Origin of the sequence: Primorskyibacter flagellatus (genome assembly GCF_014638275.1) — a bacterium.
Classification (GTDB): domain Bacteria; phylum Pseudomonadota; class Alphaproteobacteria; order Rhodobacterales; family Rhodobacteraceae; genus Pseudooceanicola; species Pseudooceanicola flagellatus_A.
Genome location: NZ_BMFJ01000002.1, coordinates 169,394 through 224,669 on the forward strand (window position 1 = coordinate 169,394; position 55,276 = coordinate 224,669).

58 protein-coding genes (2 of these 58 cut by a window edge) are annotated in these 55,276 nt (G+C 67.4%); 41 read left to right on the forward strand and 17 right to left on the reverse strand.

Annotation, left to right across the window (positions count from 1 at the left end):
• Both IEV87_RS15015 and IEV87_RS15020 read right to left on the reverse strand, forming a co-directional pair.
• Positions 1-418, reverse strand: the 5' portion of a protein-coding gene (locus tag IEV87_RS15015) for an NnrU family protein (protein WP_188478644.1). It extends 128 nt beyond the left edge of the window; only the first 418 of its 546 coding nucleotides appear in the window; it begins with the start codon at positions 416-418; its stop codon lies beyond the left edge, outside the window.
• Positions 419-474: 56 nt separating this feature from the next.
• Complete coding sequence (locus tag IEV87_RS15020; protein WP_188478645.1) at positions 475-1,329, reverse strand: HpcH/HpaI aldolase/citrate lyase family protein; 855 nt, start codon at positions 1,327-1,329, stop codon at positions 475-477.
• 298 nt (positions 1,330-1,627) lie between these two features.
• Here IEV87_RS15020 and IEV87_RS15025 point away from each other — a divergent pair, with 298 nt between their 5' ends.
• From IEV87_RS15025 to IEV87_RS15035, 3 genes are all read left to right on the forward strand, one after another.
• On the forward strand, positions 1,628-1,930 hold the full coding sequence (locus IEV87_RS15025; RefSeq protein WP_188478646.1) for a hypothetical protein: 303 nt from the start codon (positions 1,628-1,630) through the stop codon (positions 1,928-1,930).
• Between the two features lie 180 nt (positions 1,931-2,110).
• Positions 2,111-3,073 carry a malate dehydrogenase gene (mdh, locus tag IEV87_RS15030; protein WP_188478647.1) on the forward strand — a complete coding sequence of 321 codons (963 nt, stop codon included), beginning with the start codon at positions 2,111-2,113 and terminating at the stop codon, positions 3,071-3,073.
• A 275-nt stretch (positions 3,074-3,348) separates the two neighbouring features.
• Positions 3,349-3,573, forward strand: coding sequence for a hypothetical protein (locus IEV87_RS15035; RefSeq protein ID WP_188478648.1), 225 nt, complete (start codon positions 3,349-3,351; stop codon positions 3,571-3,573).
• A 28-nt stretch (positions 3,574-3,601) separates the two neighbouring features.
• Here IEV87_RS15035 and IEV87_RS15040 read toward each other — a convergent pair whose 3' ends face one another.
• Complete coding sequence (locus tag IEV87_RS15040; protein WP_188478649.1) at positions 3,602-3,931, reverse strand: hypothetical protein; 330 nt, start codon at positions 3,929-3,931, stop codon at positions 3,602-3,604.
• A gap of 336 nt (positions 3,932-4,267) precedes the next feature.
• Here IEV87_RS15040 and sucC point away from each other — a divergent pair, with 336 nt between their 5' ends.
• The 7 genes from sucC to odhB all read left to right on the forward strand — a co-directional run bounded on the left by sucC (position 4,268) and on the right by odhB (position 12,904).
• Positions 4,268-5,461: an ADP-forming succinate--CoA ligase subunit beta gene (gene sucC, locus IEV87_RS15045; RefSeq protein ID WP_188478650.1), complete on the forward strand. Its 1,194-nt coding sequence runs from the start codon at positions 4,268-4,270 to the stop codon at positions 5,459-5,461.
• A gap of 4 nt (positions 5,462-5,465) precedes the next feature.
• Positions 5,466-6,038: a hypothetical protein gene (locus IEV87_RS15050; RefSeq protein ID WP_188478651.1), complete on the forward strand. Its 573-nt coding sequence runs from the start codon at positions 5,466-5,468 to the stop codon at positions 6,036-6,038.
• Between the two features lie 47 nt (positions 6,039-6,085).
• Positions 6,086-6,970, forward strand: a complete 885-nt coding sequence (gene sucD / locus IEV87_RS15055) for a succinate--CoA ligase subunit alpha (RefSeq protein WP_188478652.1) — start codon at positions 6,086-6,088, stop codon at positions 6,968-6,970.
• A gap of 219 nt (positions 6,971-7,189) precedes the next feature.
• Positions 7,190-7,804, forward strand: coding sequence for a hypothetical protein (locus IEV87_RS15060; RefSeq protein WP_188478653.1), 615 nt, complete (start codon positions 7,190-7,192; stop codon positions 7,802-7,804).
• 49 nt (positions 7,805-7,853) lie between these two features.
• Positions 7,854-8,384 carry a DUF805 domain-containing protein gene (locus IEV87_RS15065; RefSeq protein WP_188478654.1) on the forward strand — a complete coding sequence of 177 codons (531 nt, stop codon included), beginning with the start codon at positions 7,854-7,856 and terminating at the stop codon, positions 8,382-8,384.
• Complete coding sequence (locus tag IEV87_RS15070; protein ID WP_188478655.1) at positions 8,381-11,347, forward strand: 2-oxoglutarate dehydrogenase E1 component; 2,967 nt, start codon at positions 8,381-8,383, stop codon at positions 11,345-11,347. Before IEV87_RS15065 ends, IEV87_RS15070 begins: the two co-directional genes overlap by 4 nt.
• A 6-nt stretch (positions 11,348-11,353) precedes the next feature.
• Positions 11,354-12,904: a 2-oxoglutarate dehydrogenase complex dihydrolipoyllysine-residue succinyltransferase gene (gene odhB / locus IEV87_RS15075; protein ID WP_188478656.1), complete on the forward strand. Its 1,551-nt coding sequence runs from the start codon at positions 11,354-11,356 to the stop codon at positions 12,902-12,904.
• Positions 12,905-13,018: 114 nt separating this feature from the next.
• On the opposite strand, the gene IEV87_RS15080 is transcribed toward odhB, so the two are convergent.
• Positions 13,019-13,807, reverse strand: coding sequence for a VPLPA-CTERM sorting domain-containing protein (locus IEV87_RS15080; protein WP_188478657.1), 789 nt, complete (start codon positions 13,805-13,807; stop codon positions 13,019-13,021).
• A 189-nt stretch (positions 13,808-13,996) separates the two neighbouring features.
• Between IEV87_RS15080 and IEV87_RS15085 the strand changes: the two genes are divergently transcribed.
• From IEV87_RS15085 to lpdA, 4 genes are all read left to right on the forward strand, one after another.
• Positions 13,997-14,374 carry an MAPEG family protein gene (locus IEV87_RS15085; protein WP_188478658.1) on the forward strand — a complete coding sequence of 126 codons (378 nt, stop codon included), beginning with the start codon at positions 13,997-13,999 and terminating at the stop codon, positions 14,372-14,374.
• Entirely contained in the window at positions 14,374-14,637 is a 264-nt protein-coding gene (locus IEV87_RS15090) for a hypothetical protein (RefSeq protein ID WP_188478659.1), read from the forward strand. Before IEV87_RS15085 ends, IEV87_RS15090 begins: the two co-directional genes overlap by 1 nt.
• Positions 14,634-15,035, forward strand: a complete 402-nt coding sequence (locus IEV87_RS15095; protein WP_188478660.1) for an MAPEG family protein — start codon at positions 14,634-14,636, stop codon at positions 15,033-15,035. The genes IEV87_RS15090 and IEV87_RS15095 overlap by 4 nt, the downstream gene beginning before the upstream one ends.
• Before the next feature lie 105 nt (positions 15,036-15,140).
• Positions 15,141-16,529 (forward strand): dihydrolipoyl dehydrogenase, encoded by a 1,389-nt coding sequence (gene lpdA / locus IEV87_RS15100; protein WP_188478661.1) that lies wholly within the window; start codon positions 15,141-15,143, stop codon positions 16,527-16,529.
• Positions 16,530-16,599: 70 nt separating this feature from the next.
• On the opposite strand, the gene IEV87_RS15105 is transcribed toward lpdA, so the two are convergent.
• The 3 genes from IEV87_RS15105 to IEV87_RS15115 are packed head-to-tail and all read right to left on the reverse strand — an operon-like array spanning position 16,600 to position 18,916.
• Entirely contained in the window at positions 16,600-17,340 is a 741-nt protein-coding gene (locus IEV87_RS15105; RefSeq protein WP_188478662.1) for a lysophospholipid acyltransferase family protein, read from the reverse strand.
• Positions 17,340-18,215: a cell division protein FtsX gene (locus IEV87_RS15110; RefSeq protein ID WP_188479479.1), complete on the reverse strand. Its 876-nt coding sequence runs from the start codon at positions 18,213-18,215 to the stop codon at positions 17,340-17,342. The genes IEV87_RS15105 and IEV87_RS15110 overlap by 1 nt, the downstream gene beginning before the upstream one ends.
• A 23-nt stretch (positions 18,216-18,238) precedes the next feature.
• Positions 18,239-18,916 (reverse strand): cell division ATP-binding protein FtsE, encoded by a 678-nt coding sequence (locus IEV87_RS15115; protein ID WP_188478663.1) that lies wholly within the window; start codon positions 18,914-18,916, stop codon positions 18,239-18,241.
• A 182-nt stretch (positions 18,917-19,098) separates the two neighbouring features.
• Between IEV87_RS15115 and IEV87_RS15120 the strand changes: the two genes are divergently transcribed.
• On the forward strand, positions 19,099-20,034 hold the full coding sequence (locus IEV87_RS15120) for a zinc-ribbon domain-containing protein (RefSeq protein ID WP_188478664.1): 936 nt from the start codon (positions 19,099-19,101) through the stop codon (positions 20,032-20,034).
• 162 nt (positions 20,035-20,196) lie between these two features.
• Here IEV87_RS15120 and IEV87_RS15125 read toward each other — a convergent pair whose 3' ends face one another.
• The 5 genes from IEV87_RS15125 to argH are packed head-to-tail and all read right to left on the reverse strand — an operon-like array spanning position 20,197 to position 25,989.
• The gene (locus tag IEV87_RS15125; RefSeq protein WP_188478665.1) at positions 20,197-22,827 is read right to left on the reverse strand and encodes a DUF4175 domain-containing protein; all 2,631 of its coding nucleotides are present in this window, start codon (positions 22,825-22,827) and stop codon (positions 20,197-20,199) included.
• Positions 22,828-22,858: 31 nt separating this feature from the next.
• Positions 22,859-24,124 carry a diaminopimelate decarboxylase gene (gene lysA, locus IEV87_RS15130; protein ID WP_188478666.1) on the reverse strand — a complete coding sequence of 422 codons (1,266 nt, stop codon included), beginning with the start codon at positions 24,122-24,124 and terminating at the stop codon, positions 22,859-22,861.
• A gap of 10 nt (positions 24,125-24,134) precedes the next feature.
• Positions 24,135-24,449 carry a DUF2834 domain-containing protein gene (locus tag IEV87_RS15135; RefSeq protein ID WP_188478667.1) on the reverse strand — a complete coding sequence of 105 codons (315 nt, stop codon included), beginning with the start codon at positions 24,447-24,449 and terminating at the stop codon, positions 24,135-24,137.
• Positions 24,449-24,601: an argininosuccinate lyase gene (locus IEV87_RS15140; protein WP_188478668.1), complete on the reverse strand. Its 153-nt coding sequence runs from the start codon at positions 24,599-24,601 to the stop codon at positions 24,449-24,451. Before IEV87_RS15140 ends, IEV87_RS15135 begins: the two co-directional genes overlap by 1 nt.
• On the reverse strand, positions 24,598-25,989 hold the full coding sequence (gene argH / locus IEV87_RS15145; RefSeq protein WP_188478669.1) for an argininosuccinate lyase: 1,392 nt from the start codon (positions 25,987-25,989) through the stop codon (positions 24,598-24,600). Before argH ends, IEV87_RS15140 begins: the two co-directional genes overlap by 4 nt.
• A gap of 21 nt (positions 25,990-26,010) precedes the next feature.
• Here argH and IEV87_RS15150 point away from each other — a divergent pair, with 21 nt between their 5' ends.
• The 5 genes from IEV87_RS15150 (at position 26,011) to yddG (ending at position 30,897) form a co-directional block, all read left to right on the forward strand.
• The gene (locus IEV87_RS15150) at positions 26,011-26,562 is read left to right on the forward strand and encodes a TlpA disulfide reductase family protein (RefSeq protein WP_188478670.1); all 552 of its coding nucleotides are present in this window, start codon (positions 26,011-26,013) and stop codon (positions 26,560-26,562) included.
• 63 nt (positions 26,563-26,625) lie between these two features.
• Positions 26,626-27,462: an EAL domain-containing protein gene (locus IEV87_RS15155; RefSeq protein ID WP_188478671.1), complete on the forward strand. Its 837-nt coding sequence runs from the start codon at positions 26,626-26,628 to the stop codon at positions 27,460-27,462.
• A 105-nt stretch (positions 27,463-27,567) separates the two neighbouring features.
• On the forward strand, positions 27,568-28,743 hold the full coding sequence (locus IEV87_RS15160; protein WP_188478672.1) for an acetyl-CoA C-acetyltransferase: 1,176 nt from the start codon (positions 27,568-27,570) through the stop codon (positions 28,741-28,743).
• A gap of 214 nt (positions 28,744-28,957) precedes the next feature.
• Positions 28,958-29,680, forward strand: a complete 723-nt coding sequence (gene phbB / locus IEV87_RS15165; protein WP_188478673.1) for an acetoacetyl-CoA reductase — start codon at positions 28,958-28,960, stop codon at positions 29,678-29,680.
• 314 nt (positions 29,681-29,994) lie between these two features.
• Positions 29,995-30,897: an aromatic amino acid exporter YddG gene (gene yddG / locus IEV87_RS15170; RefSeq protein WP_188478674.1), complete on the forward strand. Its 903-nt coding sequence runs from the start codon at positions 29,995-29,997 to the stop codon at positions 30,895-30,897.
• Here the strand turns inward: yddG and IEV87_RS15175 are convergent.
• The 3 genes from IEV87_RS15175 to IEV87_RS15185 form a co-directional block, all read right to left on the reverse strand.
• The gene (locus IEV87_RS15175) at positions 30,875-31,042 is read right to left on the reverse strand and encodes a YdcH family protein (protein ID WP_188478675.1); all 168 of its coding nucleotides are present in this window, start codon (positions 31,040-31,042) and stop codon (positions 30,875-30,877) included. The genes yddG and IEV87_RS15175 overlap by 23 nt on opposite strands.
• A 104-nt stretch (positions 31,043-31,146) precedes the next feature.
• Positions 31,147-31,905 (reverse strand): tRNA1(Val) (adenine(37)-N6)-methyltransferase, encoded by a 759-nt coding sequence (locus tag IEV87_RS15180; RefSeq protein ID WP_188478676.1) that lies wholly within the window; start codon positions 31,903-31,905, stop codon positions 31,147-31,149.
• A complete protein-coding gene (locus tag IEV87_RS15185; RefSeq protein ID WP_188478677.1) occupies positions 31,902-32,117 on the reverse strand; it encodes a putative signal transducing protein in 216 nt (71 codons plus the stop codon). Before IEV87_RS15185 ends, IEV87_RS15180 begins: the two co-directional genes overlap by 4 nt.
• A gap of 60 nt (positions 32,118-32,177) precedes the next feature.
• On the opposite strand from IEV87_RS15185, the gene IEV87_RS15190 reads away from it, so the two are divergent.
• The 7 genes from IEV87_RS15190 (at position 32,178) to IEV87_RS15220 (ending at position 40,991) form a co-directional block, all read left to right on the forward strand.
• The gene (locus IEV87_RS15190; protein ID WP_188478678.1) at positions 32,178-33,173 is read left to right on the forward strand and encodes a polyprenyl synthetase family protein; all 996 of its coding nucleotides are present in this window, start codon (positions 32,178-32,180) and stop codon (positions 33,171-33,173) included.
• Positions 33,174-33,475: 302 nt separating this feature from the next.
• On the forward strand, positions 33,476-34,267 hold the full coding sequence (gene trpA / locus IEV87_RS15195) for a tryptophan synthase subunit alpha (RefSeq protein WP_188478679.1): 792 nt from the start codon (positions 33,476-33,478) through the stop codon (positions 34,265-34,267).
• An 83-nt stretch (positions 34,268-34,350) separates the two neighbouring features.
• Positions 34,351-35,022 (forward strand): VPLPA-CTERM sorting domain-containing protein, encoded by a 672-nt coding sequence (locus IEV87_RS15200; protein ID WP_188478680.1) that lies wholly within the window; start codon positions 34,351-34,353, stop codon positions 35,020-35,022.
• A 102-nt stretch (positions 35,023-35,124) separates the two neighbouring features.
• Entirely contained in the window at positions 35,125-36,288 is a 1,164-nt protein-coding gene (locus IEV87_RS15205) for an alpha-hydroxy acid oxidase (RefSeq protein WP_188478681.1), read from the forward strand.
• Between the two features lie 150 nt (positions 36,289-36,438).
• Complete coding sequence (locus IEV87_RS15210; protein ID WP_229737650.1) at positions 36,439-36,915, forward strand: NUDIX hydrolase; 477 nt, start codon at positions 36,439-36,441, stop codon at positions 36,913-36,915.
• Between the two features lie 50 nt (positions 36,916-36,965).
• Positions 36,966-38,447 carry an inorganic phosphate transporter gene (locus IEV87_RS15215; RefSeq protein WP_188478682.1) on the forward strand — a complete coding sequence of 494 codons (1,482 nt, stop codon included), beginning with the start codon at positions 36,966-36,968 and terminating at the stop codon, positions 38,445-38,447.
• Between the two features lie 117 nt (positions 38,448-38,564).
• Positions 38,565-40,991 (forward strand): DEAD/DEAH box helicase, encoded by a 2,427-nt coding sequence (locus IEV87_RS15220; protein ID WP_188478683.1) that lies wholly within the window; start codon positions 38,565-38,567, stop codon positions 40,989-40,991.
• 439 nt (positions 40,992-41,430) lie between these two features.
• On the opposite strand, the gene IEV87_RS15225 is transcribed toward IEV87_RS15220, so the two are convergent.
• A complete protein-coding gene (locus tag IEV87_RS15225) occupies positions 41,431-42,666 on the reverse strand; it encodes an Hsp70 family protein (protein WP_188478684.1) in 1,236 nt (411 codons plus the stop codon).
• A 334-nt stretch (positions 42,667-43,000) separates the two neighbouring features.
• Between IEV87_RS15225 and IEV87_RS15230 the strand changes: the two genes are divergently transcribed.
• From IEV87_RS15230 to IEV87_RS15265, 8 genes are all read left to right on the forward strand, one after another.
• Positions 43,001-43,642 carry a 50S ribosomal protein L25/general stress protein Ctc gene (locus IEV87_RS15230; protein WP_188478685.1) on the forward strand — a complete coding sequence of 214 codons (642 nt, stop codon included), beginning with the start codon at positions 43,001-43,003 and terminating at the stop codon, positions 43,640-43,642.
• A 107-nt stretch (positions 43,643-43,749) separates the two neighbouring features.
• On the forward strand, positions 43,750-44,199 hold the full coding sequence (locus tag IEV87_RS15235; RefSeq protein ID WP_188478686.1) for a hypothetical protein: 450 nt from the start codon (positions 43,750-43,752) through the stop codon (positions 44,197-44,199).
• 33 nt (positions 44,200-44,232) lie between these two features.
• The gene (gene pth / locus IEV87_RS15240) at positions 44,233-44,973 is read left to right on the forward strand and encodes an aminoacyl-tRNA hydrolase (protein WP_188478687.1); all 741 of its coding nucleotides are present in this window, start codon (positions 44,233-44,235) and stop codon (positions 44,971-44,973) included.
• Complete coding sequence (locus IEV87_RS15245) at positions 44,970-46,049, forward strand: DUF2332 domain-containing protein (protein WP_188478688.1); 1,080 nt, start codon at positions 44,970-44,972, stop codon at positions 46,047-46,049. Before pth ends, IEV87_RS15245 begins: the two co-directional genes overlap by 4 nt.
• 27 nt (positions 46,050-46,076) lie before the next feature.
• On the forward strand, positions 46,077-46,457 hold the full coding sequence (locus IEV87_RS15250) for a DUF2237 family protein (protein WP_188478689.1): 381 nt from the start codon (positions 46,077-46,079) through the stop codon (positions 46,455-46,457).
• Positions 46,458-46,583: 126 nt separating this feature from the next.
• The gene (locus IEV87_RS15255) at positions 46,584-47,120 is read left to right on the forward strand and encodes a tetratricopeptide repeat protein (RefSeq protein ID WP_188478690.1); all 537 of its coding nucleotides are present in this window, start codon (positions 46,584-46,586) and stop codon (positions 47,118-47,120) included.
• Positions 47,121-47,244: 124 nt separating this feature from the next.
• The gene (locus tag IEV87_RS15260; RefSeq protein ID WP_188478691.1) at positions 47,245-47,745 is read left to right on the forward strand and encodes a twin-arginine translocation pathway signal; all 501 of its coding nucleotides are present in this window, start codon (positions 47,245-47,247) and stop codon (positions 47,743-47,745) included.
• 4 nt (positions 47,746-47,749) lie between these two features.
• Positions 47,750-48,394 (forward strand): ferric reductase-like transmembrane domain-containing protein, encoded by a 645-nt coding sequence (locus tag IEV87_RS15265; RefSeq protein WP_188478692.1) that lies wholly within the window; start codon positions 47,750-47,752, stop codon positions 48,392-48,394.
• On the opposite strand, the gene trpB is transcribed toward IEV87_RS15265, so the two are convergent.
• Positions 48,349-49,596: a tryptophan synthase subunit beta gene (gene trpB, locus IEV87_RS15270; RefSeq protein WP_188478693.1), complete on the reverse strand. Its 1,248-nt coding sequence runs from the start codon at positions 49,594-49,596 to the stop codon at positions 48,349-48,351. The genes IEV87_RS15265 and trpB overlap by 46 nt on opposite strands.
• Before the next feature lie 199 nt (positions 49,597-49,795).
• On the opposite strand from trpB, the gene IEV87_RS15275 reads away from it, so the two are divergent.
• The 6 genes from IEV87_RS15275 to IEV87_RS15300 form a co-directional block, all read left to right on the forward strand.
• Positions 49,796-50,563, forward strand: coding sequence for a uracil-DNA glycosylase (locus IEV87_RS15275; RefSeq protein WP_188478694.1), 768 nt, complete (start codon positions 49,796-49,798; stop codon positions 50,561-50,563).
• Entirely contained in the window at positions 50,560-51,132 is a 573-nt protein-coding gene (locus IEV87_RS15280; RefSeq protein ID WP_188478695.1) for a hypothetical protein, read from the forward strand. Before IEV87_RS15275 ends, IEV87_RS15280 begins: the two co-directional genes overlap by 4 nt.
• A 3-nt stretch (positions 51,133-51,135) precedes the next feature.
• The gene (locus tag IEV87_RS15285) at positions 51,136-51,747 is read left to right on the forward strand and encodes a LysE family translocator (RefSeq protein WP_188478696.1); all 612 of its coding nucleotides are present in this window, start codon (positions 51,136-51,138) and stop codon (positions 51,745-51,747) included.
• Positions 51,744-52,271, forward strand: coding sequence for a molybdenum cofactor biosynthesis protein B (gene moaB / locus IEV87_RS15290; protein WP_188478697.1), 528 nt, complete (start codon positions 51,744-51,746; stop codon positions 52,269-52,271). The genes IEV87_RS15285 and moaB overlap by 4 nt, the downstream gene beginning before the upstream one ends.
• 219 nt (positions 52,272-52,490) lie before the next feature.
• Complete coding sequence (locus IEV87_RS15295) at positions 52,491-53,966, forward strand: efflux RND transporter periplasmic adaptor subunit (RefSeq protein ID WP_188478698.1); 1,476 nt, start codon at positions 52,491-52,493, stop codon at positions 53,964-53,966.
• Positions 53,967-53,969: 3 nt separating this feature from the next.
• Positions 53,970-55,276, forward strand: the start of a protein-coding gene (locus tag IEV87_RS15300) for an efflux RND transporter permease subunit (protein ID WP_188478699.1). Its footprint extends 2,092 nt past the window's final position; 1,307 of the gene's 3,399 nt are visible here — the first part of the coding sequence; its start codon is at positions 53,970-53,972; the stop codon falls past the right edge of the window.

Sequence of the window (55,276 nt, forward strand, 5' to 3'; positions counted from 1 at the left end):
CCGCCCGGTTGATGACGATCATCTCCGCCACGGCCCAGGCGCCAAGCCCGCCCCAGAGCACGAAGGACGGCACATCCCCGTTCACCAGCAGATGCGCGACGCACCACAAAACGAACCCGGTCAGCATAGGATGCCGCATCCGGTAGAACAGCGCCCCCTTCTTCGGCCCCGGAGAGGTGAAGTAGAGCGCCGCGATCATCAGCAGGTTGTTGATCCCGACCGTCGCCGGATGCCGCCCCCAGTAGAACGCCCCGTCCGCCATGCGATAGCCGAAGATCATCAGCAGCACCGCCACGACCAGCGCCCCCGCGACCATGCCCTTCGCCGGGTCGCCCATGCGCGCGCGCCGCTCCGGCACAGCACGCTTGAAGAAATGGGCCGCCGCCCAGAGAAGTACGCCGAGGATCAGTAGGAGCATGGGTCACCTGCCGGTTGGGTGGGTCGGAAATGTGAATCGACTTCACATTGCCCGCTTCACGCCATGCGCGCAATCGCCTCTGCCTTGGCGAGCGTCTTTTTTGCGGTCTCCACATGCAGGTTCTCGACGATCTTGCCGTCCACGACGGCCACGCCCTGCCCGGTCTTCTCGATCTCCTCGTGCGCGGCGATCTGCCGTTTTGCCAGATCGACCTCCGCGTCGGACGGCGCGAAGGCCCTGTTCGCGCCTTCGACCTGTGCCGGATGGATCAGCGTCTTGCCGTCAAAGCCAAGGTCCCGGCCCTGTTCGCATTCCGCCGCCAGCCCCTCTTCGTCGAGATACTGGTTGTAGACCCCGTCGACACAGATCACCCCGTAGGCCCGCGCCGCCAGCAGCATCTGCTGCAGGGCGAACATCATCGGCAGCCGGTCCGCCCGGTTGCGGCAGTTCAGTTCCTTCGCCAGGTCGTTGGTCCCGGCCACGAACCCCTTCACCCGGGGATGGGCGGCGATTTCCAGCGCGTTGAACACGCCAAGCGGGGTTTCGATCATGCACCAGATATCCATCGTCTCGCCCATCAGCGCATCCAGCGCCTCGACATCGGCGACGGAGTTCACCTTGGGCAGCAGCATCGCATGCGCCTTGGCATCCTTCAGCACCCTGACGTCATCTGCGCCCCAGTCGGTGTCCAGCCCGTTGATGCGGATGATCTTCGCCCGCTCGCCATAGCCGTCCTGCGCAAGCGCCGCTTTCAGCGTCTCCCGCGCCTCACCCTTGGCGTCCGGAGTCACCGCGTCCTCAAGGTCGAAGATGATCGCGTCGCAGGCCAGACCCCGCGCCTTGTCCAGCGCCCGTTCCTTGGAGCCGGGGATGTAGAGTACGGAACGATAGGGGCGGAAGGCGGTGTCCATGAAGCATCTCCGAGTCGCAGACCATGAGGGTCCGGGTAACAATCTTGCGCATCAATGGCATTTTCCGACGGAAAACTTCAAGCCCCGCGGCGCCGCGCCGCAGAATTATGCACCCGCACCCGAGCTTTGAACAGCGCTCCGGGCACCGCGCGGTCGATTAACCACTTCTTGGTGTCTCGGGCGCAGGCTTGTCTCACGCAAGGACTGCCGCCCGCACCAGACGCGCGCCCCTTGTCCCCGAGGACATCATCCCGGCCCGCCCCTCACCGGCGGTTCCGGCCCCAGAAAGGATCGCATCATGCGAACCCGTCTCCTGACCGGCCTTCTCCTCATGATCGCCGTGGCCACCCCCGCCCTTGCCCGCGGCACCTGCGCCCCGCGCGACGTCGTTCTTGAACGCCTGTCGGCAAAGTTCGGCGAAACCCGCCAGTCGATCGGCCTCGGCCCGAACAACCAGATGGTCGAAGTCTTCGCCTCCCGCGATACCGGGACCTGGACGATCACGGTCACCCGGCCCTCCGGCCTGACCTGCCTCGTCGCCAGCGGTCAGGCCTTCGAGACATTGGCAGAGGCGCTGCCGAAGCCCGAAAAGGATGCCTGAACCCACGCTTCCCTGCCACGTCAGTTCCGGTCCCGGGCTGCCGATTCCGCCACCGTTTGCCGTGAAAATCGCCGGCCCGTCATCGCGGCACACCCCGCCTGCCCCGCTCGCACCCTTGCGCAACGGGTGCAGAACGCCTACGCATCGGCCCGAGATTTCATCGGACTGGAGATTAGTTCCATGGCACGACCCAAGATCGCCCTGATCGGCGCTGGCCAGATCGGCGGCACGCTCGCCCACCTCGCCGCACTCAAAGAACTCGGGGATGTGATCCTCTTCGACATCGCCGAAGGCACCCCGCAGGGCAAGGCGCTCGACATCGCGGAATCCGGACCGTCCGAAGGCTTCGACGCCACGATGAAGGGCACCAACGACTACGCCGACATCGCGGGCGCCGACGTCTGCATCGTCACCGCCGGTGTGCCGCGCAAGCCCGGCATGTCCCGTGACGACCTGCTCGGCATCAACCTCAAGGTCATGAAATCGGTTGGTGAAGGCATCAAGGCCCACGCCCCCGACGCCTTCGTCATCTGCATCACCAACCCGCTCGACGCGATGGTCTGGGCGCTGCAGAAGTTCTCCGGCCTGCCCGCGAACAAGGTCTGCGGCATGGCGGGCGTGCTCGACAGCGCGCGCTTCCGCCATTTCCTGTCGGTCGAATTCGGCGTGTCCATGAAGGACGTCACCGCCTTCGTGCTTGGCGGCCACGGCGACACCATGGTCCCTTCCGTCCGCTACTCCACCGTCGCCGGCATCCCCCTGCCCGACCTGGTCAAGATGGGCTGGACCTCGCAGGAGAAGCTCGACGCCATCGTCCAGCGCACCCGTGACGGCGGCGCGGAAATCGTCGGCCTGCTCAAGACCGGCTCCGCCTTCTACGCCCCCGCGACCTCCGCGATCGAAATGGCGGAAAGCTACCTCAAGGACCAGAAGCGCGTCCTGCCCTGCGCCGCCTACTGCGACGGCGAACTGGGTGTGAAGGACATGTATGTCGGCGTCCCGACCGTGATCGGCGCGGGCGGCATCGAAAAGATCGTCAACATCACGCTCAACAAGGAAGAGCAGGAGATGTTCGATAAATCCGTCGCCGCCGTGAAGGGCCTGGTCGACGCCTGCAAGGGCATCGACGAGTCGCTCGCCTGACAGGACCGTCCGGCGATCCGCGCGGACACCAGACGCAGTGCAACAAGGGGCGCCCCGAACGGGCGCCCCTTTCCGCGTCGGCGGCCCCGGCCCGCGTCATGAAACTATTACACCAATGTTACCGAATCGCGGGGAAGGCGGCGGTAACCTGCCACCATGCACGGACAGCCGGATCTGTCCAGTGAGCACCGACCGGAACGGGATGGGTCGGCCTCTGCCAAGAAAGCGCGGGAACCAGCGCCCAGCCAACCAAGTCTGAAATCGGGAGAACCGGAATGGAACAGTTTCTGTCCAACGTTCCCGCGTGGCTGATCTACGCCGTCTGCGCGGGCCTCTTCGTCATCGCCGTCATTGCAACCCTCGTCGGTACACGGCTGAGCCGTATCCGCGAGGACAAGGACGGGCGGACGGTCACGACCCTGGAAGTACACGGGGTCCGCCACCTGCTGCGCCGCCGCAGCCGTCGCCCGGCACCTCCGCCCCATACTCCGGCAGAGTGATCGAGATGGCCCGGCAGGGGCGAACCGGTCAGCGCCGCCCCGCCAGTTCGTCCAGCACCCGCGCCGCGAGCATCGTGCCCCCGGCGATCATCAGGGAACGGCCCAGCTGGGACACCATGTTCTCCGGCGCGATGTCGTCCGCCTCGTCGCGGGTCCAGGCCAGCGCGCGGTCCAGCGGACCCTGCGGCTCTGCCCGGCGCGGCGCGACATCGGGCAGGTCGAGCGCTGCCGGACGGGTTCGCGACAGCAGGGCCCCGATCGCCAGAATGCCACAGCCGAAGGCCAGCGGCGCGATGCGGCTGTACTGGCGGGGCGTGACGGGGCGGGACAGATCCGGCAGGCGGTCGGTGACGGACATGGGCTTCTCCTTCGCGATGCAATGTCGTTGCGGGGTCTTTGCGGGGGCGCCTCGGGCGCGTTACCATGCCAACGATCCGGCCCCGCGCTCCGTTCCCGACACGCCCGCGCCATGGCCCGAGTCGCGGAAGGTTTGTGCCGCAACGCCTCTGAATCGTTCAATGCGCCAACGGTTTCGGCAGCCTCTCCGCCTGCGTGATCACACCCTGCGAAACTGTGATCACAAACGGCGAAAAATCGGCTGAAAACCGCGATCTCCGACACAAAACGATTCATCCGTCGGTTACACTGTGCCACTACCGTGCCCAATCGTATCTGACACGAGGGACGAAAGTTCATGAACATCCATGAATACCAGGCGAAGGCCATTCTTCGCGACTACGGCTGCCCGGTCTCCGACGGCCGCGCCGTGACCAAGGCCGAAGAGGCCAAGACGGCCGCAGGCGAACTCGACGGGCCGCTCTGGGTCGTGAAGGCGCAGATCCACGCCGGTGGCCGCGGCAAGGGCAAGTTCAAGGAAGCCGATGCGGGCGAAAAGGGCGGTGTCCGCCTTGCCAAATCGGTCGAGGAAGCCGCGGAAGAAGCCAAGAAGATGCTCGGCCGCACCCTCGTGACCCACCAGACCGGCCCGGCCGGCAAGCAGGTCAACCGCATCTACATCGAAGACGGGTCCGACATTGAGCGTGAGCTCTATCTCGCCCTGCTCGTCGACCGCCAGACCTCCCGCGTATCCTTCGTCTGCTCCACCGAGGGCGGCATGGACATCGAGGAAGTCGCTGCGTCGACCCCCGAGAAGATCCTCTCCTTCTCCGTCGATCCGGCCTCCGGCTACCAGGCCTTCCACGGCCGCCGCATCGCCTTCATGCTGGGACTCGAGGGCAAGCAGGTCAAAGCCTGTGTCGACCTCATGGGCAAGCTCTACAAGGCCTTCATCGAGAAGGACATGGAGATGCTTGAGATCAACCCGCTGATCGTCATGCCCGGCGGCGACCTCAAATGCCTTGATGCCAAGGTCGGCTTCGATGGCAACGCGCTTTACCGTCATTCAGACATCATGGCCCTGCGCGATGAGACGGAAGAGGATCCCAAGGAACTCGCCGCCTCCAAGTACGACCTGAACTACATCGCGCTCGACGGTGAGATCGGCTGCATGGTGAACGGCGCGGGCCTCGCCATGGCGACGATGGACATCATCAAGCTCTACGGTTCGGAACCCGCCAACTTCCTCGACGTCGGCGGCGGCGCCACGAAGGAGAAGGTGACGGAGGCGTTCAAGATCATCACCTCCGACCCGAACGTGAAGGGCATCCTCGTCAACATCTTCGGCGGCATCATGCGCTGCGACGTCATCGCAGAGGGCGTGATCGCCGCGGTGAAGGAAGTCGGCCTGAAGGTCCCGCTGGTCGTCCGTCTCGAAGGCACCAACGTCGAGAAGGGGAAAGAGATCATCGCGAATTCCGGTCTCAACGTCATCGCCGCCGACGACCTCGCGGACGGGGCGGAGAAGATCGTGAAGGCCGTGAAGGGCTGACCCGATGAGAGCCGGCGCCTCCCTTGCCCTTCTGCTGGCCGCGGCACATCCCGCCGCGGCCCAGCAGACGGACTATCTTCCGCGGTGCGTGGCCCAGTTCCTGCAGCAATGCGACGCGGCCATCACCGCACCGCAGGGTTACCTGGACGCGGTGCAGGGCCGCGGCGAGGGCAGGATGCTGGATGTCGCGGTTACCACGGACAGTCAGGCGCAGGTCGTGTCGGTGATGGAACCCGTCGACATGGCCGCGGGCGCGGGGATCGTCGAACAGGTCACCTTCGGCAACGCCGCAAACGGTCCCTTCATCCTCTGCCACGTGATGTGCACCGGTTATGACCGGGCGGACGCGGCAGCGATGAACGGCATTCTGACTGCCGCCATCGCGGAAAACGCACCGGCGGCGCATGTCGTGGGCGGCGAATTGCCGAACTCGGTCCAGGCGCAGATGAACAATCTCTCCGGCAACTTCCTCTACATCGTGACGGGATGGGCTTCGGACCCAGACCTGATCATGCACGCAACAGCTTGGGACGGAGAAATACAGCTGTCCGCCGTGGGCCTCCCCGCGAAGGACTGACCTATGACCCCGACCCGATTCAAAGACATTCAATCAGGAGACTGAACATGGCAGTCCTCGTAGACGAAAACACCAAAGTCATCTGCCAGGGGATCACCGGATCCCAGGGCACCTTCCACTCCGAACAGGCCATCGCCTACGGCACCAAGATGGTCGGCGGCGTGACCCCCGGAAAGGGCGGGACCAAGCACCTCGACCTGCCGGTCTTCAACTCGGTTCACGAGGCGATGGACGTCACCGGTGCGAATGCTTCCGTGATCTACGTGCCGCCGCCGTTCGCCGCGGATTCGATCCTCGAGGCCATCGACGCGGAAATGCCGCTCATCATCTGCATCACCGAAGGGATCCCGGTGCTCGACATGATGAAGGTGAAGGCGGCGCTGTCGAACTCCAAATCCCGCCTGATCGGGCCGAACTGCCCCGGTGTCATCACGCCCGACGCCTGCAAGATCGGCATCATGCCCGGCCATATCCACAAGCGCGGATCGGTCGGCGTCGTCTCCCGCTCCGGCACGCTGACCTACGAGGCGGTCAAGCAGACCTCCGATGCGGGTCTCGGCCAGTCCTCCGCCGTCGGCATCGGCGGCGACCCGATCAAGGGCACCGAACACATCGACGTGCTGGAGATGTTCCTCGCCGATCCCGAAACCGAGTCCATCATCATGATCGGCGAGATCGGCGGCTCGGCCGAGGAAGAGGCCGCGCAATTCCTCGCCGACGAGAAGAAGAAGGGCCGCTGGAAGCCGACCGCAGGCTTCATCGCCGGCCGCACCGCCCCTCCGGGCCGCCGCATGGGCCATGCCGGTGCGATCGTTTCGGGCGGCAAGGGCGACGCGGAGTCCAAGATCGAGGCGATGAAAAGCGCCGGGATCGTGGTCGCCGACAGCCCCGCCGGCCTGGGCGAGGCCGTGCTGAAGGCGATCAAGGGGTGACCACACGGTGCGCGCCGCGACCGTTGCGGTGCGCACCGTCGAAAGTCCGGGCTTCGGCCCGATCCGTCCCTGCCGGGGCGGGGCGACAGAAACGGGTATCGAACAGGGGCGCGACGGCAGACGCCCCCGGACGGAGAAAGCGCTGATATGGTCCTGGTCTGCAACGCACCTCGATTTGTATTCCTGAAGACGCGGAAGACCGCGGGGACTTCGGTCGAGATGCTGCTTGAACCATATTGCGTGCCCGACGGGACGGAGATCACCGAAGAACGGGGTGTGACCGTCTGCTCAAAGGGCATCGCCGGCGCGCGCATGAGGACCCTGCCGGCCTGGCGGAGACGTCTGCCGTTCCTGAAGAACTGGGAAAACCACATGCCTGCGGAACGGATCCGCACCTACATCGGCAAGGAAAAGTGGGACGCATCGCTCAAGATCGCGACGGTGCGCGACCCCTATGCCCGGATGGTGTCCATGTTCCACTGGCGCGCCCGGAACGAGGATACCAACGCATGGAGCGATGACGAAGCGAAGGAACGGTTCCTGACCTTCCTGAACGGGTCCTGGCCCGACGACAGCCGGATCGTGATGATCGACGGCGAATGCGTGGTCGATCATTTCATCCGGTTCGAAAACCGCGACGCCGATATCGCCGAATTGGGCCGGAAACTGGGCATCACCCTGGACCCGAGCAGCCTGCAGCACACCAAGAACACGACCTCCGCCCGCCGCAGCCGGTCCACGGACGACTACTATACGCCCGAAGCCCGCGAAGTGGTCGAGAGACGCCTGCACTGGCTGTTCGACAAGGCCGGTTACACAAGGAAGTCTGCATGATGACCCGTGCGGTCAGGCATACCCTCCTGTCCGTCCCGGAGCCGCGCGCATGACATTCGCGGCGGCCATAAGAACCTGTTTCCGCAAGTACGTGACCTTTTCGGGCCGCGCGACCCGGCCCGAATACTGGTACTTCGTGCTGTTCATCATCCTTGGCAGCATCGTCCTGTCGGTGGTCGACGGCGTGCTCTTCGGGTTCGAGACCGTCCCGGTCAGCGAAGGCGGGTTCGAGATCGAGAGTGACGGCCCGCTGGCCTCCATCTTCTCCCTCGTCACCTTCATTCCCATATTGGCGGCGGGATGGCGGAGGATGCACGACACCGGCCGCTCCGGGCTCTACCTGCTGTATCCGATCCTCGTCTGGGTCGGCATCGCCTCTTTCGCGGGCATGATCGGCGCGACGACCTCTCTGGCGCAGGGCGACTTCTCCTCCGTCTTCGCGGGGATCGGCGGCATCATCCTCGCAATCTCCATCGTCATCGCGATCCTGTCCCCGCTGATCGTCATCTGGTGGCTGACCCGCCCCACGCAACCCGGCCCGAATACCTATGGCCCCAACCCCAATGAGGTCTTCTCATGACCGAGCAAAGCCCGAACGACATCTTCCACGCCTCCTCCTTCATGCAGGGGCACAACGCGGAATACCTGGAACAGCTTCAGGCGAGATGGGCGAATGACCCGGCCTCGGTCGACGCGGCCTGGGCCGACTTCTTCAAACAGCTCGGCGCCAGCGGGCAGGACGCGCAGGCCGAGGCGACCGGCCCCTCCTGGGCGCGGATGGACTGGCCGCCGGTCCCGAACGACGACCTGACCGCCGCGCTTGACGGCCAGTGGCCGGTCGAGGCGAAGGCGGCGGGCGACAAGATCAAAGCGAAGGCGGCCGAGAAAGGCGTGACTGTCAGCGACGATCAGATCAAGCAGGCGGTGCTCGACTCCGTCCGCGCGCTGATGATCATCCGCGCCTACCGGATCCGCGGCCACCTTGCCGCCGACCTCGATCCGCTTGGCATGCGAGATGAAACCAACCACCCCGAACTCGACCCCAAGAGCTACGGCTTCGCGGAATCCGACATGGACCGCCCGATCTTCATCGACCAGGTTCTGGGCCTTCAGGTCGCGTCGATGCGCCAGATCGTGGACATCGTGAAGCGGACCTACTGCGGCACCTTCGCGCTGCAGTACATGCATATCTCCAACCCCGAAGAAGCCGGCTGGCTCAAGGAACGGATCGAGGGCTACGGCAAGGAAATCACCTTCACCCGCGAGGGCCGCAAGGCGATCCTGAACAAGCTGGTCGAGGCCGAGGGCTTCGAAAAGTTCCTGCACGTCAAGTACATGGGCACCAAGCGCTTCGGCCTGGACGGCGGTGAGGCGCTGATCCCCGCGATGGAGCAGATCATAAAGCGCGGCGGCTCGCTTGGTGTCGAGGACATCGTGATCGGCATGCCGCACCGCGGCCGCCTCTCGGTCCTCGCCAACGTCATGCGCAAGCCCTACCGCGCGATCTTCAACGAATTCCAGGGCGGCAGCTTCAAGCCCGAGGATGTCGACGGATCCGGCGACGTCAAGTACCACCTCGGCGCGTCGTCCGACCGCGAATTCGACAGCAACATCGTGCATCTGTCCCTGACCGCCAACCCCTCCCACCTCGAGGCGGTGAACCCCGTCGTCCTGGGCAAGGTCCGCGCCAAGCAGGATCAGTCACATGACTCCGACCGCATCAAGGTCCTGCCGATCCTGCTGCACGGCGACGCGGCCTTTGCCGGTCAGGGCGTCGTGGCGGAATGCTTCGGCCTGTCGGGCCTGCGCGGCCACCGCACGGGCGGCACGATCCATATCGTCGTGAACAACCAGATCGGGTTCACCACCGCGCCGCACTTCTCGCGCTCCTCCCCCTACCCGACCGACATCGCCCTGATGGTCGAGGCGCCGATCTTCCACGTCAACGGAGACGACCCCGAGGCCGTGGTGCACGCCGCCAAGGTTGCAACCGAATTCCGCCAGAAGTTCCACAAGGACGTGGTCATCGACATCTTCTGCTACCGCCGCTTCGGTCATAACGAAGGCGACGAGCCGATGTTCACCAACCCGATCATGTACAAGAACATCAAGGGCCACAAAACGACCCTGAGCCTGTACACAGACCGGCTGGTCAAGGACGGCCTCATCCCCGAGGGCGAGATCGAGGACATGAAGGCCGCCTTCCAGTCCCACCTCAACGATGAGTTCGAGGCCGGCAAGGACTACAAGCCCAACAAGGCCGACTGGCTGGACGGAAAGTGGTCCGGGCTGGAAAAGGAGAAGGACGACTACCAGCGCGGCGAAACCGCCATCAAGCCCGAAACCATGGCAGAGATCGGCGAGGCGCTTTGCAAGGTGCCGGACGGTTTCCCGACCCACAAGACGGTTGAGCGGCTGCTCGAGGCCAAGAAACAGATGTTCGATTCCGGCACCGGTTTCGACTGGGCGACCGGTGAGGCACTGGCCTTCGGCTCCCTTCTGACAGAGGGCTATCCCGTCCGTCTGTCGGGGCAGGATTCCACCCGCGGAACCTTCAGCCAGCGGCATTCCGGTATCATCAACCAGGACACCGAGGAACGATACTACCCGCTCAACAACATCCGCGAGGGGCAGAGCCGGTACGAAGTGATCGATTCCATGCTGTCGGAATACGCGGTGCTCGGCTTCGAATACGGCTATTCGCTGGCCGAACCGAACGCCCTGACCCTGTGGGAGGCGCAGTTCGGCGATTTCGCCAACGGCGCGCAGATCATGTTCGACCAGTTCATCTCTTCGGGTGAATCCAAGTGGCTGCGCATGTCCGGCCTCGTCTGCCTGCTGCCGCATGGCTACGAAGGTCAGGGGCCGGAACACTCCTCCGCCCGGCTGGAACGTTTCCTGCAGATGTGCGGTCAGGACAACTGGATCGTGGCGAACTGCACCACCCCGGCGAACTATTTCCACATCCTGCGCCGCCAGCTGCACCGGTCCTTCCGCAAACCGCTGATCATGATGACGCCGAAGTCCCTGCTGCGCCACAAGCTGGCCGTGTCGGACGCCGACGAATTCACCACCGGGTCCAGCTTCCACCGCGTCCTCTGGGACGATGCGGACAAGCAGTATGGCAAGGGCCGGTCCACCGCGAAACTGGTGGCGGACAGCAAGATAAAGCGCGTCGTCATGTGCTCTGGCAAGGTCTACTTCGACCTGCTCGAGGCCCGCGACGAAGCCGGTCTGAACGACGTCTACATCCTGCGGCTTGAACAGTTCTATCCTTTCCCCGCCATCTCGCTGGTGAAGGAACTGGAACGCTTCAAGGGGGCGGAGATGGTCTGGTGCCAGGAGGAACCCAAGAACCAGGGCGCCTGGACCTTCGTCGAGCCCAACATCGAATGGGTCCTGACCCGCATCAAGGCCAAGCACCAGCGCCCGATCTACGCGGGCCGCGTCGCCACCGCATCGCCCGCCACGGGCCTTGCCGCCCAGCACAAAGCACAGCAAGCCGCCCTCGTCGCCGAGGCGCTGAACATCGAAGGGAAGTAACCCCCCATGAGCACCGAAATCCGCGTCCCCACCCTGGGCGAATCCGTCACCGAAGCCACTGTCGCCACCTGGTTCAAGAAGCCGGGCGACACCGTGGCCGTCGATGAAATGCTCTGTGAACTGGAAACCGACAAGGTCACGGTCGAGGTCCCCTCGCCCGTCGCCGGCACCCTCTCCGACATCGTCGCGGCAGAAGGTGAGACGGTCGGCGTCGACGCCCTGCTTGGCAACATCTCCGAATCCGGCAACGCCGGGCCGGAAGAGACCAAGCCGCGCGCCGAAGAGACCAAGAAAACCGATGCCGAGAAGGCCCCGAACGGCGGCACCTCCGGCGGTGGCGAAACCGTCAAGGTCATGGTCCCCGCGCTTGGTGAATCCGTGACGGAAGCGACTGTCGCCACCTGGTTCAAGAAGGAAGGCGATCAGGTCGCGGCGGACGAGATGCTGTGCGAACTGGAAACCGACAAGGTCTCGGTCGAGGTTCCGGCCCCCGCGGCAGGCGTCCTTGGCAAGATCCTGAAGAAAGAGGGCGAAACCGTCGAGGCCGGCGGCCAGCTCGCCGAACTCAGCGCCGGTGCCTCCGCCGCCGCCTCGCCCGAGGCGAAGGCGGTCGAAACCGAGGGCGCGAAGGGAGAGGCCTATACCGGCACCGCGAAATCCGGCACCCGCACCGATGTCGAAGACGCGCCGTCGGCCAAGAAGGCGATGGCCGAAGCCAATGTATCCCGTGATCAGGTGACCGGCTCCGGCCGCGATGGACGTATCATGAAGGATGACGTTGCCAAGGCGCTGCAGGGCGTCTCCTCTGCCCCCGCGCCGGCCTCCGCCCCGCGTGCCCCCGTGGCCGCCGACGATGCCGCGCGCGAGGAACGGGTCAAGATGACCCGCCTGCGCCAGACCATCGCCCGCCGCCTCAAGGACGCCCAGAACACCGCCGCCATGCTGACCACCTACAACGAGGTCGACATGACGGAGGTGATGGCCCTGCGTAACACCTACAAGGCGGAGTTCGAGAAGAAGCACGGGGTGCGCATGGGCTTCATGTCCTTCTTCACCAAGGCCTGCTGCCACGCCCTGAAAGAGGTCCCCGAGGTCAACGCCGAGATCGACGGCACCGACGTGGTCTACAAGAACTTCGTGCACATGGGCATCGCCGCCGGCACCCCGCAGGGTCTGGTCGTGCCGGTGATCCGCGACGCCGACGCCATGTCCTTCGCCGAGATCGAGAAGGCGATCGCCGAAAAGGGCGCCCGCGCCCGTGACGGCAAGCTGTCGATGGCGGAAATGCAGGGCGGCACCTTCACCATCTCCAACGGCGGTGTCTATGGGTCGCTCATGTCCTCGCCGATCCTGAACCCCCCGCAGTCCGGCATCCTCGGCATGCACAAGATCCAGGACCGCCCGATGGTCATCGACGGAGAGATCAAGATCCGCCCGATGATGTACCTCGCGCTCAGCTACGATCACCGCATCGTCGACGGCAAGGGCGCGGTCACCTTCCTCGTCCGCGTGAAAGAGGCGCTGGAGGATCCGCGCCGCCTGCTGATGGACCTGTGATCCGGCAGTGGTGGGGTCCAACCCCGCCCTACGGGCACCGTGATCCTCACGACAGATAACGAAAAACCCCGGTCCGAAGGACCGGGGTTTTTCATGCCACAGTGGCTGGTGCCGTCAGCCCCGACGACGCCGCAGCAGCCCGAACCCGCCGAGCCCGGCCAGCAGCAGCGGCAGCGACGCAGGCACCGGCACCACGTCTATCCCGCCGCCCGCCGTGTCCGACGCGGTGATCAGGAAGTTGTCCATGATCCCGTAGCCGCCCTGGATCAGGTCGATCTGAAGCGTGACGTTGCCATTGGTCGATCCGCTCGCATCGAAGGAAAAGATGCCCCGGGTCGGCGCAACCACGTTCAATTCGGAGGCGACACCGGTCAGGTCGCCCTCGTCCAGCAGCGTGCCGCCACCGACCGTGGCGGTCCCCAGAGGGTTGTCGTAAAGCCGGAACCGGAAGATCGGCACGTCGCTTGCCGAGGCGAAGGGCGACCCGGGCCCCCCGTGCAGACCAATGCTGGATATGTCGACGCGGAAGTTGAAGAAATCGAAGTCGCCGACATTGAAGGACAGGCCAAGCAGGTCGTTCTGGGCCGATCCCAGCATCCCGATGGCATAGCTGCCGAAGGTGCCGCCCGGATCGGAATACCCCGATCCGAAGGCCAGCGACCCGCCGATCAGCATGGTCTCGACCGTGAAGGCCTGTTCAAAGGTAAAACCCGCCGGCTGGTTGGCGTAGAGGTCGTTCACCTGTTGCTGCGACAGGTCGGAATAGCCCGAGCCGGCGCCGTTGACGAAACCGGCCGGGGACTCGAAATCCTGATCGTAGAGCGTGACCGAGGCGGAAAGTACCGGTGCGGCAGCGCCAAGCGACAGCACCGCAGCGGCAAGGACGGAAGAGAGAAATTTCATGGCAATAACTCACAAAATAAGGGGAATACCCACGATCAGGTTAAACCGAAGTTAAAGAATCGCAACATATTTAAGTTAGCCTGATCGCGGTCGGACACGGAACGGCCCTGTCCGCAGGCGCGAGAATCCGGTATCCCGCGCCGGTCCGACCCGCTACGCTGGTCGCGAACCGAAGAAGGAGCCGCCCGGATGACCCACGTACTCGCCCTCTACGGCATCGTCGTCCTTGTCACGATCCTCGTGCAGGTCTCTGCCGCCGCACAGAAATTCGACCTCTCGCAACTGGCCGGGAACCGCGAAAGCCTGCCCTCGCTGACCGGCGCGGCCGGACGGCTCGACCGGGCGCAGGCCAACTCTGTCGTCGCGATGGCCCTGTTCGCCCCGCCGGCGCTGATCCTGTCCCAACTGCCCGAACTGCCCGGCGGCGCGATGATCGCCGCCTGGACCTTCCTGCTTGCACGGATCGCCTATGTCGTCGTCTACGCGCTCGGGATCGCCTATGTCCGCACGATCGTATGGCTGGTCGGCTTCGCGATGACTTTCTGGCTCTATCTGCTGGCGCTCTGATGTCCCTGCAACTGCTCTGCCGCCTCGACAGCTCCGACCCCGCCGCCACCTGCGATGCGCTCATGAACGACGCGGAGGATCAGGCGCAGGCCGGTCTCAGCCGCCTGCAGATGTGGACGGAGGACGGCACGGCCGTCTGGATCCTCTTCGACGTCAACGACCGCGCGAAGGCCGAGGCCTGGCTGACACGCGCCGCCGCCGACACCCATGGCCGCCGCGCTGCCGTGACCGCCAGCACCGCCCATTTCCTGACGACCGCATGACCCCTGCCCTCGCCCCCGAAATCACCGTCCTCGCCCTCGCCGGACTGCTGCAGATCGTTCAGATGGTGCTCTACTCCGTCACCGCGCAGCGCCAGGTCGGAACGAAGACTGCGCTGAAACCGCGCGACGAAGCCGTCACCCTGACCGGCACGCCGGGCCGCATCCAGCGGGCGATGAACAACCACTTCGAGGGGCTGATCCTCTTCACCCTCGCCGTGGTCGTGGTCACCCTTTCCGGCAGCGCCTCCGCCTTCACCGCCACATGCGCCTGGCTCTATCTCGTGGCCCGCATCCTTTATATCCCCGCCTATATCCGGGGCTGGGTGCCGTGGCGCAGCTACATCTGGCTCGCCGGGCTGCTCGCCACCACGCTGATGATGCTCGCAAGCCTGCTCTGATGTTTCATCTTGCCGGAACAGGCCCCGCTTCCCGCCCTTGCCACCGGTGACAACCCGGTTTACCGAAGCCGCAACGGCGACAACTGACCCAAGGAGACCCCTGAAATGGCATCCTACGACGTGATCGTGATCGGCGCGGGCCCCGGCGGCTATGTCGCCGCCATCCGCTGCGCCCAGCTTGGCCTCAAGACGGCCTGCGTGGAGGGGCGGGAAACCCTCGGCGGCACCTGCCTGAACGTCGGATGCATCCCCTCCAAGGCGCTTCTCCACGCCACGCACCAGCTGCACGAGGCGGAACACAACTTCGCCACCATGGGTCTGAAGGGCAAGTCGCCCTCCGTCGACTGGAAGGTGATGCAGGAGTACAAGCAGTCGGTCGTCGACCAGAACACCGGCGGCATCGAATTCCTGTTCAAGAAGAACAAGATCGACTGGCTCAAGGGCTGGGGCTCCATCCCCGGGGCTGGCAAGGTCAAGGTCGGAGACGAAGTGCACGAGGCGAAGAACATCATCGTCGCCACCGGTTCCGTCCCCTCCTCCCTGCCGGGGATCGAGATCGACGAGAAGACCGTCGTGACCTCCACCGGCGCCCTGGCGCTGCCGAAGATCCCCAAGAAGATGGTCGTCGTCGGCGCAGGTGTCATCGGGCTCGAGATGGGATCGGTCTACGCCCGCCTCGGCACCGAGGTGACGGTGGTCGAATTCCTCGACCACATCACCCCCGGCATGGACAAGGAGGTGCAGCGCACGCTCCAGAAACTGCTGAAGAAGCAGGGGATGGAGTTCATCCTCGGCGCAGCCGTCCAGTCGGTCGAAACGGCGCGCGGCAAGGCCAAGCTGACCTACAAGCTGCGCAAGGACGACAGTGAGCACACGCTCGACGCCGACACCGTCCTGATCGCCACCGGCCGCAAGCCTTATACTGACGGGCTGGGTCTGGCCGATCTGGGGGTCGCGATGACCGACCGCGGGCAGGTGAAGACCGACGATCACTGGGCCACCAGCGTCAAGGGCGTCTACGCCATCGGCGACGCCATCGTGGGCCCGATGCTGGCCCACAAGGCCGAGGATGAGGGCATGGCGGTGGCCGAGGTGATCGCGGGCAAGCATGGTCACGTCAACTACGGCGTGATCCCCGGCGTGATCTACACGCATCCGGAGGTCGCATCGGTCGGCAAGACCGAGGAGCAGCTGAAGGAAGAAGGCCGCGCCTACAAGGCCGGCAAGTTCTCCTTCATGGGCAACGCGCGGGCCAAGGCGATCTTCGCCGGCGACGGGTTTGTGAAAATCCTCGCCGACAAGGAAACCGACCGCATTCTCGGTGCCCACATCGTCGGCCCGGCTGCGGGCGACCTGATCCACGAGATCTGCGTGGCGATGGAATTCGGCGCGGCGGCTCAGGACGTGGCGCTGACCTGCCACGCGCACCCGACCTATTCCGAAGCGGTGCGCGAAGCCGCGCTCGCATGCGGTGACGGGCCGATCCATTCGTAAGCCTGCGAGTCAGACCCGCCGGGGGATGCCTCCGGCGGGAGTATTTCCGGCAAGATGAAGCGGCGGGCGCTCAGCTCCGGTGATCGGGAAGCCCGTCGAAGGTCATTCCGCCTTCGGCCATGAGGGTGTCGCTGGCGGTTTCGACCTCGCACTCCAGCCGGGCCATGAAGGTCTCCCGGTCCAGACCCGGTTCGATGGCGGGCAGGAATTCGACCACCGCTAGACCCGGCTTGCGCATGATGCCCTTGCGCGGCCAGAACAGCCCGACGTTGGTGGCCGCGGGGATGCAGGGCTGGCCGGTCGTTTCGTAGATCACCGCCGTGCCGGATTTGTACGGGACGAAGGCCCCGGGCGCGACGCGGGTGCCCTGCGGATAGATCACCAGCTGACCGGCGGGCGCGTCCCCGGCCATGACCCCGGACATCATCTGCCGGATCGCTTCTGCCCGGCGGCCCCGTTCCACCGGGACGCAACCGATGCGCAGTGCATACCAGCCGAGGATCGGCGCGAAGCGGAGCGAGGCCTTCATGATGAATTTCGGCCGCGGCAGGACGGAAACGATCAGGATGATGTCGAGAAAGCTCTGGTGCTTGGAGGCGACGATGACCTCGCCCTGCGGAACCGGCCCGCGCACCTCGGACCGGATGCCGACCATCCAGGCCGCGCTCCAGCGCACGTAGCGGCAATAGGTGTGCACCGCGTCATAGGCGAACCGCCGGTTGACCAGCGCGAACGGGGTGAACACCGCCGCAAGCACCGCCATGGCCAGGTACATCTGCCCGACAAAGATCAGCGACCGAAGGTACCGCATCAGGTCAGCGCCCCGAGCACCCTGAGCGCAGCCCGCTGCGTCGCCGCATAGGCCACCGCCGCCGCGACCGGCGGGATCAGCAGCGGCCACAGCCACTGCGCCCCCTGAAAGCCGAGCCCGGTCAGGAACCCGGCCTGATCCTGCGCCGCCGGCAGGAACAGGATCGCCACCACCCCGAAGGCCAGCCCCACCACGGCGCCCGAAAAGGTACGCAGGGTGAACCGCCGCACGAAGGCGCGCGCGATGTAGCGGTCCTGCGCACCGACCAGCCGCAGCACCTCGATCACCTGCGCATTGGCCGACAGGGCCGCATTGGCGGCGAGCGTTATCATCGCCGCCGTTGCCCCGCCGATCAGCAGGATGGACAGCAGGCCAAGCGTTTTCAGCCGCGTCGCCGCCGCCACCAGCGGACGCCGCCAGCGGGTGTGATCGTCCAGCACCGCCCCCGGCGCCTCGGTCGCCAGCCGCAGGCGCAGCCCGGCGGCGTCAAAGCCGTCGTCCGTCTCCACCACCTCGATCAGTTGCGGCACCGGCAGCCCCTCCAGCGGCACATCAGGTCCGAACCAGGGCGCGAGCAGCGCCTGCTGTTCCGCCGCCGTCAGCGCGCGGGCAGAGGCCACGCCCTCGGTCGTCTCCAGCACCCTCAGCGCCGCCTCTGTCTGCGCGCCAAGCTGGTCGGCGGGGGCGGAGATACGCAGGGTGGAGGCATGGGCGAGGTCCTCTCCCCACCTTTCCGCCAGCCGTCCCGTCGCCAGCGACAGCGCCAGGGCGAAGACGGCGAGAAAGGTCATCACCCCTGCGGCAAACAGCGTCAGATGCGCGGTGAAGCCCGACGGCGGCACCACCCGGTCGGCAGAGGCATCGCCGCTGAGCATCTCTCGGGCAAAGGAGCGCACGGTCACAGGTCCGCCCCCGCCAGCTGCAGCCGCCGGCCCGAGATCCGCAGCACCCGCGCCTGCACCTGCTGCTTGGCCGCGCGGATCAGGCCGAGGTCGTGGGAGGCGATCATCACCGTCTTGCCCATCCGGTTGAGTTCCACCAGCAGGTGCAGCAGGCGCTGCGACATCTCCCAGTCCACGTTGCCCGTCGGCTCGTCCGCAAGGATCACGTCGGGTGACAGGATCACCGCCCGCGCCAGCGCCGCCCGCTGCCGCTCCCCGCCCGACAGCTGCGGCGGCAGCGCCCCGGCACGCGGGGTCAGCCCGCACCAGCCCAGCAGGTCGGCAAGATTCTGGGATTCCGCCTGCACATCGCGGCCTGCGACGGTCAGCGGCAGCGCCACGTTTTCAGAGATCGGCAGGTGGTCGAGGAACTGGCAGTCCTGATGCACCACCCCGATCCGCCGCCGGGCCAGCGCGATCTCGTCCCGCGTCATCTCGCGCACGTCCTTGCCGAAAATCCGGGCGTGTCCCGCCGTCGGGACCAGCGCGCCGTAGCAGAGCTTCAGGAAGGTGGTCTTGCCCGATCCGGACGGGCCGGTGAGGAAATGGAACGATCCGGGTGCAAGCTTCAGGGACACGTCGCTCAGCAGCTCTCCGCCCCCGTAGCTGTAGGCCAGGTTTTCAAGCTCGATCACGCACCGCCCCCGTGTTGCCGGATGTTTCTGCACCAGACCGGGGCCGGTTTCAATCCGCCGAAGGGGATCGGCCCCCGATCGGTCGCCGGCAGGGGCGAGCGGAGATTGCGTTTTTTCACGAAGCGGATACAAGATAAGCCATATCGCGCAGAACGACGCATCCCGACACAGGCGGAGGATGAATGCGACTGACCTGTCCAAACTGTGGCGCCGAATACGAAGTGCCGGACCAGGTGATCCCGACCACCGGGCGTGACGTCCAGTGTTCGAACTGCGGCGATACGTGGTATCAGTACCATCCCGACTACATGCCCGACGAGGCCCCCGCCGCGGCGATGGAGCCGGACGCGGAACTCTCGCCCCTGCGCCGCCAGCCCGACCCGCCCCCGCCGCCCCTGCGCAAGCCGGAGCCGGAGCCCGTGGCGGAGGAAGAGGACGACTTCGGGGACGAGGACGAGGCGGGGGACGACGCGGACGCGGATGAACCCGCGGCGCAGGACCGCCCCACGATCCGGCGCCGCCCGCTGCCGCCGCAGGTCAAGACGATCCTGAAGGAAGAGGCCGAGATCGAGGAGCGCCACCGTGCCTCCGACAGCCTGGAGAGCCAGCCGGAACTGGGGCTCTCCGATCCGGTCCCGCCGCCGCCGCTGCGCCGCGAACGCGCCGCCGAAAGCCGGCTGGCCCGACTGCGCGATCAGACCCCTGCCGGGGAGGACGCGACGGAGGAACCCGTCGCCTCACGCCGTAACCTGTTGCCGGATATAGAGGAAATCAACTCCACCCTCCGCCGCAAGGGTGACGGGATCAAGGGTGGCGAGCCCCGTGGCGGTCGTGGCAGCCGCGAGGCCGCACGCGAAACCCGGCGCGGATTCCGCAGCAGTTTCATGCTGGTGCTGCTGGTGCTGATCGTCGGTGCCGTGCTCTACATTCAGGCCCCGCGCATCGCGGAGGCCCTGCCGCCGCTGGCCGGGACCATGGAGGTCTATGTCGACATGGTCGACCGCGGCCGGGTCTGGCTGGACGCGCAGGCCTCGGCCCTCGCGGCGAAGCTGGACGACGTGGCGGCCCCCGAAACCGCGCCCGAACCGGCACCGGAAAGCGCCCCCGCCGGGAATTGATCCCGTTACAAAACGTCCCGCCCGGACCACCCTGCGGGGCATTCACCGGTCAGGACAGGTGAACCGCAAAAATGACCAGATGACCAAATCTGGTCATCTGGTCATTTTCCGGCAAACACGACGGCGCGACCGCCCGGATCGCTTCCCCTGTCCTCGCCCTGATCAGAACCGTTCCAGCAACCGCCGCAGGTAGTCGCGTTCCGCGCGGGGGCGGTCGCCCTCGCCCGAGCGGCGGCGGAGCTCCTGCTCCAGCTCCATCGCGCGGCGGTGGTCGTTCAGGCCGTTGAGCATCTCCCGCTCGTTGCCCATCTCGCCGTTGGTTCCGGCGGTGCGGCCAAGCGGGTCGTTGCGGGAGTTGCCGCTGTTGCCCTCGGCCTGGCCCTGCTGGCCGGCGCGCTGGCGCTGTTCCTCGGCCATCGCCTCGCCCATGTTGCGGATACCCTCGCGCAGGGCCTCCATAGCTTCGGACTGGCGGTCGATCGCCTCTGCCAGATCGTCGCCGCGCAGCGCCTCCTCCGCCCCGCGCATCGCCTTCTCGGCGCGGTCGAGCGCATCGCGCGCGGCTTCCCCGGCCTGGCCGCTGAGCCCCGGCAGGTTGCCGCGCTGGCGGTTGAGTTCGTCGCGCAGCGCCTGCTGGCGGTCGGCGAGGCTGCCCGCCTGATCGCCGCCCTGGCCGTTCTGCTGGTTCTGCGCCTGACCCTGACCGCCGGGTTGCTGGGTGCCGGGCTGCTGGCCCTGACCCTGCTGACCCTGCTGCTGACCGGGCTGCTGGCCCTGACCGTGCTGCTGGCCGCGGCCCTGATTGCCGTTGCTGCCCTCGTTCTCCCCGCTTTCGCCGCGGTTGGCATTCGGGTTGAACTGTTCCTGTAGGTCGCGGAACGCCTGATCCGACAGGCCCTGCTGATCCCGCAGGGTTTCGGAGAGCCCTTCCATCGCCTGCTGGCCGGGGGACTGCTGCTGCCCGCCCTGCCCCTGCGTGACCCGCATGTTCTCCATCATCTGCTGGAGTTCCTCGAGCGCCTGCTGCGCCTCGGCCATGCGGCCCTGTTCCATCAGTTCCTGGATGCGGTCCATCATCGCCTGCAGGTCATCCTGGCTCAGCCGCATGGCGTTTTCCATCTGCTCCGCCGAGAGCTCCTCACCCATCTGGCCTTCTTCCGCGGCCTCGCGCGACAGCTGGCGCATGTAGTCCTGCGTCGCGTCGCGGAGTTCCTGCATCAGGCGGGCGATTTCCTCGTTGCTGGCACCGTTCTTCATCGCCTCCGACAGGCGCTCCTGCGCGCGGGCCATGCGTTCGCGGGCGTCGTTGAGGTCGCCGTCCTCGATCAGCAGGGCGAGTTCCCAGAGCGCGTCCGAGATTTCTGTCACCTGATCGTCGTTCAGCGCGGCATACTGCGTAATCGTGTCCATCCGGCGCAGCAGCACCCGCATCCGCAGGTAAGCGGTGTCGGACCGGAACAGGCCCTCCGGCTCCCACGAGATGGCCTTCATCACCTGGACGATGCGCCGCGCGTTGTCGCGGTTCCACAGCAGGTCGCGGCGCTGTTCGATCAGCGCGGCGGCGAGCGGGTCGAAGAAGCGGCGCGCGGAGAGCAGGGTGCTGAACGGCTCCGCCTGTCCGGTCTGCCCGGCGGCATCCTCTGCCGTCAGGGTCACGGTCACGGGCAGGTTGGCCCAGGGATGTTCCGAGAGGTTCTCGATCAGGTCCTGCTTGAACGCCGTGCGGTCGCCGGAGATCGGCAGCGGCATCGGCAGGCGGATCACGTCACGCGGCTCCGGCTCCATCGTCAGCCCGTAGCGCCGGTCGACCGCGGGCAGGTCCAGCGCGATCACCGCCTCCCCGCTTTCGACGCCATAGTCGTCGCGCGCCTCGAACGGGAGGGTGAATTCGCCGCGCAGGCTGGATTCGGCCGCCTCTGCCGCGACCGAGACGACGGGCGCGAGGTCTGCGGACAGCCGGACGTCCCAGCTCTTGCCGCCGGGACCGGTGATGGCGAGCACACCGTCCTGTTCCAGCGCAAAGCTCTGCGCCGGGGCGGCCGGGTCATCACCACTTGCGCCGACCGTCTGATCGACCGACAGGGACCCGACCTTGCCGTACAGCCGCAGCGTTGCCTTGCTGCCCCTGGGCGCGCGGATCGTGCCCTTGAGGTCGGCGAGGTAGAGCACGGGCAGACCTGTGTAATAGGGCGGTTCGATCCAGCCTTCCCAAGCGGGACCGGCGGCGAGGGCCGCGCCGCCGCCCGGCGCCATGCCGGCAACCGACCCGACCCGCCAGAACGACCCGAAGAGCATTGCCACCATCAGCAGCGTCAGCGCGATGAACCGAAGCCCGAACACGTCGCGCCCCGACACGCGCAGGTCCGGCTGCACCCGTTTCGCCTGCCGTGCCCGCGCGGCCATGCGCGCCTGATGCGCCCGCCAGAGGCCTTCGGACCCGAAATCCCCGGCCCCGATCGACTGCGCGTCGCGCAGCGTCTGAAGGGGCCGTCCGGTGAGGGTCGCGTCGAGACGCGATTCCGCCTCCGCCCGCGAGGGCCAGCGGAACCGCATGCCGCCATAGACCGCCGCGCCCGCCGCGAGAAGCAGCAGCACGCCGCCGACCGCCCAGACGGCCTCGACCGCCACGGTGTCGTGCAGGCCGAGCATCAGCAGGGCAAGGGCCAGGATCACGACGGACCAGAGCGGCCAGAACGCCCGCGCCAGCCGTTCCGCCACCATCCCCGCATGGGTCAGGCGCAGGGGCCGCGCGATACGGGTCAGGGTTTCCGAAAGGACGGTCCGGTCGGTCATACGACTCCTCAGGGGCAGGACGGGGATCGTCCTAGAGCCACGAGGGTAGCGTATCCCGGTTTATGATATCCTCAAAGCTCGGTCGCGCCCGGATGACAGCGAATTGATGCCCATTGACCAGAACCTCGGGTATCAGGGGCCGCGTGTTGTACTCGCTGCTCATTACCGCGCCATAGGCGCCGGCGGACCGGAAGGCGACGAGGTCGTTTTCGGCCAGCGGGGGCATCATGCGCTGCTTCGCGAAAGTGTCGCCGGATTCGCAGACCGGGCCGACGATGTCGTAGGGGCGCTGCTCTGCCCCCGCCTCCGGCTCCGTCACCGGGACGATGTCGTGATGGGCGTCGTACATCGCCGGGCGGATCAGGTCGTTCATGGCGCCGTCGAGGATCAGGAAGTCCCGCCCCTCGCCGGATTTCACGTAAATCACCCTGGACACCATGATCCCGGCATTGCCCGCGACCAGCCGCCCCGGCTCGATCTCGATCTCGCAGCCCTTGTCGCCAAGCGTCTCGCGGATCAGCTGGCCATAGTCCGACGGCAGCGGCGGCGCCTCGTTCCCGCGGGTGTAGGGGATGCCCAGACCGCCGCCGAGGTCGAGCCGTTCGATCACATGCCCGTCCGCGCGAAGCTGGTCGGTCAGGTCGCCGACCTTCATGAAAGCCTGCCGGTAGGGTTCGAGGTCCGTCAGCTGCGACCCGATATGCACGTCGATGCCGACCGCGCGCAGCCCCTTCATCTTCGCGATCTGCGCATAGATGTCCCGCGCGCGGGAGATCGGGATGCCGAACTTGTTCTCGGACTTCCCGGTCGCGATCTTGGCGTGGGTCTTCGCATCGACGTCCGGATTGACCCGAACCGTCACCGGCGCGACCAGCCCCATGGAGAGCGCGACGGCGTTCAGCCGCTCCATCTCCGGTTCGGATTCAAGGTTGAACTGGCGCACGCCGCCCGCCAGCGCCGCCCGCATCTCCTCCTCCGTCTTGCCGACGCCGGAGAAGACGATCTTCTCGCCCGGCACGCCCGCCGCGACGGCCCGCGCATATTCCCCGCCCGACACCACGTCCATCCCCGCGCCCAGCCCCGCGAGCGTCTTCAGGATAGCCTGATTGGAGGCGGCCTTCATGGCGTAGCAGACAAGGTGCGGCCCCCAGGCCAGCGCCTCGTCGAACAGGGTGTAGTGCCGCGTCAGGGTCGCGGTGGAATAGAGGTAGAACGGTGTCCCGACCTCTGCCGCGATCTCTGCGACGGGGACGTCTTCGGCGTGCAGGGTGCCGTTGCGGTAGAGGAAATGGTCCATGATATGCCTTTCAGACCGGTCGGGTTCTGAGGAAAAGATAAAGCGGCAGCCCGCAGCCGACCCCGATCAGCAGGGTGGCCGGAATGGCGAGCAGGGAGGACCAGTTGCGGCGCACGTAGACCTCGGCGCAGATCCACAGGATCAGGGCGAGGGCCGCGATCATCAGGTCCCATGACAGCCCCGCCACCGCGCCGTTGGCCATCCAGGTGTCGATCATCCCCGACAGGCCCGCCCCCGTCTCGGCCATCCAGCCGAACATCAGCGACAGGGGATGCACCGCCCCCCAGATCGCCAGCAGCAGGTAGAGGATGCGCAGGCCCGACATCAGAAGGTGATCCCGACCTCGGCATGGCCCGACACGGTGACGCCGGTGCGCGGCACGGGATCCTCGGGCGGTTCGGGTTCGCCATCGACGCCGCAGGCCGCGACCAGTGCCACGAACAGCGCCATCAGCACGACGAAGGACAGCCGGATCATGCCAGCACCGCCTGCCAGCGGGCCACCTGTTCGCGCACGCGCGCAGGGGCGGTGCCGCCGTAAGACATGCGCGAGGCGACGGAGTTGTGCACGCCAAGCACGCCGAAGACTTCCTCCGTGATCGCGCCGTGCACCGATTGCATGTCCGCGAGCGTCAGGTCCGGCAAGTCGCAGCCCTTGCCCTCGGCCAGCGCGACCAGCGCGCCGGTGACGTGATGCGCGTCGCGGAACGGCATGTTGAGCGTGCGCACAAGCCAGTCCGCCAGATCCGTCGCGGTGGAGAAGCCAGAGCCTGCCGCGCCCTCCAGCGCCTCACGGTTGGCGGTCATGTCCGACACCATGCCGGTCATCGCGGCCAGCGCCAGCATCAGCGAATCCGCCGCGTCGAAGGTCTGTTCCTTGTCCTCCTGCATGTCCTTGGAATAGGTCAGCGGAAGCCCCTTCATCACCATGGTCAGCGCCACGTTCGCCCCGAAGATCCGGCCGATCTTGGCGCGGATCAGTTCGGCGGCGTCCGGGTTCTTCTTCTGCGGCATGATCGAGGAGCCGGTGGAGAACCGGTCCGACAGCCGCACGAAGCGGAACTGGGCCGAGGACCAGATCACCAGCTCTTCGGCCAGCCGCGACAGGTGCATCGCGCAGATCGACGCGGCGGAGAGGAATTCGAGCGCGAAGTCCCTGTCCGAGACCGCATCCAGCGAATTGGCCATGGGCCGGTCGAAACCAAGCGCCTGCGCCGTCATCTCCCGGTCGATCGGAAAGGACGTCCCCGCCAGCGCCGCCGCGCCAAGCGGAGATTCGTTCATCCGGACCCGCGCGTCGCGGAAACGCGACAGGTCGCGCGCCAGCATTTCCACATAGGCCAGCATGTGATGGCCCCATGTCACCGGCTGCGCGGTCTGGAGATGGGTGAAACCGGGCATGACCCAGTCCGCCCCGGCCTCGGCCTGCACCACGAGCGCCTTCATAAGCGCCTGCACGCCCTCGATCGCCGCATCCACCTGGTCCCGGACCCACATCCGGAAGTCGAGCGCGACCTGATCGTTGCGTGACCGCCCCGTATGCAGCCGCCCGGCGGGCTCACCGATAAGGTCCTTCAGGCGGGATTCCACGTTCATGTGGATGTCTTCCAGCGCGGTTGAGAAGGCGAATTCGCCCGCCTCGATCTCTGACAAGATCGTGAGAAGCCCTTCCCTCATCGCCTCCGCATCCTTAGCACTTACGATGCCCGTGGCGGCCAGCATGGCGGCATGGGCGCGCGAGCCCGCGATGTCCTGCGCGGCCATCCGCCGGTCGAACCCGATGGAGGCATTGATCGCCTCCATGATCGCATCGGGTCCGGCGGCGAAACGGCCACCCCACATCTGGTTCGCGGTCTTGTCGGTCATCGGCCACCCGTCGGAGGAAAAATGAAAATCTGGCTTACCGCGCTCCTTTATACGGGGTTGATCGCCACTGCAAACCTGAGCCTCGCCGGGGGCATCGCCGATCTGCGCGACGGCGACCTTCGCAAGCTGGTCGTGCACGAAGAGCCCAAGCCATTGGAAAACGTCACCTTTGATGGCCCCGAAGGTCCCGTGAGCCTTGACATGTACCGCGGGCAGGTTGTTGTGCTGAACTTCTGGGCACTCTGGTGTGCGCCCTGCCGGGAGGAGATGCCGACGCTGGACGCCCTGAACGGCGAGTACGGCGGAGAGGACTTCGCCGTCGTCACGCTGGCCACGGGCCCGAACGCCCCGCCCGCCATCGACAGGTTCTTCGAGGAAACCGGCGTCACCGGCCTGCCGAAATACCGCGACCCGAATTCCGCCCTGGCGCGCGCCTCCGGTGTGCTGGGACTGCCGGTCACGCTGATCCTGAACCGCGAGGGGCAGGAGATCGCCCGCCTAACCGGCACCGCCGACTGGCACAGCGACAGCGCCCGCGCCATCGTGGCGGCACTGATCGCGGGCGAATCCTGACCGCGTTATCCGCATCTTAACCCAGCCCTGCGAGTATCCCCCGATCGGGACCGGAGGGGCACCATGACCGCAACTGAACTCGGGGACTATGCCGACATCAGCAGGGATCACCTCGATCCCCTCAGCTACGCCGTGTCCGCGCGCGACCGGACCATCCACGCAACGGTGGCGGAGGCGGTGCGCCACGGCAATGTCGCGCTGGCCTTCCAGCCCGTGATGCAGGCGGGCACCGGCGGCCGTGTCGCCTTTTACGAGGGTCTGATTCGCATCTACGACGACACCGGCCGCATCATCCCCGCGGGCGATTTCATCCGCGCGGTCGAAACCACCGAAACCGGCCGTCTGATCGACTGTGCCGCGCTCGACCACGGCATGCGGCAGCTCACCGCCCACCCCGACCTGCGGCTTGCGGTGAACATGTCCGCCCGCTCCATCGGTTATCCGAAATGGACAAAGACCCTGCGCAAGGCCCTGATGCGCGACCCGACGGCGGGCGAACGGCTGATCCTCGAGATCACCGAAAGCTCCGCGATGCTCATCCCCGAACTCGTCACGGGCTTCATGGCCGAGATGCGCCGCCACGGCATCAGTTTCGCGCTGGACGATTTCGGCGCGGGCTACACCTCTTTCCGCTACCTGCGCGACTTCCTCTTCGACATCCTCAAGATCGACGGCCAGTTCACGCAGGGCATTGCGACGGATGCCGACAACCAGGTGCTGACCCGCGCCCTCGTCGCCATCGCGCAGCAGATGGACATGCTGACCATCGCCGAACAGGTGGAAACCGCCGCCGACGCCGCCTGGCTGGAATCCGCCGGGGTCGACTGCCTGCAGGGCTACGCCTATGCCGCGCCGACGATCCATCCCCCATGGCTTGAGGAGGCCCGCACCGGCACCTGACCGCCGCAGCGCGGCACGTTGCGACTTCGGCCGTTTTGCGTTACGTCATCCGCATGGAGGCGTGGGGGGAGAATCTCCTGCGTCAATATAGTGGAGGACCACACCATGACGAATGTCGTCATCGCATCCGCAGCGCGCACGCCTGTCGGATCCTTTCTCGGATCGTTTGCAAACACCCCCGCCCATGACCTCGGCGCCGCCGTGCTGGCGGAACTGGTCGCCCGCGCGGGCATCGACGCCTCCGAGGTGTCTGAAACCATCCTCGGCCAGGTGCTGACCGCGGCCCAGGGCCAGAACCCCGCCCGCCAGGCCCATATCAACGCCGGCCTGCCGAAGGAGGCCGCCGCCTGGTCGATCAACCAGGTCTGCGGATCGGGCCTGCGCGCCGTCGCCATCGCCGCCCAGCACATCCAGCTTGGCGACGCCTCCATCGTCGCCGCCGGCGGCCAGGAAAGCATGTCGCTCTCTCCCCACGCCCAGAACCTGCGCGCGGGTCACAAGATGGGCGACGTCAAATACATCGACACCATGATCAAGGATGGTCTCTGGGATGCCTTCAACGGCTACCACATGGGCCAGACCGCCGAAAACGTCGCCGAACAGTGGCAGATCAGCCGCGAACAGCAGGATGAATTCGCCCTCGCCTCGCAGAACAAGGCCGAGGCGGCGCAGAAGGCCGGCAAGTTCAAGGACGAGATCGTCCCCTTCACCGTGAAGACCCGCAAGGGCGAAACCGTGGTGGCGGATGACGAATACATTCGCCACGGCGCCACGATCGAAGCGATGCAGAAGCTGAAACCCGCCTTCGCCAAGGACGGGTCGGTCACCGCCGCCAACGCCTCCGGCATCAACGACGGTGCCGCCGGTGCCCTTCTGATGTCGGCGGAGGAGGCCGAAAAGCGCGGCATCGAACCGCTTGCACGCATCGTCTCCTACGCCACCGCCGGGCTCGACCCGTCGATCATGGGCGTCGGCCCGGTCTATGCCTCGCGCAAGGCGCTGGAAAAGGCCGGCTGGAAACCCTCCGACCTCGACCTGGTCGAAGCCAACGAGGCGTTTGCCGCCCAGGCCTGCGCGGTGAACAAGGACATGGGCTGGGATCCGTCCATCGTGAACGTGAACGGCGGCGCCATCGCCATCGGTCACCCGATCGGCGCCTCCGGCGCGCGCGTGCTCAACACCCTGCTGTTCGAGATGAAGCGCCGTGGGGCCAAGAAGGGCCTGGCCACGCTCTGCATCGGCGGCGGCATGGGTGTCGCCATGTGCCTCGAACGGCCGTAAGAGCGGCGCGAAACCCGGCACAACCGGCAAACATACGCATCCGAAGGGCGCCCCTCGCGGCGCCCTTCCTTGTTCTGTGTCAAAGCATGCTAAGGCTGAGGGGTGCGATACCGAATCCACCGGCGGACGAAAATTGATCGCGCAATAATGTTGCGTATGAATGACCGTTTCGGTAACAGCATTACCTGAAGACGAATCCCAAGGAGGAGGCACAATGGCACGGACGGCACTGGTCACCGGAGGCTCGCGCGGCATCGGCGCGGCGATCTCGAAGGCACTGAAGGACGCGGGTTACCAGGTGGCAGCCACCTACGCCGGCAACGACGAAGCGGCGGCGAAGTTCACCGAGGAAACCGGCATCAAGACCTACAAGTGGAACGCGGCCGATTACGACGCGTCCAAAGAGGGCATCGCCAAGGTCGAATCCGATCTCGGCCCGATCGACGTGGTCGTGGCCAATGCCGGCATCACCCGCGACGCGCCGTTCCACAAGATGACCCCCGCCCAGTGGAAAGAGGTGGTCGACACCAACCTCACCGGCGTCTTCAACACCGTTCACCCGGTCTGGCCCGGCATGCGTGAACGCGGCTTCGGGCGCGTCGTCGTCATCTCCTCGATCAACGGCCAGAAGGGCCAGTTCGGCCAGGTCAACTATGCCGCCACCAAGGCGGGCGACCTCGGCATCGTGAAATCGCTGGCCCAGGAAGGCGCGGCCAAGGGCATAACCGCCAACGCGATCTGCCCCGGCTACATCGCGACCGACATGGTCATGGCCGTGCCGGAAAAGGTGCGCGAGGCGATCATCGGACAAATCCCGACCGGCCGCCTCGGTGAACCCGAGGAGATCGCGCGCTGCGTTCTCTTCCTCGCCTCCGACGACGCCGGCTTCATCAACGGCTCCACCATCACGGCAAACGGCGGCCAGTTCTTCGTCTGATACCGGCGCGGGCCGGACCAGTTCCGGCCCGCCCCCCTTTCATCTTGCCTGAAATATCCTAGGGGAGTCCGCAGGACGGGGGCAAAGCCCCCGTTAAATCCATTTGCCGCGATCCCGCGGCAGGTGGCAAAGCCCCCGTCACATCGATTTGCCGCGATCCCGCGGCGGGTGGCAAAGCCCCCGTCACATCGATTTGCCGCGATCCCGCGGCGGGTGGCAAAGCCCCCCGTTACATTCATTTGCCGCGATCCCGTGGCGGGTGGCAAAGCCCCCTGCCCCATTGACGCCGTCACGCGACCCGGCAAGAAACCCGCATGACCCGTACCCGCGCCACCGCCATCGGTTTCACCGCCATCCTGCTCTGGGCGCTGCTGGCGCTGCTCACCGTCGGCTCTGCCCCGGTCCCGCCGCTTCAGCTCAACGCGATGTGCTTTGCCCTTGGCGGCACGCTTGGCCTGATCTGGGCCGCCGCGACCGGTCAGCTCCCTGCCCTGCGCAACATTCCATGGCCCGCCTTCGCGCTCGGCACGCTCGGGCTGTTCGGCTACCACGCCCTTTATTTCGCAGCGCTGCGCAATGCGCCGCCCGCCCAGGCCGGGCTGATCGCCTATCTCTGGCCGCTGCTGATCGTGCTCTTCTCCGGCCTCTTGCCAGGGGAACGGCTGCGTCCCGGTCACCTGCTCGGCGCGCTCGCGGGATTTGCGGGTGCGGCGCTCATCATCACCGGGGGCGACGGCGGCATCGACCTGGCGCACCTGACCGGCTACCTGCTGGCGCTGGCCTGCGCCCTCACCTGGTCGGGGTATTCCGTGCTGTCACGCCGGTTCGGAGCGGTGCCGACCGTGGCCGTCACGCTCTTCTGTCTTGTCACCGCCGGACTGTCCGCCGCGCTGCACCTGCTGGTCGAACAGACCGCGGTTCCCGCCGGAACGACCGGCTGGCTTTCCGTTCTGGCGCTTGGCCTCGGGCCCGTGGGACTGGCGTTCTACACCTGGGACATCGGCGTCAAGAAGGGCGACATCCAGCTGCTTGGCGTGGCGTCCTATGCCGCGCCGCTGCTGTCCACGCTTATCCTTGTCGCCGCCGGAATCGCCGAACCGACGCTGATGCTGGGCCTCGCGACCCTGCTCATCACCGGCGGCGCGGGCCTTGCCGCCCGCGCCAGCCTGCGCCAGCCGCCGCAGGAACCGGACGTCAGTGCATCGACAGGCGGGTAATCTCTTCCTTCAGGCGGAGCTTCTGCTTCTTCAGCTGAGTGATCTCGAGAGTCGAGATGCTGGGCGACCGCTGTGCATTTTCCACGGCGGCCGAGAGGGAATCATGCTTCTTCTTCAGTTCTTCAAGGTGGGAACTCAAGCTCATAGTCGTCTCCTCTCTGAGTGGCTACCGGGCAAGTGGACCACAGTTTTACATTTGTGTCACGCTGCGCCCGCGAGGATCCGCCGAAGAGGTTTACGTAAGGTTACTTACCCACAGAAAATCAGAGGCCCCGCATCGCGGAGAATGGCAGACGCCTCAGGGGTATAATCGGCCCTGTCGCCCCCATGTGCCGCGCCGTTGTGCACCACCAGTCCACAGTGCAGCCGGAAGGCGGCCCGCCCCTCTTTCCGCCCGCGCAGGAGACAAAGTTGCGCCTCTCGTCCGCTGCGGGGAATCAATGGAAACAGTTCCGGCGATCCGAGGCACGAATCAAAGGCGGCGATCAGGTCCGGCAGTCGCTCCGCACGGTGAATGAAGGTGACCGTCCCGCGCGGGGCGCAGCGCCGGGCGGCGGCGGCAACCCAGGCGGAGAGCGGGGTTTCCTCGCCCATGGCGCCCTCGCGACCGCCGTCCCGCGCGGGCACGCTGGCATCGCGCCGGAAGTAGGGCGGGTTGGCGATGACGTGATCGAATTGCTGCTGCCGCAGCGCCGCGGGCATGTCGGCGAGGTCTCCTTCGACCACCTCCATCTCAAGCACGTTTTCCGCCGCGTTCCGCCGTGCGAGCGCCGCGTAATCCGCCTGCCGCTCAAGCCCCGTCACAGCGACCCCGGGCACCCGCGCGGCGAGGCACAGCCCCGCCGCCCCCGTCCCGCAGCCCAGATCCAGCACGCGCTGCCCCGCCTGCGCCCCGACCGATGCGGCAAGGAACACCGGATCCACCCCCGCCCGGTAGCCGCGCGCGGGCTGCCACAGCACCACCCGACCGCCGAGGATCGAGTCCCGCGTCAGTTCCGCCCCTGTCATGTCCCGAGGTCGATGTCGTTGTCTTCGAGCGTCCGGACCGCGCGGGCGTGGTCCTCCTCCCGCACCATGAGACGGCGCGGCAGAACCCCGACAGAGCCTTCCAGAACGCTCATGTTTACGTCCATTTCAAACCAGTCTATACCCTCGCCCCGAAGCAGAGCCTGGGCAAAGGCCATCACGGTCGGGTCATTTGTCCGCAGAAGCTGTTTCATGGTAGGGACTTAAGATCAGAACCCCCGCGCTGTCGAGGGTCGGACAGGGATGAGGCCGGCTTGGACAAACCCGTGGACAAACCGCATGACGCCATCGCCGCCCTGCTGGCAGAGGATCTGGCCGCGGTGAACGCGACGATCCGCGAGCGCATGGCCTCGCGGCATGCTCCCCGGATCCCGGAAGTGACCGCGCATCTCGTCGACGCCGGTGGAAAGCGGATCCGCCCGATGCTGACGCTCGCCGCCGCCCGGCTCTGCGGCTATGACGGCGACGATCATATCCGGCTCGCCGCCACCGTCGAATTCATCCACACCGCCACCCTGCTGCACGACGACGTTGTCGACGAAAGCCAGCAGCGGCGCGGGCGGCCGACGGCCAACCTGCTCTGGGACAACCAGTCCTCGGTTCTGGTCGGAGACTATCTTTTTGCCCGTGCCTTTCAGCTGATGGTCGAACCCGGCAACCTGCGGGTGCTGGAGATCCTGTCGGACGCCGCCGCCACCATCGCAGAGGGCGAGGTGCTGCAGCTGACCGTCGCCCAGAACCTCGCGACGACGGAGGACACCTATCTGCAGGTCGTGCGCGGCAAGACGGCCGCGCTTTTCTCTGCCGCGACGGAGTCGGGGGCCGAGATCGCGGGCGCGCCGGAGGCCCGGGTCCGCGCGCTCTTCACCTATGGCGACGCGCTTGGCATCGCGTTCCAGATGGCCGACGACCTGCTCGACTGGCTGGGCGACAGTGCGGCGACCGGCAAGAACGTCGGCGACGATTTCCGTGAGCGCAAGCTGACCCTGCCGCTGATCCGCGCCATCGCGAAGGCCGACGCGGAGGAGCGCGCTTTCTGGCAGCGCACCATCGAAAAGGGGCGGCAGGAGGAGGCGGACCTCGCCACCGCCCGCGCCTTGCTGGACCGCCACGGCGCGCTGGATTCGACCCGGGCGACGGCGCTTGACTGGGCCGAGCGCGCGAAGGCGGCGCTTGAGCCGCTGCCGGATCACGCGCTGAAGGGGCATCTGGCCGACCTTGCGGATTACGTGGTGGCACGGCTGCGCTGACTGCCGGACAAAGCGACTGCCCGTACACGTTGCATGGCGCGGGGCGACCAGCCCCGTGCCGCGCCCGACCCTCCCGCCGGGAGGGCGCATTGGCGATGGCAGGTGCAGTTCAGTCGAACCATACTGCTTTTGAGATAGAGCGTTGACCACATGCGGAGCAAGGCGCCCTCTCAGGGTCGGGCGCGGCACTCAGCACCCCTGACCTACGCCACGCAGGCGCCTGAAGCCCCTTCCCCATTGACCCCGCCCCTCCCATGCGGCAAGTCGGGCCGACCCCGAAGGGGCAACAGGAGAGACAGACCATGACCCGGATCGACGACACCTTCGCCCGCCTGCGCGCCGAGAAGAAGAAGGCCTTCGTCGCCTACATCATGGCGGGCGACCCGGACGAGACGACCTCGGCCGCGATGCTCCACGCCCTGCCTGCCGCCGGGGCGGACATCATCGAACTGGGCGTGCCCTTCACCGACCCCATGGCCGATGGCCCGACCGTGCAGCTGGCAGGCCAGCGCGCGCTGGCCGCGGGCATGACGCTGCACAAGACGCTCGCCATGGCGACGGAGTTCCGCAAGACAGACGACACCACTCCGATTGTCCTGATGGGCTATTACAATCCGATCTACAGCCGCGGGGTGGAGACGTTCCTCGCGGACGCCAAGGCCGCCGGGATCGACGGGCTGATCGTTGTCGACCTGCCTCCGGAGGAGGATGACGAACTCTGCATTCCCGCCCAGAAGGCCGGTCTGAACTTCATCCGGCTTGCCACGCCCACGACCGATGACAGGCGCCTGCCCAAGGTGCTGCAGAACACCTCCGGCTTCGTCTACTACGTCTCGGTCACAGGCATCACCGGGTCTGCCGCCGCGCAGGCCGATACCGTCGGGCCCGAGGTCGCGCGCATCAAGGCCCAGACCGACCTGCCCGTCATCGTCGGCTTCGGCATCCGCACGCCGGAGGCCGCACGCTCCATCGCCGAAGTGGCAGACGGGGCGGTCGTGGGGTCCGCCATCGTCGCGGAAATCGCCGCCGGAAAACCGGTGGAGGAGGTCGCCGCCTTTGTGAAGACCCTAGCGGATGGGGCGCACAGCGGCTGATCCACCATAGGTGGTTTGACCTGAATCGGGAATCGCGCCAGACTGCGCCTGTTTATTTACACGCGCAAATTTGGAGCCATTCCATGACCCTCAAGACATATGCCGCCGCCGCGGCCCTGACCATTGCCGCGACACAGGCCCACGCCACGCTTGTCAACCTCGGTGACTGCAACGGCACCGTGGGCACGACCTGCGTCATCACATCCACGCCGCCCAACCCGGTGTCGACGAACCCCAACAACCTGTCGCTGGTCGCCTGGGACGAACTGCAGAACTTCGTGCTGACCGAGGATCTCCGGGTGGACCGCGTCTTCGACGAAACCGCCAGCTTCGTGACCACCGCCCCCGGCGGGGACTTCTACATCAAGGCGGGGACCATCGTGTCCTCCCACTACCTGCAATGGGACAACGACAGCGGCCTCGGCGTGGACAGAATCCAGACGACGATCAGCCTGGATTCGCAGGTCTTCGCCTTCATCACCGCGGACCAGAACCTGTTCAACAGCGATTACCTCGGCCTGCCCGGGCTGGATTACGCGGACTTCGGCAATCGCGGGCTGGAAAGCGGCGACACCACCGTCTTCAACGGCACCGATGTCGACATCGACTGGGCAGCCACGAGCCCCGGCGACTGGACCCGGCTCATCACCGCCTATTCCCCGGGCGGAGAGGTTCCGGTGCCTGCCGCCCTGCCGCTGCTGATCGGCGGCATGGGCGTCCTGGGCTTCGCCGGACGCCGCCGCCGCAAGGCCTGAGACCCCTCTGAACCAGCATGGACGCCGCCCCCCGGGGCGGCGTTCCTGTTGCCGCCCCCCGCCCCGGTTGCTACACCGCATCATCCGGAGGGGGAGGCCACAATGCCAGTCATCACCTGCATCGACGACCTGAAGCGGCTGCACAAGCGGCGCACGCCCAAGATGTTCTACGACTACTGCGAAAGCGGATCGTGGACGGAACAGACCTTCCGCGAGAACACCACCGATTTCGACCGGATCCGCCTGCGCCAGCGCGTCGCCGTGAACATGGAGGGCCGGACCCTTGCCACGAAGATGATCGGGCAGGACGTCGCGATGCCCGTCGCGCTCGCCCCCGTCGGGCTGACCGGCATGCAGCGCGCGGACGGAGAGATCAAGGCCGCGAAGGCGGCGGAGGCCTTCGGCGTGCCCTTCACCCTGTCCACTATGTCCATCTGTTCGATCGAGGACGTGGCCGAACACACGACGAAACCCTTCTGGTTCCAGCTCTACACCATGAAGGATCAGGACTACCTCGGCCGCCTGATCCAGCGGGCGAAGGATGCAAAATGTTCGGCGCTCGTCGTCACGCTGGACCTGCAGATCCTCGGCCAGCGCCACAAGGACCTGAAGAACGGCCTGTCGGCTCCGCCGAAGCTGACCCCCGCCGTCATCGCCGACCTCATGACCAAATGGACCTGGGGGATCGAGATGCTGCAGACCAGGCGTCGCCAGTTCGGCAATATCGTCGGCCATGTGCAGGGGGTGAAGGATACCTCGCGCCTTGGCGAATGGACGGCGCAGCAGTTCGACCCCGCGCTCGACTGGAAGAAGATCGAGGAGATCAAGGAACAGTGGGGCGGGCCGGTCATCCTCAAGGGCATTCTGGACCCCGAGGATGCGGTGATGGCGAAGAACGTCGGCTGCGATGCCATCGTGGTGTCGAACCACGGCGGCCGGCAGCAGGACGGCGCGCTGTCGTCCATCCGCGCGCTCGACCCGATCCTGCAGGCGGTTGGCGGCGATCTGGAGGTGCATCTCGACAGCGGCATCCGGTCGGGTCAGGACGTGCTCAAGGCCATCGCGATGGGCGCAAAGGGCACCTACATCGGCCGCGCCTTCATCCACGGCCTCGGGGCCATGGGGCAGGAGGGCGTCGCCACGGCGCTGGAGGTCATCCGGAAGGAGCTCGACATCTCCATGGCCTTTACCGGCAACCGGGACATCAACGCGGTGGACCGCAGCGCCATCCTCGTCCCCGAGGGATTCGCGGGCAGATGGGAATGACATGACCCTGCGCTGACGCGGCGATCACTTCCCGGGCATTTGACGCGAATTCGCACCACAATTCCACTTCGTGACACGGAACCGAATTGAGCCGGAGCCGTTCTTCCTGTATACTTGACGCAAATATACAAAAAGAACCGGCAGTCCCGCTTGATCCACCACCTCAAATCCGCCTGGAGCGGTTTCGTACAGCCGATGCTGCAGCGCCCCCGGCGCCTGCAGGTGGCCGCGCTGTGCTATCGCGGTGACGGAGAGGCGACGGAGGTGCTGCTTGTCACCAGCCGGGGCACCGGGCGCTGGATCATTCCCAAGGGCTGGCCGATCACCGGCATGACCTCGGCCGAGGCCGCGCTTCAGGAGGCCTGGGAAGAGGCCGGGGTGCGGGCCGGAGAAACCTCTGCCACCCCGCTTGGCCAGTATTCCTATGAAAAGCGGAAATCGGGCTGGGGCATGATGGTCGACACGCTGATCTACCCCGTCCGCGTCACCGAAATGCTGGACGACTTCCCCGAAGCCGCCGAACGCAGCCGCAGATGGACGCGGCCTTCAGAGGCCGCCCGGCTGGTGGATGAGCCCGAACTGCAACGCCTGCTCCGCAGCTTCCGCCCCGCCACCATCGCCGGTTGAACTGACCGGCTGTATACCGTACCCCTCCCGGATCGCCGGAAGGGGGGCGCATGTCCGAAGGCAACCAGATCCGACATCTCGACACGCTCGACCGTGACCTCGGTCGTGTCTCCAATATCGAGACGGCGTCGCAGTATGTCTCGCGCACGCTGGTCGGGCCGGGGATCGCCTTTGTCTTCATCCTCGCCGCCGCGCTGGCCGCGCTGCTGGTCTTCGGGCAGACGACGAACACGCTGGTCGTGGTGATCGCCGCCGCCTTCGGTGCCTACATGGCGCTGAATATCGGCGCCAACGACGTCGCCAACAACATGGGCCCTGCCGTCGGCGCGCGCGCCCTGACCATGGGCGGGGCCATCGCCATCGCCGCCGTCTGCGAAACCGCCGGCGCGCTGATCGCGGGCGGGGACGTGGTCGCCACGGTCGCCAAGGGCATCGTGTCCCCGGCCAGCATGGGAACGCCCCGGGTCTTCATCTGGGTGATGCTGGCGGCGCTGCTGGCCTCCGCGCTCTGGGTCAACCTCGCCACATGGGTCGGGGCGCCGGTCTCCACCACCCATGCCGTCGTCGGCGGGGTCGCCGGGGCGGGCATCGCCTCCTCCGGACTGGGCGCGGTCGGCTGGTCCACGATGAGCGCGATTGCCGCGAGCTGGGTCGTCTCTCCTCTGCTTGGCGGGCTGATCGCGGCCGGGGTGCTCTGGTTCATCAAGTCCCGCATCATCTACCGCGACGACAAGATCGCAGCCGCCCGGCTCTGGGTGCCGGTGCTGGTCGGGATCATGGCCGCCGCCTTCGCCAGCTACATCGCGCTCAAGGGCCTGTCCCACGTCGTCGCCATCGACCTCGGCCGGGCGCTCGCCATCGGGCTTTTCGCCGGGGTCGTGGTCTGGCAGGTCACCATCCCCGTCATCCGCCGCCAGTCGCGCGGGCTGGAAAACCGGAACAAGTCGCTCAAGACCCTGTTCTCCGTTCCGCTTGTCGCCTCTGCCGCGCTGCTGTCCTTTGCTCACGGGGCCAATGACGTCGCCAACGCGGTCGGGCCGCTGGCCGCCATCGTGCAGGCCTCGGGCAGCGGAGACATCACCCACGCCATCGCCATTCCGTTCTGGGTCATGCTGATCGGCGCGGTCGGGATCTCCTTCGGCCTCGTCCTGTTCGGGCCCCGCATGATCCGCGTGGTCGGCACACAGATCACCAAGCTGAACCCGATGCGCGCCTACTGCGTCGCGCTGTCCGCCGCGATCACCGTCATCGTCGCCAGCTGGCTCGGCCTGCCCGTCTCCTCCACCCATATCGCGGTCGGCGCGGTCTTCGGCGTCGGCTTCTTCCGGGAATGGGACACGGAGCGCCGCCTGCGCCGGACCCTCGACGCGGTCCCCGACCGCCCCCTCGTCGCGCCCGAGGAACGCCGCCGCCGCAAGCTGGTCCGCCGGTCCCACGTCATGACCATTCTCGCCGCATGGGTCATCACCGTTCCGGCCACGGCGGGGCTGTCGATGATCCTGTTCCACGCGATTTCCGCCATCGCGGGCTGACCCCGCGCGGTTCCCGATGGACAAGCCGCGCCAAACCCCCTAGGGGTCGCGCTTTCCCGTCCCGCCCGACGCCTGCCCCCCGATACCGACCTCGACGCTGCCCCCGGAACCGCCGCCATGATCCAGACCCTCTCCGACGCCCTGACAGAGCGCGGCTACACCACCCTCACCCCCGTGCAGGAGGCCGTCTCAGACCCCGCGCTCGCGGATCAGGACCTGCTGGTTTCGGCCCAGACCGGATCCGGCAAGACCGTGGGCTTCGGCCTGGCCATCGCGCCGACCCTTATGGGTGAGGACGCGCGCCTCGGCCCGCCCGCCCTGCCGCTGGCGCTGATCGTCGCGCCGACCCGGGAACTGGCGCTTCAGGTGCAGCGCGAACTGCAATGGCTCTACGGCAAGGCAGGGGCGCGGATCGTGTCCTGCATCGGCGGGATGGACGCCCGTGACGAACGCCGCGCGCTGGATCGCGGCGCGCATATCGTCGTCGGCACGCCGGGCCGCCTGCGCGACCACATCGAACGCGGCGCGCTGGTGCTGGACGACATCCGCGCCGTGGTGCTGGACGAGGCGGACGAGATGCTGGACCTCGGCTTCCGCGAGGATCTGGAATTCATGCTGGGCGAGGCCCCGCAGGACCGCCGTACCCTGATGTTTTCGGCCACCGTGCCCCCCGCGATCGAAAAGCTCGCCGGGACCTTCCAGCGCGACGCGCAGCGTATCTCCACCCAGACCGCCAAGGGACAGCACGCCGACATCGCCTATCAGGCGGTGCAGTGCGCGGCGCATGACACCGAACACGCCATCATCAACCTGCTGCGGTTCCACGACTCCCAGACCGCCATCGTCTTCGCCAACACCCGCGCCGCCGTCGCCCGCCTGACCGCGCGCATGTCCAACCGGGGCTTCGCGGTGGTGTCGTTGTCCGGAGAGCTGACGCAGGACGAACGCACCCGCGCCCTCCAGTCCCTGCGCGACGGCCGCGCCCGGGTCTGCGTGGCCACCGATGTGGCCGCGCGGGGGATCGACCTGCCGAACCTCGACCTCGTGATCCACGCGGACCTGCCGACGAATACCGAAACCCTGCTGCACCGCTCGGGCCGGACGGGCCGTGCCGGGCGCAAGGGAATCTCCGCCCTGATCGTGCCGGACAAGATCGCCAAGAAGGCCGCGCGGCTGCTACAATGGGCCAAGCTGCAGGCGGAATGGACCTATCCCCCCTCGCCCGAGGCGATCCATGCGCTTGACGAAACCCGCCTGCTGTCAGACCCCGCCTGGTCCGGTGAGATGACGGAGGCCGAAGCCGAATTCGCCGCCCGCCTCACCGAAAGCCACGACGCGAAGGCCATCGCGGTCGCCTGCCTGCGGCTCTACCGCGCCGGTCTCTCCGCGCCCGAGGACCTGAATGCGCCGGTTGACCGCAAGCCGCGCGAGGAGCGGGCGGAGCGTGGCGAATTCGGCCCCTCCGTCTGGTATGCGCTTTCGGTCGGGCGTGACCGCAACGCAGAGCCGCGGTGGATCCTGCCGCTGATCTGCCGCACCGCCGGGATCGACAAGACCGGGATCGGGCGGATCCGCGTGATGGATGCCGTAACCTACGTGGAGATCTCAGAGGCCGCCGCCGAGGGCATGGCCGCCGCGCTTGGCCCGGACGGGCTGATGGAGGACGGCATCCACGCCACCCTTCAGGACGGTATCCCCGACGAAGCCACCCGCCCCGTCCCGCGCGGCCCCCGCCCCGACCGGAACACCGACCGCGCCCCCCGCGCGCCGCATCGCAAGGGCCCGCGAGAGGACCGCCCCGACCGGGATCCGCAGACCCGCGAAGCCCGCCCCCGCCGGGACGAGGCAGAGGCCGCGCCCTCTGCCCCCGACGCCGACATGCCGGACGCCTCCGTGACGGAACCGGCAGAGGACAAACCCCGCAAGCCGCGCCACAAGGCGGCGCGCGACGACACTCCGGCCTCCGCCTCCCCCCGCGCGGTCTGGGGCCGCAAGGACACGGACACCCCGCGCGGAGATGCTAGGCCCGACAGCCGCCCGGCCCGACCCGACCGCGACCGCGACCGGCAGGAGCGCACCGACCGCACCGGCGACCGCAAGCCTCGGGACGGCGACAAACCGAAATGGTCCGGCAACCGCAAGGAACGCGAGGGGGGCGAAAGGTCCGGTGACCGCCCCTACCGAAAGGACCGCCCCCGCGACGACGACCGCCCGCACGGCCGGAACCGCGACGGCAACGACGACCGTCCCCGCGGCAAGGGCGACTGGAAGAGCGCCGGAAAACCCGCCGGCAAGTTCGGCGGCAAGCCCGGCGGCACGGGCAGCGGGAAACCCGCCAGCCCGAAAGCCGAGGGCGACCGCGCCCCGAGGAACGCCGCCAACCCGAGCGCCCGCATGGACGGCGCCCCCCGCCGCGGCGCGAAATTCGACGGCAAGGGAGGCAAACCGGGACCGAAGGGTGGCAAGCCCGGCCCAAAAGGCGGAAAGCCCGGTAAGGCCGCCCCCCGCAAAGGCGGAGACGCCCCGCCGCGCCGCAAGGGCTAAGCCGCTCGGCCTCCGTCCCTCGTCGTCATCCTCGGGCCCGCCCCGAGGATCTCCTGCCACTTGCGCCCCGGCTACCCGGGTCCGGGTCGGTCACAGGGGCCCGGGAAATCCTCGGATCAAGTTCGAGGATGACGCCAGAAAGGGATAACGGCCTCGGGGCCTACCCCCCGTCAACCGGCTATTCCTCAAGCACAAAACGCTTGCGCGGCACCGGGGCAGTGGCAGGTTGTCTCCCCGTTGATCACGAACGCCCGCGGCACGCATCGCCCCGCCGACACATCCGCCGTCATCCTCGGGCTCGACCCGAGGAACTCCTGCCACTTACGCCCCGATTATCCGGGCCCGGGTCGGTCACAGGGGCCGGGGAGCTCCTCGGATCAGCAGTCCCCTGCCGTCAGCCGCCATTCGTCAGGGCAAAAGCCCCGGCGGGGCTCTGCCCCTAGCCGGCTTCCCCGGTCGCCAGTGCCAGACCGTCGACCACCGCCGTGAAGGCCTCGGCCCGGCTGATCCGGGCGGAGGGGCAGACCCGGACGACCTCTTCCGACACCATTGCCATCAGGCTCGACCCGCCGACCAGCACCACGTGATCCACCTGGTGAGGCGCCGTCCCGGCCAGCCGCAGCGCTTCCCACAGCGCCGCCGCCAGCGCCTCGCGCTGTGAGGCGAGCGCCGCGTTGACCTGTCCGGAGGACAGCGGCACCGACAGCCCCGCTTCCACCAGACCAAGTGCGACCGACCCGCGCCCCGCCTCGTTCGCCGCGATCTTGCCGCGCTCCACCGCGAAGGCGACGTCATGGCCAAGCTCGTCCCGCAGCACCGACACCAGCCGTTGCATGCGCTGCCGGTCCACCGCGTGCGCCAGCAGGTCAGCCGCCTGCCGCCGCACTTCGGCGGTGTAGAGAAACGGGATCAGCGCCCAGGTCGCAAGGTCAACGTAGATCGCACGCGGCACCGGCAACCGGCCCTCGGCGAGCGTGCGGTTCAACTCTCCGCCCAGACCGAATTCCGGCATCACGCAGGCAAGCGAGATCGCCTGGTCGAAATCCGTCCCGCCGAGCCTGACGCCGTGGCTCGCCACCACCCCGATCCCGCGATCGGTCTGCCGGAACACCGTGAAATCCGACGTCCCGCCGCCAATGTCCACGATGAGCCCGGTCTCTCCGGCCGCGCCCGTGCTTGCCCGCGCCGCCGCTTCTGGTTCGGGCAGAAAGGCGACGTCGGAAAAGCCCGCTGCGTCGTAGCAGCCACGCAGATCCGTCTCCGCCTGCGCATCGCGCGCAGGGTCGGCGGAGTGGAAATGGACCGGCCGACCCGACAGGACGGAGGAGAAGACCAGACCGCTTTCCGCCTCCGCCCGCGCCTTCAGTTCGGTGAGGAATTCCGTCACCACCCCCGCCAGCGTCCGTCGTTTCCCCGCGATCAGCCGGCTTTCATGCAGCAGCGGTGTGCCGAGCACCGACTTCAGCGCGCGCATGAACCGCCCCTCCTCGCCCTCGATCAGCGCGGCGGTGGCGGCCTGCCCGATCCGCATCGCGCCGCGTTCGGGAAAGAAGACGGCGGTCGGCAGCGTGTCGGCCCCGGCCTCGATCGGCAGACGGCGGACCTTGCCGTCGTGCAGCACGGCGGCGGCGGTGTTGGACGTGCCGAAATCGACGGCCAGAACGGGGTTCGTCATGGGGCGCGGATCCTTGGGGTGGGAAGGCCGCGCTGATAGGAAAACGCGGGCGGCGGCGCAAGGGGATTTGTGGCAGAGGGCATATGCGGGTGTTGCCCGGACCGCCGTGCGACCGTTTCGGACCCGGCGTTCGTTGTCCGTCATCCTCGGGCTTGACCCGGGGATCTCCCCGGCCAGGGTTCCTCGGGTCAAGCCCGCGGATGACCCAACATGGTTTGATGCCGGTCCGCCCGTCCCCAAACCCCCTTTCCAAACCCCCAGAATCCGTGTAAGCGCCCCACTTCACGCGGACATACAGCCTTGGAGGATGTCCGCCCCATTAGGAGAATAGAAAATGGCTGGAGAAATTCCTGATCTCGTAGCCCAGGAACGTGCGGGGACGGGCAAGGGCGCCGCTCGCGCAGCGCGCCGCGCTGGCATGGTTCCGGGTGTTGTCTATGGTGGCGAAGGCGAACCGCTTGCCATCCAGATCCCGTTCAACGACCTGCTCAAGAAGCTGAAGGCCGGGCGCTTCCTCGCGACGCTCTGGAACCTGAAGGTCGAAGGTCACGACGATGTCCGCGTGATCTGCCGCTCCGTCCAGCGTGACGTGGTGAAGGACCTGCCGACCCACCTCGACCTGATGCGCCTGCGCCGCACCAGCCGGGTGAACCTGCACATCCCGGTGGAGTTCATCAACCACGCGGCAGCCCCCGGCCTGAAGAAGGGCGGCGTGCTGACCGTCGTGCGCCCGGACGTCGACCTGAACGTGCTGGCCGGCGATATTCCGGACCACATCACCGTCGACCTGACCGGCAAGCAGATCGGGGACACCATCACGATCTCCATGGTTTCCCTGCCCGAGGGCGTGAAGCCCGCCATCGACCGGGATTTCGTGATCGCGAACATCCAGGCACCGTCCGGCCTGCGTTCCTCTGAATCCGAGGACGACGCCGACGCCGAGGACGGAGCCGAGGACGGCGACACCGAAGAATGATCCGCCCCTGAGCGGACGACAGACGGCCCCGCGCACCCCGCGGGGCCGTTTTTCTTTGCCCCGTCTTCGGCGTCGTGCCACCCTGCCGCATCCGACAGGAGCAGAGCATGGCCGGAACCGTCCGCGTCGCCAGCGACTATGCCACCAGCCCCGATGCGCTCTGGGCGCTGACCAAGGACCTCGACGCGCTGGTCGAGATGAACGCGCGCATGGTCACGATGACCGGAATGCCCCACGGCGACATGGTCCCCGGCCAGGTGATCGAGGCGCAGGTTTCGCTTTTCGGCCGCCTGCCGCCGCAACCCTACCGCATCGACATCCTGACCGTGGACGATGCCAGCCGCACCTTCACCTCTGCCGAACATGGCAGCGGCGTGAAAAGCTGGAACCACACCGCCACCGTCACTGAAACCGCGCAGGGCGCCCGGCTGACCGACGTGATCGAGATCGACGCGGGATGGAAGACACCGCTGGTGCTGTTCTGGGCCAACCGGCTCTACCGCGCGCGCCACGCCCCGCGCCTGCGCCTGCTGGACCAGCGCGGGCAGCTTCGCTAGAACCGGCGCACGCGCAGCCACGGGACCCCTGACATGAGACTCTTCGTCGGCCTCGGCAATCCCGGAGCCAAATACGCCGCCAACCGCCACAACATCGGCTTCATGGCGCTGGACCGCATTGCCGCCGACCACGGCTTTGCCCCCTGGCGCGCCAAGTTCAGCGGAGAGATCACCGAAGGCAGCCTTCGCGGCACCAAGACGCTGCTGCTGAAGCCGATGACCTTCATGAACCTCTCCGGCCAGTCGGTTGGCGAGACGATGCGTTTCTACAAGCTCTCTCCCGCCGACGTGGTGGTCTTTCACGACGAACTGGACCTCGCCCCCGGCAAGCTGAAGGTCAAGCAGGGCGGAGGCCACGCGGGCCACAACGGCCTGCGCTCCATCCACCAGCATATCGGGCCGGACTACGGGCGGGTGCGACTTGGCATCGGCCATCCCGGCCACAAGGACAAGGTCGCGCCCTATGTCCTGTCGGATTTCGCCAAGGCGGAACAGGACTGGCTGGACGACCTGATGCGCGGGATTTCGGACGGTATCGCCGACCTCGCGGCCAAGGACGCCGCGCGGTTCCAGAACGCGGTGGCCCTGCGCACCAACCCGCCGCGCAACGCCGGTCCGGCCACGCCCGACCGTGACGGGAGCTCGGTCTCCGATACGAAGCCCGATACGAAGCCCGATACGAAGCCCGGGCCCAAGTCGGATCCCAACACGGAGCCGGAGCCCGAACCCGACACCCGCTCCGCCATCCAGAAGCTTGCGGATCGCTTCCGGTGAGCCTCGCCGCCGTGTTCGACGCCCAGGCGGAGGCCTGCGAAAGGCTCGGCTCTCCCTTCATGGCGCGGATGCTGCGGCTCTGTGGGCCCCGGCTCGATACCTCCTCCGATCCCGTCGCCCGCCGCCTTGCGGACTGGCCGGGCGATGTCGGGGCCAATGGCGCAGCCATCGCCCTGCGCTTTGCCGGGGCGCTGCATGCGCTGGTGCTGACTGGCGCGGACGACGACCTGATCGCCGCCTACCCGCCGCATGACGTCACCGAAGCGACGCTCTGGCAGGCGGTGGACTCCGCCCTGAGGAGGCACCACACCCACATCATGCACTGGCTCGATTCCGCGCCCCAGACGAACGAGGTGCGCCGGTCGGCCGCGATGATCGCCGCCACCCAGACCCTCGCCTCCGCCCTGCCCGGCCTGCCGTTCCGGCTGTCGGAGCTCGGGGCCTCGGCCGGGCTGAACCTGTTCTTCGACCGCTACGCGCTGGCCCTGCCAGACGGCACCACGCGCGGCGCGGCCGATCCGGTCATCACCCTGTCGCCGGACTGGACCGGCCCGCTGCCCCCCGTGGCCGGGGTCACGGTGACCGACCGGCGCGGGGTCGACCTGAACCCGCTCGACCCTTCCGACCCATCCGCCGTGCTGCGGCTGCGCAGCTACACCTGGCCCGACCAGCCCGACCGGATGCAGCGCATCGACGCGGCCCTGACCGTTGCAGTCCCCGTGGTCGACCGGGGCGACGCGGGCGACTGGCTGCGCAACCGTCTCGCCGCCCCCCGGCCCGGCGTGATCGACTTCGTCTTCCACACCATCGCCTGGCAGTATTTCCCGCCCGAAACCGACGCTGCCTGCCGCGCCGCGCTTGACGCGGCCGGGAAACGCGCCCGCCCCGACGCCCCGCTGGCCCATCTCTGGGTGGAGGCGGAACCGGAGCAGAGCGGGGCGCGCGTCCGCCTGACGCTCTGGACCGGCGGCGCGCCGGAGGTCATGGAACTCGGCCGGATGGATCCCCATGGACGCCGGTTCGACGCGTCGCGGGACCGTGACATTCGCCCCCTCGCAAGCCCGCACTTGTCCTGATAGGATGGGTGCGTCCAGGGGGCCGAAATGTCCGAAAAAGATCCTGCCGTCAACGTCTTGGGAACCGAGCTCGAAGCCTGTTCCACCGCCCCCGTCACCGGGTTCTTCCGCGACGGGCACTGCAACACATGTGCCGCCGACGAGGGGTCCCATACGGTCTGCGCGGTGATGACGAAGGAATTCCTCGCCTTCTCCAAATACGTCGGCAACGACCTGTCCACGCCGATCCCCGCCTTCGCCTTCCCCGGACTGAAACCGGGTGACCGCTGGTGCCTCTGCGCCTCGCGGTTCATGCAGGCCTACGAGGAGGGCTGCGCCCCGGATGTCCGGCTCGAGGCCACGCATCGCCGCGCGCTCGAGATCATCCCGTTCGAAGTGCTGCGCCAGCATCAGGAGATCCCCTCCTGATCCGCAGGGGGCGCGAAACCGCCGCTCGCCGATCTGTCATCACCGCGACTCGGAATCCGTGCTAGCCTGACGCGGTGTTCCGTGTTCCAGGCCCGTATGTCGCGCCCGTCTTTCAGGAGTTTTCCGATGCGCCTTTCCCAGACCGCCGCCGCCCTCGCCCTGATGGCCCTTGCCCAGCCTCTCTGGGCCGCCGGCGACAATTCCACCGCGCCGACGCCGACCGAAACCTCGACCAAATGCGCGGACGGAGAGGTCTTCGACAAGGACAAGCAGAAATGCGAAAAGTCCGCCTCGCTCGATTTCGACGATGACGACCGCTACGAGGCCGTGCGCGAACTGGCCTATGCCGGGCGTCCCGGCTCTGCCCTTATGGTCATTGCCTCGGCCGAAACCCGCGACACCCCGCGCTTCCTGACCTACACCGGCTTTTCCCTGCGCCAGATGGGCGATTTCGACGGCGCGATGGCGGCGTATCAGAAGGCGCTGGCGATCGACCCGGACTTTATCCTCGCGCGGTCCTACATGGCGCAGGGCATGCTGCAGCAGGGCCGCCGGGACGAAGCCGTCGCACAGCTGCGCGAGATCGAGGCGCGTGACGGCACCGGCACCTGGGCGCACCGTTCGCTGATGATGGCGATGAAGGGCGACTATCGCAGCTACTGAGCCCAGGCTCATCGCGCGGGTCCCGTCGGTTCACGATGCCGTGGGACCCGCTCGTCCTCCGCCGTCCCTGCGATATACTCAACCAGACAAGGCCGCGCGCGCGCCCCGCGCCCGGCTCCCCGCCATGGCAGGAGACCCCGACGTGACCCGCTTTGCCCCGACCCGCCGCAGACTGATCGCCGCAACCGCCGCCACGGTCCTGACCGGCGGGCTGATCCGACCGGCCTTCGCCGCCCCGCTCGCGCCGACGAAGACCATGCGCGGCGGCGCGAACAACTACCGCCCCGGCGCGCCGGTGGTCGAGAGGATCGGCGGCGGCGGTTTCTGGATGACCGGCACCGTGCGCCGCGCGGGCGACGGTGCGCCCCTGCCCGGCCAGCGCATCCAGATCTGGGCCCACACCACCGAAGGCAACGAACGCGACGCCCGCAGCCACGGCGCGACCCTGACGGACGAGAACGGGGAATTCCGGCTCGAGATGCCCCAGATCGTGCCCGCCTTCGGACAGCCGCACGGTCACCTCGCCTACGACAGCGGAGAGTTCGAGACCGTCTTCCTGCGCCCCGTCATGGCCAGCGCCTCCGACACCTCTCTCTCTGCCCATTTCGTGCTGCAACCCGTCTGAGGCGATGCCGCGCGCCAAAGCCGCTATCATCTGGGTTGCGCTCGCCACTCTGATCGCCGTTGCCTTCGCCGTGGCCGCGACCAGCCCCTTCCTGCAGTACCGCCAGCCGGTCTACATCCTGGCCGGGTTCGCCGGGATCGCCGCCATGGTGCTGCTGCTGATCCAGCCCCTGCTCGCCGCCGCCCGCCTGCCCGGCCTGACGCCCCGCCGCGCCCGCAGTCTGCACCGGATCGCGGGGGCCGTCCTTGTCGCTGCCGTGCTGATCCATGTCGGCGGCCTCTGGCTTGCCAGCCCGCCGGACGTGATCGACGCACTGAGCTTCGCCTCCCCCACGCCGTTTTCGCTCTGGGGTGTGCTGGCCATGTGGGGCACTTTCGCCGCCGCCTTGCTGGCCGGCCTGCGCCACCGCCTGCCGCCCCGGCTCTGGCGGGTCGGTCACACGGGGCTGGTCGCGGGCGTGGTCATCGCCAGCGCGGCCCACGCCCTGCTGATCGAAGGCACCATGGGCGCGATGTCAAAGGCGCTGCTCTGCGCAGCAGCCCTCGCCGCCACTGCGCTCGCCATCCGCGACCTGAAGGTCTGGCAGCTGCTGCGAAGGAGGGGTCAGGCCGACCGCCCCTCCGTATCCGACATGTCGAAACCAAGGTAACGCGCCACGGTCTGCACGTCCTTGTCGCCTCGCCCGCACATGTTCATGACGATGATGTGCTCCTTCGGCAGGGTCGGCGCGATCTTCATCACATGCGCCAGCGCGTGACAGGGTTCCAGCGCCGGGATGATGCCTTCGGTCGAACAGGAAAGCTGGAAGGCCTCCAGCGCCTCCATGTCCGTGATCGAGACATACTGCGCCCGGCCAACGTCATGCAGCCAGGAATGCTCCGGCCCGATACCCGGATAATCGAGCCCCGCCGAGATCGAATACCCCTCGAGGATCTGCCCCTCGTCGTCCTGCAGCAGGTAGGTCCGGTTGCCATGCAGCACCCCCGGACGCCCGCCGGTGAGGGAGGCGCAGTGTTCCATCTTCTCGTCCACGCCCTTGCCGCCGGCCTCGACCCCGATGATCTGCACCGAAGGTTCGTCGAGGAAATCGTAGAACAGGCCCATGGCATTGGACCCGCCCCCGATCGCCGCGATCACGGTGTCGGGCAGGCGGCCTTCGCCTTCCTGCTCCGCCAGCTGCCAGCGGACTTCCTTGCCGATGATCGACTGGAAATCGCGCACCATCGCCGGATAGGGGTGCGGCCCTGCCACCGTGCCGATGCAGTAGAAGGTGTCGCGCACATTCGTCACCCAGTCGCGCAGCGCGTCGTTCATCGCGTCCTTCAGCGTGCCGCGACCGGAAGTCACCGGGATCACCTCGGCCCCAAGAAGCCGCATGCGGAACACGTTCGGCGCCTGCCGCTGCACGTCATGCGCGCCCATGTAGACCACGCATTTCAGCCCGAACTTGGCACAGACCGTCGCCGTCGCCACGCCATGCTGGCCCGCTCCGGTTTCCGCGATGATCCGGGTCTTGCCCATGCGGCGGGCAAGGATGATCTGGCCCAGCACGTTGTTGATCTTGTGCGCGCCGGTATGGTTCAGCTCGTCCCGCTTGAAGTAGATCTTGGCCCCGCCGAGCTGTTCGGTCAGCCGTTCGGCATGATAGAGCGGGGAGGGACGCCCGACGTAGTGCTTCCAGAGGTAATCCATCTCCTCCCAGAAACTGTCGTCGGTCTTGGCCTTTTCGTATTCCGCCTGCAGGTCGAGGATCAGCGGCATCAGCGTTTCCGACACGAAGCGCCCGCCGAACTGCCCGAACCGGCCCTTTTCGTCCGGCCCGTTCATGAAGGAGTTGAAAAGATCGTCCATGGTGATGGCTCCCTTGGGTTTCCGGGTGGAATAAGGGGGAATGGGGGCGAAGGCCAGAGGTTAGGGCCTCGGCCGGCGCAAATGAAGCCGCCCGGCAAGATCGCTTCGCGCGAGACAGCGGCGCAGCCGCCGCGGATCGTCGGGCCGCCCTGAAATCCCGACCGTTCCCCCTCCCCGCGTGACCGGATACTCTCCGCTCATGGAATCGGCTCTCGACTGGCACAGCGCGCTGGCCCTGCTTGACTGGCAGGTGGAACTCGGCGCGGACGAGGCGATCGGCGATGAGCCGGTCGACCGTTTTGCCGTGGCGGAAGAGGTCGCCAAGACCCCGCCTTCCGCCCCCGTGCACATCGTTGAACGCAAGGAGATCGATGCCGTCGAGGTCGCCCGCCAGTCCGCAACCGCCGCCACCGACCTCTCCGGCCTGAAGGACGCCATCGCCGCATTCGAGCACTGCGAGTTGAAACGCGGCGCCCGTTCGCTCGTCTTCGCAGACGGCAATCCCGCCGCCCGCGTCCTGATCCTGGGCGAAGCGCCCGGCCGGGACGAGGACCGCGAGGGGCGCCCCTTTGTCGGGCGTGCCGGGCAGCTGCTCGACCGGATGCTGGCGGCCATCGGGCTGGACCGCAGCGCCGGGGACGCGGCTTCCGCCGTCTACATCACCAACGTCCTGCCCTGGCGGCCGCCCCAGAACCGCGACCCGGAGGCGGAGGAGATCGCCATGATGCTCCCCTTCGTGCAGAAACATATCGAGCTCGCCGCGCCCGACCTGATCGTGCTCATGGGCAATATCGCCTGCCGCGCCGCGCTTGGAAAACAGGGAATCCTGCGGCTGCGCGGGACATGGACCACCGCCTTCGGCAAGCCCGCGCTGCCGATGACGCACCCGGCCTACCTGTTGCGCACCCCCTCGGCCAAGCGCGAGGCATGGGCGGACCTTCTGTCGCTGAAGGCGCGGCTCGGATGATCCGGGCGTGCCTGCTTTCGCTGCTGTTCGCCACGCCCGCGGCGGCCTTCGACATCGACTTCGAAAAGGTCTTCGCCGATCACGCGGACGAGGCGACCCGCACGGGCAACACCACGCGCCGCCTCGACCTTCCCGGCCCCGTCACCGTCGTCGAAACCACCCTCTCCGACGGCAGCCACATCTATTTCGCGCGGGACGGATCGCAGCAGGGTGCGGCGGGCTGCACCTTCTCCATCCTGATCGAGGTCACCGCCGCCGCGCTGTCCTGCCCCGGGCTGGTCGATGCCGCGCGGGCCGATGCGCTGGCCGAAAACCTCGCGCGCTCCGCCAGTTTCGTCGCCGCGAACACCGTGCCGCCGGTGCCCGAAGACCGCATCCCCGACCTGCTGCAGCAGCGGATTGCCGACCGGACGGCGGCCTTCCTGAGAACCGGCATGACCTGCCCCGATCCGGCCAGCGCCAGCGGCCTGATGCCCGTGGTGCGCACCGCCACCAATCCCGCCTTCGCCGCCCTGCTGGACCGGCTGCACGAAACCCCGCGACTGCCCGTCGCACTGCCCTGCATGTGAGCCATGATCGATCCGCTGATCCTCCTCGCCTTCCTGCCTGCCGGTCTGGCCCTGAACCTGACACCCGGTGCGGACATGATGTTCTGCCTGGCCCAGGGCCTGCGCCGCGGTCCGCGCGCCGCCTGGGCTGCCAGCGCCGGGATCTCCGCCGGGTCGCTGGTGCACGCCATCGTCGCCGGTCTTGGCCTTGCCGCCGTCATCGCCGCCCATCCCGGGGTGCTGAACGTGATCCGCTGGATCGGCGTGGCCTACCTGCTCTGGCTTGCCGTGAAATCCCTGCGCGCCACCCGGTCGAAGATCCCCGACACCGCCCCTGCCCATGCCTTCCGCGAGGGGCTGATGGTCAACCTGACCAACCCCAAGGTGATCCTTTTCGTGCTCGCCTTCATCCCGCAGTTCATCGACCCCGCGCGCCCCGTCCTGCCGCAGTTCCTGATCTTCGGGGCGTTGCTCGGCCTCGGCGGTCTGGTCATCAACGGCATGGTCGGCCAGCTGGCGGGCGGGGCGGGCAACCGGCTGGCCCGGTCCGAGGGTTTTGCCCGCTGGCTCGGCCGGATCAGTGCCGGGGTCTTCGGCCTGCTCGCCCTGCGCCTCGCCACGATGAGGACCCAATGACCCGCGACTTCATCCCCGTCGGCATCGCCGTGCTGACCGTCTCCGACACCCGCACCGCCGCCGATGACCGCTCCGGCGACACGCTCGCGGAGCGGATCGAAACCGCCGGTCACCGCGTCGCCGCCCGCGCCATCGTCACCGATGACCGCGACCGGATCGCCGGCCAGCTGCGCGCCTGGATCGCCGACCCCGAAATCGACGTGATCCTGTCCACCGGCGGCACCGGCCTGACCGGCCGCGACGTGACGGTGGAGGCGCATCGCGACGTCTACGAGAAGGAGATCGACGCATTCGGCACGGTCTTCACCATCGTGTCGATGAACAAGATCGGTACATCTGCCGTCCAGTCCCGCGCGACCGGAGGCGTCGCCGGAGGTACCTATCTTTTCGCGCTTCCCGGATCGACCGGGGCCTGCAGGGACGCGTGGGACGAGATCCTCGTCCACCAGTTCGACTATCGCCACAAGCCCTGCAACTTCGTCGAGATCATGCCACGGCTCGACGAGCACCTGCGCCGGAAATAGCCCCGGACCCTTCGCACAACCCGTCCCGCAAAACGCATCGGCCCCCTTCCCCGCAGGGGGAGGGCAAGGGAGGGGGTATTCCGACCCAACAAACCAGCCGCCTCAAAAAGTTTCGACGGAACCCCGTCCCGGCTGCGTACAATACCCATAACGCCTTCGTGGCTTCTGATCCCCTGCGTGCGCTGCTACCCTCGCCGCGCCCAAAACGGAAAGACCCTGATGCGGTTCCTGCGACACAGCCTGACCGGCCTCTTCCTGATGTCCATCACCCTCGCGCTGGTGGTCTATGCCGCCACGCTGGTCGGGGATGCCGTGCGCGCGCGCCTCGCCGATGAACCGGCCACTCCGCAGGCCCGCGAACGGGTCTTCGCCGTCAACACTGTGATCGCCGACCCGCAGACCGTGACCCCCGTGCTCACCGCCTATGGCGAAATCCGCTCCCGCCGCACGCTGGAACTGCGGGCGAGCGCTTCGGGTACCCTGACCGAACTGGCGGACGGGTTCGAGGACGGCGCGACCGTGACCGAAGGACAGGTCCTCGCCCGGATCGACCCGGCGAATGCGCAGTCCGCGCTCGACCGGGCCGCCAACGACCTGCGCGATGCGGAGATCGCCGCCCGCGACGCCGAGCGCGCGGTGCAGATCGCCCGCGACACCCTGACCGCGACGCAGGAACAGGCCGACCTGCAGCAGCGCGCCTATGACCGGCAGGTGGATCTGCAGGCCCGCAACGTCGGCTCCGCCTCTGCCGTCGAAACGGCCGAGATCGCCGCCGCCGGGGCCCGCCAGTCCGTGCTGTCGGCCCGCAACGCGCTTGCCCAGGCGGAAACCGCCGTTGACACCACCGCCACCGCCCTGAACCGCGCCCGCATCGCCAGGGATGAGGCGCGGCGCACGCTTGACGACACGACGATCCGCGCCGGGTTCGACGGCACGCTGGCCGATGTCACCGCCGTCGAGGGCGGGCTGGTCAGCACCAATGAACAGCTGGCCACCCTGATCGACGCCACCCGGCTCGAGGTCGCCTTCCGCCTGTCCACCGCGCAATTCGCCCGCCTGCTCGACAGCGCGGGACAACTGCTGAAGCTGCCGCTGACCGCGACGCTCGACATGCAGGGCATCGGGCTGACGGTGGAGGGCACGATCACCCGCGACAGCGCCTCTGTCGGAGAAGGCGTGACGGGCCGGCTGGTCTTTGCCCGGCTGGACGCGCCCGGCGGGCTGAAACCCGGCGATTTCGTCGAGGTCGCGGTAGAGGAACCGCCGCTCGACTCTGTCGCCCTGCTGCCCGCCACCGCCGTGGATGCGGGCAACACCGTGCTCGCCATCGGCCCTGACGACCGGCTGCGCGCCCTGCCCGTCACGCTGATGCGCCGCCAGGGCGACGCGGTGCTGGTCCGCGGCGACGACATCGCCGGACAGCGCATCGTCGCGCAGCGCTCCCCCCTGCTTGGCGCCGGGATAAAGGTGCGCGACCTGACGGAACGCGCGCCCCCCGACGCCGCCGCCGCACCCGCGGAGGCAGAGGCGGAGCTGGTCGAACTGACCCCGGAGCGGCGCGAGAAGCTGAAGGCCTTCATCACCGCCTCCAACCGCATGCCGGAGGAGATGAAGACCCGCATTCTGGCCCAGCTTGACGCCGACCGCGTTCCCGCCCGGATGATCGAACGCATCGAATCCCGGATCGGGGGCTGACCCATGGCGCGCGTCCCCTCCGCTTCCCTGCCTGGCTCGGGCGGCATCCTGTCCTATTTCACCCGCCACCGCACCGCCGCCAACCTGCTGCTGGTGGTGCTGCTGGCCATCGGCATCGCCTCTGTCCCCCGGATGCGGGCGCAGTTCTTTCCCGACACCATCGTCGATTCCATCACCGTCTCCGTCGCCTGGGACGGCGCGGGGGCGGAGGACATCGACGCCGGGATCGTGCAGATCATGGAGCCCGCCCTGCTGGCGGTGGAGGGGGTCGAGAGCACCGAAAGCGCCTCCCGCGAGGGGCGGGCCACGATCGAGCTGGAGTTCGAGCCGGGCTGGGACATGACCCGCGCGGGCGACGACGTCCAGACCGCCGTCGAATCCGTCACCACCCTGCCCGATGAGGCCGAGGACCCCGTGATCCGCCGCGGCGGCTGGCGGGACCGGGTGACCGACGTGGTGATCTCCGGCCCCGTCTCCCCCGACCAGCTGGGGCGCTTTGCCGACGAATTCGTCACCCGCCTCTTCGCGGAGGGCGTCACCCGCTCGACCATCTCCGGCGTCGCCGCGCCGCAGACTGTGGTGGAGGTCACCTCCGTCAGCCTCATGGCCCACGATGTCACCATGGCGGAAATCGCCACCGCCATCGCCGCCGAGGTCGACGCCGATCCGGCGGGCAGCGTGACCGGCGCGAATGCCCGCGTGCGCACCGGGGTCGAGAAACGCTCCGCCGACCAGATCGCGGGCATCGTGCTGCGGGCCAACGACGACGGATCCGCCCTGACCGTGGGCGACGTGGCGACCATCCGGGTCGAGGGCGCGGACCGCCTGACCGGCTATTTCGTCGGCGACAACGCGGCGATCTCCGTCCGCGTCGACCGCTCTGACACCGGCGACGCGATCAGGATCCAGCATCAGGTCGAAGAGGTCGCCACGGCGATGCAGCCGACGCTGCCCGAGGGGTCCTCCATCGACCTGATCCGCACCCGCGCGGACGAGATCACGGACCGGCTCGACATACTGCTCGACAACGGGCTCATGGGGCTGGCGCTGGTCGTGGTGCTGCTGTTTCTTTTCCTGAACGCCCGCACCGCGCTCTGGGTCGCTGCCGGGATCCCGGTGTCGATGCTGACCGCCATCGCGCTGATGTACATGTTCGGCATCACGCTGAACATGATTTCCCTCTTCGCGCTAATCATCACCACCGGCATCGTGGTCGACGACGCCATCGTGGTCGGCGAACATGCCGACGCCCGCGCCCGCCACTTCGGCGAAGACCCGGTAACCGCGTCGGAAACCGCCGCGCGCCGCAT

Coding starts and splice junctions, on each gene's coding strand:
- IEV87_RS15020 (WP_188478645.1), bottom strand. CDS start 1,329: ATGGACACCGCCTTCCGCCCCTATCGTTCCGTACTCTACATCCCCGGC.
- IEV87_RS15025 (WP_188478646.1), top strand. CDS start 1,628: ATGCGAACCCGTCTCCTGACCGGCCTTCTCCTCATGATCGCCGTGGCC.
- mdh (WP_188478647.1), top strand. CDS start 2,111: ATGGCACGACCCAAGATCGCCCTGATCGGCGCTGGCCAGATCGGCGGC.
- IEV87_RS15035 (WP_188478648.1), top strand. CDS start 3,349: ATGGAACAGTTTCTGTCCAACGTTCCCGCGTGGCTGATCTACGCCGTC.
- IEV87_RS15040 (WP_188478649.1), bottom strand. CDS start 3,931: ATGTCCGTCACCGACCGCCTGCCGGATCTGTCCCGCCCCGTCACGCCC.
- sucC (WP_188478650.1), top strand. CDS start 4,268: ATGAACATCCATGAATACCAGGCGAAGGCCATTCTTCGCGACTACGGC.
- IEV87_RS15050 (WP_188478651.1), top strand. CDS start 5,466: ATGAGAGCCGGCGCCTCCCTTGCCCTTCTGCTGGCCGCGGCACATCCC.
- sucD (WP_188478652.1), top strand. CDS start 6,086: ATGGCAGTCCTCGTAGACGAAAACACCAAAGTCATCTGCCAGGGGATC.
- IEV87_RS15060 (WP_188478653.1), top strand. CDS start 7,190: ATGCTGCTTGAACCATATTGCGTGCCCGACGGGACGGAGATCACCGAA.
- IEV87_RS15065 (WP_188478654.1), top strand. CDS start 7,854: ATGACATTCGCGGCGGCCATAAGAACCTGTTTCCGCAAGTACGTGACC.
- IEV87_RS15070 (WP_188478655.1), top strand. CDS start 8,381: ATGACCGAGCAAAGCCCGAACGACATCTTCCACGCCTCCTCCTTCATG.
- odhB (WP_188478656.1), top strand. CDS start 11,354: ATGAGCACCGAAATCCGCGTCCCCACCCTGGGCGAATCCGTCACCGAA.
- IEV87_RS15080 (WP_188478657.1), bottom strand. CDS start 13,807: ATGAAATTTCTCTCTTCCGTCCTTGCCGCTGCGGTGCTGTCGCTTGGC.
- IEV87_RS15085 (WP_188478658.1), top strand. CDS start 13,997: ATGACCCACGTACTCGCCCTCTACGGCATCGTCGTCCTTGTCACGATC.
- IEV87_RS15090 (WP_188478659.1), top strand. CDS start 14,374: ATGTCCCTGCAACTGCTCTGCCGCCTCGACAGCTCCGACCCCGCCGCC.
- IEV87_RS15095 (WP_188478660.1), top strand. CDS start 14,634: ATGACCCCTGCCCTCGCCCCCGAAATCACCGTCCTCGCCCTCGCCGGA.
- lpdA (WP_188478661.1), top strand. CDS start 15,141: ATGGCATCCTACGACGTGATCGTGATCGGCGCGGGCCCCGGCGGCTAT.
- IEV87_RS15105 (WP_188478662.1), bottom strand. CDS start 17,340: ATGCGGTACCTTCGGTCGCTGATCTTTGTCGGGCAGATGTACCTGGCC.
- IEV87_RS15110 (WP_188479479.1), bottom strand. CDS start 18,215: ATGCTCAGCGGCGATGCCTCTGCCGACCGGGTGGTGCCGCCGTCGGGC.
- IEV87_RS15120 (WP_188478664.1), top strand. CDS start 19,099: ATGCGACTGACCTGTCCAAACTGTGGCGCCGAATACGAAGTGCCGGAC.
- IEV87_RS15125 (WP_188478665.1), bottom strand. CDS start 22,827: ATGACCGACCGGACCGTCCTTTCGGAAACCCTGACCCGTATCGCGCGG.
- lysA (WP_188478666.1), bottom strand. CDS start 24,124: ATGGACCATTTCCTCTACCGCAACGGCACCCTGCACGCCGAAGACGTC.
- IEV87_RS15135 (WP_188478667.1), bottom strand. CDS start 24,449: ATGTCGGGCCTGCGCATCCTCTACCTGCTGCTGGCGATCTGGGGGGCG.
- IEV87_RS15140 (WP_188478668.1), bottom strand. CDS start 24,601: ATGATCCGGCTGTCCTTCGTCGTGCTGATGGCGCTGTTCGTGGCACTG.
- argH (WP_188478669.1), bottom strand. CDS start 25,989: ATGACCGACAAGACCGCGAACCAGATGTGGGGTGGCCGTTTCGCCGCC.
- IEV87_RS15150 (WP_188478670.1), top strand. CDS start 26,011: ATGAAAATCTGGCTTACCGCGCTCCTTTATACGGGGTTGATCGCCACT.
- IEV87_RS15155 (WP_188478671.1), top strand. CDS start 26,626: ATGACCGCAACTGAACTCGGGGACTATGCCGACATCAGCAGGGATCAC.
- IEV87_RS15160 (WP_188478672.1), top strand. CDS start 27,568: ATGACGAATGTCGTCATCGCATCCGCAGCGCGCACGCCTGTCGGATCC.
- phbB (WP_188478673.1), top strand. CDS start 28,958: ATGGCACGGACGGCACTGGTCACCGGAGGCTCGCGCGGCATCGGCGCG.
- yddG (WP_188478674.1), top strand. CDS start 29,995: ATGACCCGTACCCGCGCCACCGCCATCGGTTTCACCGCCATCCTGCTC.
- IEV87_RS15175 (WP_188478675.1), bottom strand. CDS start 31,042: ATGAGCTTGAGTTCCCACCTTGAAGAACTGAAGAAGAAGCATGATTCC.
- IEV87_RS15180 (WP_188478676.1), bottom strand. CDS start 31,905: ATGACAGGGGCGGAACTGACGCGGGACTCGATCCTCGGCGGTCGGGTG.
- IEV87_RS15185 (WP_188478677.1), bottom strand. CDS start 32,117: ATGAAACAGCTTCTGCGGACAAATGACCCGACCGTGATGGCCTTTGCC.
- trpA (WP_188478679.1), top strand. CDS start 33,476: ATGACCCGGATCGACGACACCTTCGCCCGCCTGCGCGCCGAGAAGAAG.
- IEV87_RS15200 (WP_188478680.1), top strand. CDS start 34,351: ATGACCCTCAAGACATATGCCGCCGCCGCGGCCCTGACCATTGCCGCG.
- IEV87_RS15205 (WP_188478681.1), top strand. CDS start 35,125: ATGCCAGTCATCACCTGCATCGACGACCTGAAGCGGCTGCACAAGCGG.
- IEV87_RS15215 (WP_188478682.1), top strand. CDS start 36,966: ATGTCCGAAGGCAACCAGATCCGACATCTCGACACGCTCGACCGTGAC.
- IEV87_RS15220 (WP_188478683.1), top strand. CDS start 38,565: ATGATCCAGACCCTCTCCGACGCCCTGACAGAGCGCGGCTACACCACC.
- IEV87_RS15225 (WP_188478684.1), bottom strand. CDS start 42,666: ATGACGAACCCCGTTCTGGCCGTCGATTTCGGCACGTCCAACACCGCC.
- IEV87_RS15230 (WP_188478685.1), top strand. CDS start 43,001: ATGGCTGGAGAAATTCCTGATCTCGTAGCCCAGGAACGTGCGGGGACG.
- IEV87_RS15235 (WP_188478686.1), top strand. CDS start 43,750: ATGGCCGGAACCGTCCGCGTCGCCAGCGACTATGCCACCAGCCCCGAT.
- pth (WP_188478687.1), top strand. CDS start 44,233: ATGAGACTCTTCGTCGGCCTCGGCAATCCCGGAGCCAAATACGCCGCC.
- IEV87_RS15250 (WP_188478689.1), top strand. CDS start 46,077: ATGTCCGAAAAAGATCCTGCCGTCAACGTCTTGGGAACCGAGCTCGAA.
- IEV87_RS15255 (WP_188478690.1), top strand. CDS start 46,584: ATGCGCCTTTCCCAGACCGCCGCCGCCCTCGCCCTGATGGCCCTTGCC.
- IEV87_RS15260 (WP_188478691.1), top strand. CDS start 47,245: ATGGCAGGAGACCCCGACGTGACCCGCTTTGCCCCGACCCGCCGCAGA.
- IEV87_RS15265 (WP_188478692.1), top strand. CDS start 47,750: ATGCCGCGCGCCAAAGCCGCTATCATCTGGGTTGCGCTCGCCACTCTG.
- trpB (WP_188478693.1), bottom strand. CDS start 49,596: ATGGACGATCTTTTCAACTCCTTCATGAACGGGCCGGACGAAAAGGGC.
- IEV87_RS15275 (WP_188478694.1), top strand. CDS start 49,796: ATGGAATCGGCTCTCGACTGGCACAGCGCGCTGGCCCTGCTTGACTGG.
- IEV87_RS15280 (WP_188478695.1), top strand. CDS start 50,560: ATGATCCGGGCGTGCCTGCTTTCGCTGCTGTTCGCCACGCCCGCGGCG.
- IEV87_RS15285 (WP_188478696.1), top strand. CDS start 51,136: ATGATCGATCCGCTGATCCTCCTCGCCTTCCTGCCTGCCGGTCTGGCC.
- moaB (WP_188478697.1), top strand. CDS start 51,744: ATGACCCGCGACTTCATCCCCGTCGGCATCGCCGTGCTGACCGTCTCC.
- IEV87_RS15295 (WP_188478698.1), top strand. CDS start 52,491: ATGCGGTTCCTGCGACACAGCCTGACCGGCCTCTTCCTGATGTCCATC.